This is a genomic window from Rhodococcus sp. NPDC055112 (genome assembly GCF_053607505.1).
On sequence record NZ_JBSGTR010000032.1, the window covers coordinates 1,273 to 56,950 of the forward strand.

Annotated in this window: 53 protein-coding genes, 1 tRNA gene and 2 riboswitches; of the genes, 42 read left to right on the forward strand and 12 right to left on the reverse strand. The window is 69.4% G+C overall.

What is annotated here, in order from left to right; genetic code table 11:
- Positions 1-1,197: Ig-like domain repeat protein (locus ACWFRB_RS15275; RefSeq protein ID WP_452641986.1), on the forward strand; the 1,197-nt coding region annotated here is incomplete at its 5' end.
- 165 nt (positions 1,198-1,362) lie between these two features.
- Here the strand turns inward: ACWFRB_RS15275 and ACWFRB_RS15280 are convergent.
- Positions 1,363-1,635, reverse strand: coding sequence for a sigma factor-like helix-turn-helix DNA-binding protein (locus ACWFRB_RS15280; protein WP_452641987.1), 273 nt, complete (start codon positions 1,633-1,635; stop codon positions 1,363-1,365).
- A 497-nt stretch (positions 1,636-2,132) separates the two neighbouring features.
- Between ACWFRB_RS15280 and ACWFRB_RS15285 the strand changes: the two genes are divergently transcribed.
- Positions 2,133-3,812, forward strand: coding sequence for a trypsin-like serine protease (locus ACWFRB_RS15285; RefSeq protein ID WP_452641988.1), 1,680 nt, complete (start codon positions 2,133-2,135; stop codon positions 3,810-3,812).
- Positions 3,813-3,986: 174 nt separating this feature from the next.
- Here ACWFRB_RS15285 and acs read toward each other — a convergent pair whose 3' ends face one another.
- Positions 3,987-5,930, reverse strand: a complete 1,944-nt coding sequence (gene acs / locus ACWFRB_RS15290) for an acetate--CoA ligase (protein WP_452641989.1) — start codon at positions 5,928-5,930, stop codon at positions 3,987-3,989.
- A gap of 345 nt (positions 5,931-6,275) precedes the next feature.
- Here acs and ACWFRB_RS15295 point away from each other — a divergent pair, with 345 nt between their 5' ends.
- The 6 genes from ACWFRB_RS15295 to ACWFRB_RS15320 all read left to right on the forward strand — a co-directional run bounded on the left by ACWFRB_RS15295 (position 6,276) and on the right by ACWFRB_RS15320 (position 12,845).
- A complete protein-coding gene (locus ACWFRB_RS15295; RefSeq protein ID WP_452641990.1) occupies positions 6,276-7,883 on the forward strand; it encodes a peptide ABC transporter substrate-binding protein in 1,608 nt (535 codons plus the stop codon).
- A gap of 33 nt (positions 7,884-7,916) precedes the next feature.
- Complete coding sequence (locus ACWFRB_RS15300) at positions 7,917-8,843, forward strand: ABC transporter permease (protein ID WP_452641991.1); 927 nt, start codon at positions 7,917-7,919, stop codon at positions 8,841-8,843.
- Positions 8,836-9,816 carry an ABC transporter permease gene (locus tag ACWFRB_RS15305; RefSeq protein WP_452641992.1) on the forward strand — a complete coding sequence of 327 codons (981 nt, stop codon included), beginning with the start codon at positions 8,836-8,838 and terminating at the stop codon, positions 9,814-9,816. Before ACWFRB_RS15300 ends, ACWFRB_RS15305 begins: the two co-directional genes overlap by 8 nt.
- A complete protein-coding gene (locus tag ACWFRB_RS15310) occupies positions 9,813-11,516 on the forward strand; it encodes a dipeptide ABC transporter ATP-binding protein (RefSeq protein ID WP_452641993.1) in 1,704 nt (567 codons plus the stop codon). The genes ACWFRB_RS15305 and ACWFRB_RS15310 overlap by 4 nt, the downstream gene beginning before the upstream one ends.
- 47 nt (positions 11,517-11,563) lie before the next feature.
- A complete protein-coding gene (locus ACWFRB_RS15315; RefSeq protein ID WP_452641994.1) occupies positions 11,564-12,031 on the forward strand; it encodes a VOC family protein in 468 nt (155 codons plus the stop codon).
- 61 nt (positions 12,032-12,092) lie between these two features.
- Positions 12,093-12,845 (forward strand): oxidoreductase, encoded by a 753-nt coding sequence (locus ACWFRB_RS15320; RefSeq protein ID WP_452641995.1) that lies wholly within the window; start codon positions 12,093-12,095, stop codon positions 12,843-12,845.
- A 448-nt stretch (positions 12,846-13,293) separates the two neighbouring features.
- Here the strand turns inward: ACWFRB_RS15320 and ACWFRB_RS15325 are convergent, their stop codons facing one another.
- Positions 13,294-14,124 (reverse strand): HAD-IB family hydrolase, encoded by an 831-nt coding sequence (locus ACWFRB_RS15325; RefSeq protein WP_452642031.1) that lies wholly within the window; start codon positions 14,122-14,124, stop codon positions 13,294-13,296.
- A 378-nt stretch (positions 14,125-14,502) separates the two neighbouring features.
- Here ACWFRB_RS15325 and ssd point away from each other — a divergent pair, with 378 nt between their 5' ends.
- From ssd to ACWFRB_RS15375, 10 genes are all read left to right on the forward strand, one after another.
- Complete coding sequence (gene ssd / locus ACWFRB_RS15330) at positions 14,503-15,615, forward strand: septum site-determining protein Ssd (protein WP_452641996.1); 1,113 nt, start codon at positions 14,503-14,505, stop codon at positions 15,613-15,615.
- Entirely contained in the window at positions 15,612-16,802 is a 1,191-nt protein-coding gene (locus ACWFRB_RS15335; RefSeq protein ID WP_452641997.1) for a TadA family conjugal transfer-associated ATPase, read from the forward strand. Before ssd ends, ACWFRB_RS15335 begins: the two co-directional genes overlap by 4 nt.
- Positions 16,799-17,581 (forward strand): type II secretion system F family protein, encoded by a 783-nt coding sequence (locus tag ACWFRB_RS15340; protein WP_452642032.1) that lies wholly within the window; start codon positions 16,799-16,801, stop codon positions 17,579-17,581. Before ACWFRB_RS15335 ends, ACWFRB_RS15340 begins: the two co-directional genes overlap by 4 nt.
- Positions 17,578-18,162: a type II secretion system F family protein gene (locus ACWFRB_RS15345; RefSeq protein WP_452641998.1), complete on the forward strand. Its 585-nt coding sequence runs from the start codon at positions 17,578-17,580 to the stop codon at positions 18,160-18,162. The genes ACWFRB_RS15340 and ACWFRB_RS15345 overlap by 4 nt, the downstream gene beginning before the upstream one ends.
- Positions 18,163-18,234: 72 nt before the next feature.
- Entirely contained in the window at positions 18,235-18,438 is a 204-nt protein-coding gene (locus tag ACWFRB_RS15350) for a DUF4244 domain-containing protein (protein ID WP_027500374.1), read from the forward strand.
- Between the two features lie 14 nt (positions 18,439-18,452).
- Complete coding sequence (locus ACWFRB_RS15355) at positions 18,453-18,806, forward strand: TadE family type IV pilus minor pilin (RefSeq protein WP_452641999.1); 354 nt, start codon at positions 18,453-18,455, stop codon at positions 18,804-18,806.
- Positions 18,782-19,147, forward strand: coding sequence for an Rv3654c family TadE-like protein (locus ACWFRB_RS15360; RefSeq protein ID WP_452642000.1), 366 nt, complete (start codon positions 18,782-18,784; stop codon positions 19,145-19,147). Before ACWFRB_RS15355 ends, ACWFRB_RS15360 begins: the two co-directional genes overlap by 25 nt.
- Positions 19,148-19,273: 126 nt before the next feature.
- A riboswitch (SAM riboswitch) is annotated at positions 19,274-19,385 on the forward strand.
- Between the two features lie 22 nt (positions 19,386-19,407).
- Complete coding sequence (locus ACWFRB_RS15365; protein WP_452642001.1) at positions 19,408-20,223, forward strand: AfsA-related hotdog domain-containing protein; 816 nt, start codon at positions 19,408-19,410, stop codon at positions 20,221-20,223.
- The gene (locus ACWFRB_RS15370) at positions 20,220-20,966 is read left to right on the forward strand and encodes an HAD family hydrolase (protein ID WP_452642002.1); all 747 of its coding nucleotides are present in this window, start codon (positions 20,220-20,222) and stop codon (positions 20,964-20,966) included. Before ACWFRB_RS15365 ends, ACWFRB_RS15370 begins: the two co-directional genes overlap by 4 nt.
- Positions 20,963-21,823: a hypothetical protein gene (locus ACWFRB_RS15375; RefSeq protein ID WP_452642003.1), complete on the forward strand. Its 861-nt coding sequence runs from the start codon at positions 20,963-20,965 to the stop codon at positions 21,821-21,823. Before ACWFRB_RS15370 ends, ACWFRB_RS15375 begins: the two co-directional genes overlap by 4 nt.
- Before the next feature lie 67 nt (positions 21,824-21,890).
- On the opposite strand, the gene ACWFRB_RS15380 is transcribed toward ACWFRB_RS15375, so the two are convergent.
- Both ACWFRB_RS15380 and ACWFRB_RS15385 read right to left on the reverse strand, forming a co-directional pair.
- Positions 21,891-23,114, reverse strand: a complete 1,224-nt coding sequence (locus tag ACWFRB_RS15380) for an MFS transporter (RefSeq protein ID WP_452642004.1) — start codon at positions 23,112-23,114, stop codon at positions 21,891-21,893.
- Positions 23,092-23,718 (reverse strand): FMN-dependent NADH-azoreductase, encoded by a 627-nt coding sequence (locus ACWFRB_RS15385; protein WP_452642005.1) that lies wholly within the window; start codon positions 23,716-23,718, stop codon positions 23,092-23,094. The genes ACWFRB_RS15380 and ACWFRB_RS15385 overlap by 23 nt, the downstream gene beginning before the upstream one ends.
- A gap of 101 nt (positions 23,719-23,819) precedes the next feature.
- On the opposite strand from ACWFRB_RS15385, the gene ACWFRB_RS15390 reads away from it, so the two are divergent.
- Positions 23,820-24,401, forward strand: coding sequence for a TetR family transcriptional regulator (locus ACWFRB_RS15390; RefSeq protein ID WP_452642006.1), 582 nt, complete (start codon positions 23,820-23,822; stop codon positions 24,399-24,401).
- Here ACWFRB_RS15390 and ACWFRB_RS15395 read toward each other — a convergent pair.
- Positions 24,398-25,174 carry an SDR family oxidoreductase gene (locus tag ACWFRB_RS15395; RefSeq protein ID WP_452642007.1) on the reverse strand — a complete coding sequence of 259 codons (777 nt, stop codon included), beginning with the start codon at positions 25,172-25,174 and terminating at the stop codon, positions 24,398-24,400. The two genes, ACWFRB_RS15390 and ACWFRB_RS15395, sit on opposite strands and share 4 nt — an antisense overlap.
- Before the next feature lie 189 nt (positions 25,175-25,363).
- Positions 25,364-25,477: riboswitch (SAM riboswitch) on the forward strand.
- A gap of 318 nt (positions 25,478-25,795) precedes the next feature.
- On the opposite strand from ACWFRB_RS15395, the gene ACWFRB_RS15400 reads away from it, so the two are divergent.
- From ACWFRB_RS15400 to ACWFRB_RS15440, 9 genes are all read left to right on the forward strand, one after another.
- Positions 25,796-26,944, forward strand: a complete 1,149-nt coding sequence (locus ACWFRB_RS15400; protein ID WP_452642008.1) for an ABC transporter substrate-binding protein — start codon at positions 25,796-25,798, stop codon at positions 26,942-26,944.
- The gene (locus ACWFRB_RS15405; protein ID WP_452642009.1) at positions 26,941-28,776 is read left to right on the forward strand and encodes an ABC transporter permease; all 1,836 of its coding nucleotides are present in this window, start codon (positions 26,941-26,943) and stop codon (positions 28,774-28,776) included. Before ACWFRB_RS15400 ends, ACWFRB_RS15405 begins: the two co-directional genes overlap by 4 nt.
- Positions 28,757-29,656 carry an ABC transporter ATP-binding protein gene (locus ACWFRB_RS15410; protein ID WP_452642010.1) on the forward strand — a complete coding sequence of 300 codons (900 nt, stop codon included), beginning with the start codon at positions 28,757-28,759 and terminating at the stop codon, positions 29,654-29,656. The genes ACWFRB_RS15405 and ACWFRB_RS15410 overlap by 20 nt, the downstream gene beginning before the upstream one ends.
- Positions 29,643-30,386 carry an ABC transporter ATP-binding protein gene (locus ACWFRB_RS15415; protein ID WP_452642011.1) on the forward strand — a complete coding sequence of 248 codons (744 nt, stop codon included), beginning with the start codon at positions 29,643-29,645 and terminating at the stop codon, positions 30,384-30,386. The genes ACWFRB_RS15410 and ACWFRB_RS15415 overlap by 14 nt, the downstream gene beginning before the upstream one ends.
- A 1-nt stretch (position 30,387) precedes the next feature.
- On the forward strand, positions 30,388-31,410 hold the full coding sequence (locus tag ACWFRB_RS15420; protein ID WP_452642012.1) for an LLM class flavin-dependent oxidoreductase: 1,023 nt from the start codon (positions 30,388-30,390) through the stop codon (positions 31,408-31,410).
- Positions 31,407-31,913: a hypothetical protein gene (locus tag ACWFRB_RS15425; RefSeq protein ID WP_452642013.1), complete on the forward strand. Its 507-nt coding sequence runs from the start codon at positions 31,407-31,409 to the stop codon at positions 31,911-31,913. The genes ACWFRB_RS15420 and ACWFRB_RS15425 overlap by 4 nt, the downstream gene beginning before the upstream one ends.
- Positions 31,910-32,512: a peroxidase-related enzyme gene (locus tag ACWFRB_RS15430; RefSeq protein WP_452642014.1), complete on the forward strand. Its 603-nt coding sequence runs from the start codon at positions 31,910-31,912 to the stop codon at positions 32,510-32,512. The genes ACWFRB_RS15425 and ACWFRB_RS15430 overlap by 4 nt, the downstream gene beginning before the upstream one ends.
- 214 nt (positions 32,513-32,726) lie before the next feature.
- The gene (locus ACWFRB_RS15435; RefSeq protein ID WP_452642033.1) at positions 32,727-34,535 is read left to right on the forward strand and encodes an amino acid transporter; all 1,809 of its coding nucleotides are present in this window, start codon (positions 32,727-32,729) and stop codon (positions 34,533-34,535) included.
- Between the two features lie 13 nt (positions 34,536-34,548).
- The gene (locus ACWFRB_RS15440; RefSeq protein ID WP_452642015.1) at positions 34,549-36,966 is read left to right on the forward strand and encodes a lysylphosphatidylglycerol synthase domain-containing protein; all 2,418 of its coding nucleotides are present in this window, start codon (positions 34,549-34,551) and stop codon (positions 36,964-36,966) included.
- Here ACWFRB_RS15440 and ACWFRB_RS15445 read toward each other — a convergent pair.
- Positions 36,963-39,296, reverse strand: coding sequence for a DEAD/DEAH box helicase (locus ACWFRB_RS15445; RefSeq protein WP_452642016.1), 2,334 nt, complete (start codon positions 39,294-39,296; stop codon positions 36,963-36,965). The two genes, ACWFRB_RS15440 and ACWFRB_RS15445, sit on opposite strands and share 4 nt — an antisense overlap.
- A 387-nt stretch (positions 39,297-39,683) precedes the next feature.
- Here ACWFRB_RS15445 and ACWFRB_RS15450 point away from each other — a divergent pair, with 387 nt between their 5' ends.
- From ACWFRB_RS15450 to ACWFRB_RS15465, 4 genes are all read left to right on the forward strand, one after another.
- The gene (locus ACWFRB_RS15450; RefSeq protein ID WP_005248460.1) at positions 39,684-39,887 is read left to right on the forward strand and encodes a cold-shock protein; all 204 of its coding nucleotides are present in this window, start codon (positions 39,684-39,686) and stop codon (positions 39,885-39,887) included.
- A 141-nt stretch (positions 39,888-40,028) separates the two neighbouring features.
- On the forward strand, positions 40,029-40,613 hold the full coding sequence (locus ACWFRB_RS15455; RefSeq protein ID WP_097212865.1) for a hypothetical protein: 585 nt from the start codon (positions 40,029-40,031) through the stop codon (positions 40,611-40,613).
- Positions 40,614-40,715: 102 nt separating this feature from the next.
- The gene (gene topA / locus ACWFRB_RS15460; RefSeq protein ID WP_452642017.1) at positions 40,716-43,631 is read left to right on the forward strand and encodes a type I DNA topoisomerase; all 2,916 of its coding nucleotides are present in this window, start codon (positions 40,716-40,718) and stop codon (positions 43,629-43,631) included.
- Positions 43,632-43,660: 29 nt separating this feature from the next.
- The gene (locus tag ACWFRB_RS15465; protein ID WP_452642018.1) at positions 43,661-44,386 is read left to right on the forward strand and encodes a helix-turn-helix domain-containing protein; all 726 of its coding nucleotides are present in this window, start codon (positions 43,661-43,663) and stop codon (positions 44,384-44,386) included.
- Here ACWFRB_RS15465 and ACWFRB_RS15470 read toward each other — a convergent pair.
- Positions 44,350-44,739 carry a VOC family protein gene (locus ACWFRB_RS15470; RefSeq protein ID WP_452642019.1) on the reverse strand — a complete coding sequence of 130 codons (390 nt, stop codon included), beginning with the start codon at positions 44,737-44,739 and terminating at the stop codon, positions 44,350-44,352. The genes ACWFRB_RS15465 and ACWFRB_RS15470 overlap by 37 nt on opposite strands.
- A 90-nt stretch (positions 44,740-44,829) precedes the next feature.
- Here ACWFRB_RS15470 and ACWFRB_RS15475 point away from each other — a divergent pair, with 90 nt between their 5' ends.
- Positions 44,830-46,023: a DNA polymerase III subunit delta' gene (locus ACWFRB_RS15475; RefSeq protein WP_452642020.1), complete on the forward strand. Its 1,194-nt coding sequence runs from the start codon at positions 44,830-44,832 to the stop codon at positions 46,021-46,023.
- A 69-nt stretch (positions 46,024-46,092) separates the two neighbouring features.
- Positions 46,093-46,168: transfer RNA gene (locus tag ACWFRB_RS15480), tRNA-Thr, on the forward strand.
- A 627-nt stretch (positions 46,169-46,795) separates the two neighbouring features.
- On the opposite strand, the gene ACWFRB_RS15485 is transcribed toward ACWFRB_RS15480, so the two are convergent.
- On the reverse strand, positions 46,796-47,242 hold the full coding sequence (locus ACWFRB_RS15485) for a hypothetical protein (RefSeq protein ID WP_452642021.1): 447 nt from the start codon (positions 47,240-47,242) through the stop codon (positions 46,796-46,798).
- Between the two features lie 558 nt (positions 47,243-47,800).
- Between ACWFRB_RS15485 and ACWFRB_RS15490 the strand changes: the two genes are divergently transcribed.
- The gene (locus tag ACWFRB_RS15490; RefSeq protein WP_452642022.1) at positions 47,801-48,400 is read left to right on the forward strand and encodes a hypothetical protein; all 600 of its coding nucleotides are present in this window, start codon (positions 47,801-47,803) and stop codon (positions 48,398-48,400) included.
- 475 nt (positions 48,401-48,875) lie between these two features.
- Here the strand turns inward: ACWFRB_RS15490 and ACWFRB_RS15495 are convergent, their stop codons facing one another.
- Positions 48,876-49,298 (reverse strand): transposase, encoded by a 423-nt coding sequence (locus ACWFRB_RS15495; RefSeq protein WP_452642023.1) that lies wholly within the window; start codon positions 49,296-49,298, stop codon positions 48,876-48,878.
- A gap of 222 nt (positions 49,299-49,520) precedes the next feature.
- Here ACWFRB_RS15495 and ACWFRB_RS15500 point away from each other — a divergent pair, with 222 nt between their 5' ends.
- Positions 49,521-49,706, forward strand: coding sequence for a hypothetical protein (locus tag ACWFRB_RS15500; RefSeq protein ID WP_452642024.1), 186 nt, complete (start codon positions 49,521-49,523; stop codon positions 49,704-49,706).
- Positions 49,707-49,718: 12 nt separating this feature from the next.
- Here the strand turns inward: ACWFRB_RS15500 and ACWFRB_RS15505 are convergent, their stop codons facing one another.
- Complete coding sequence (locus tag ACWFRB_RS15505; RefSeq protein WP_452642025.1) at positions 49,719-50,534, reverse strand: MBL fold metallo-hydrolase; 816 nt, start codon at positions 50,532-50,534, stop codon at positions 49,719-49,721.
- A 193-nt stretch (positions 50,535-50,727) separates the two neighbouring features.
- On the opposite strand from ACWFRB_RS15505, the gene ACWFRB_RS15510 reads away from it, so the two are divergent.
- The gene (locus ACWFRB_RS15510; RefSeq protein ID WP_452642026.1) at positions 50,728-51,414 is read left to right on the forward strand and encodes a hypothetical protein; all 687 of its coding nucleotides are present in this window, start codon (positions 50,728-50,730) and stop codon (positions 51,412-51,414) included.
- Here ACWFRB_RS15510 and ACWFRB_RS15515 read toward each other — a convergent pair.
- Positions 51,404-51,769 carry a PH domain-containing protein gene (locus ACWFRB_RS15515; RefSeq protein ID WP_452642027.1) on the reverse strand — a complete coding sequence of 122 codons (366 nt, stop codon included), beginning with the start codon at positions 51,767-51,769 and terminating at the stop codon, positions 51,404-51,406. The two genes, ACWFRB_RS15510 and ACWFRB_RS15515, sit on opposite strands and share 11 nt — an antisense overlap.
- 211 nt (positions 51,770-51,980) lie before the next feature.
- On the opposite strand from ACWFRB_RS15515, the gene ACWFRB_RS15520 reads away from it, so the two are divergent.
- The 5 genes from ACWFRB_RS15520 to ACWFRB_RS15540 all read left to right on the forward strand — a co-directional run bounded on the left by ACWFRB_RS15520 (position 51,981) and on the right by ACWFRB_RS15540 (position 55,553).
- Positions 51,981-52,718, forward strand: coding sequence for an RDD family protein (locus ACWFRB_RS15520; protein WP_452642028.1), 738 nt, complete (start codon positions 51,981-51,983; stop codon positions 52,716-52,718).
- Positions 52,719-52,734: 16 nt separating this feature from the next.
- Entirely contained in the window at positions 52,735-53,157 is a 423-nt protein-coding gene (locus ACWFRB_RS15525; RefSeq protein ID WP_452642029.1) for a DUF2752 domain-containing protein, read from the forward strand.
- Between the two features lie 203 nt (positions 53,158-53,360).
- The gene (locus ACWFRB_RS15530; protein ID WP_136910916.1) at positions 53,361-53,558 is read left to right on the forward strand and encodes a hypothetical protein; all 198 of its coding nucleotides are present in this window, start codon (positions 53,361-53,363) and stop codon (positions 53,556-53,558) included.
- Between the two features lie 64 nt (positions 53,559-53,622).
- Positions 53,623-54,279 carry a GntR family transcriptional regulator gene (locus ACWFRB_RS15535; RefSeq protein ID WP_452642030.1) on the forward strand — a complete coding sequence of 219 codons (657 nt, stop codon included), beginning with the start codon at positions 53,623-53,625 and terminating at the stop codon, positions 54,277-54,279.
- A 98-nt stretch (positions 54,280-54,377) separates the two neighbouring features.
- The gene (locus ACWFRB_RS15540; protein WP_452642034.1) at positions 54,378-55,553 is read left to right on the forward strand and encodes an MFS transporter; all 1,176 of its coding nucleotides are present in this window, start codon (positions 54,378-54,380) and stop codon (positions 55,551-55,553) included.
- Positions 55,554-55,678: the final 125 nt, after the last annotated feature.

The following is a 55,678-nucleotide window of genomic DNA, read 5'->3' on the forward strand; positions in this document are numbered from 1 at the left end:
CCGCTGTCCGGCCAGATCAACGGCGCCAAGATCGATGCCGTCCGCAACGACATCGCGCTGGAGGTCAAGGACACCGCGGAGGGGCAGGGCCTGCAGCTGCCCGACTTCCTGGGCTTCGTGCGCGTGACGCAGGGGCCGGCGCAGGCACCCATCTCGCCCGAACTGCCGGGGCTCGGCTCGCTCGGCTCGCTCGGCTCATCCGGCTCGTCCGGCCCGACCAAGCCCACCGATCCCACCGCCGAGTCGAGCAAAGTCACCCTCGAACCCATCACAGCAGCAGCACCCGACGTCAATGAGTACGAGCTGACGGCGAAGGTCACTCCCGCGGCAGCGGGCGGCACCGTCGAGTTCAAGGACGGCAACGACGTCCTCGGTAGCACAAAGGTCGAGGCCGACGGCACCGCCGTATGGATCTGGAGCCCCGGAACCAACGGCAAGCACACCATCACCGCCACGTTCTCCGGCCGCGACGGCGTCGCCGGATCCACCACCACCCAGCAGGTCACGGTCACCACGGCCGAGGGCACCACGCCCCAGCCGGACCCCGACGCCTTCATGGGTGGCGACGTCTACGATTTCGTGGACACCTCCGGCGGTTCCCACATGTGCACGCTCGCCTTCAACGCCACCGACGCCTCGGGCCACGCGGCGGTCCTCACCGCCGGACACTGCGACCCGGCCGACCCTTCGACCGCGGGCACCTCTGAGGCCTCGAGCGCACACGAGGTGGTCGACGGCGTTCGCGCCGACCGCTTCGGTACCGCCATCAAGACATCCAAGAGTCCACTCGACTACGCGGTGATCAAGATCGACGACGGCTTCGCCAAGCGCTTCGAGAACAACTACGTTCGCGCCCCCGGCCAGGACCCGGTAGCGATCACCGGCACCGCCGACCCGGTGGAAGGGATGCCGGTGTGCATGTCCGGCAGGGTCACCGGCTACCACTGCGGCACGGTCGGATTCGTCGACATCGACACTATTCCCGTCTGGCCGAGTCGTTTCACCGTGAACATCTGTGGACTGGGCGGCGACAGCGGCGGCGCCGTGCTGTCCGGCACCACGGCGCTGGGCATCGCGGTCCAATCCAACAAGGCTATCGAGGGGACGTGCGATTCCGCCACAGTGCCCGAGGTGACCGCGACACCGATCACCAACGTCCTCGCGGGCACCCCTGGCCTGAAGATCCGTACCAACTAGGCGCACAGCCTTCTCGAAAAGGGGCCTCGGGCGCGGGCTTTCGTGTCCGAGGCCCCTTTTCCATTCCCGGTGACGCCCTGAGCGGCAGCTCCTGGCCGCCGACGGACGCCGAACCGACATTCATCCCGGCCGCGAAGGGCACGACCGGGGCGTCCTGGTGTCAGGTCAGCTGGCAGGCTGGGCGGCTTCGGCCTTGTAGGCGCGGTGCAGGATCGTGCCCACACCGCCGACCGTCATGCCGACCTCGTCCGCGATCTCGCGTAGTTTGAGGCCCTCAGCGCGCAGTTCCAGTACCCGGCGGCGGCGCTCGGCGGCACGTGCCTCGTACTCGGCCCGGGGCTCGGGCATTCTGTTGCGTACCGTGCGCGGTGAGATGCCGAGCCGCTCGGCGACTTCGCGGGCCGACATGGTCCGTCGTGCGGGGGTTGTCGCGCCCACGGGTGGACTCCATTCTCATCAGGTCGCGGTCGATCGCACGCCGCTCGTTGGTGGCAGCGATTGTCTCGCGGCGCTTCTCGGTCAACCGGCCGATGTGCCGGCGATCAGGCTCGCTTCGTCGACGGCGATGCCGTCGGCCCAGAACGCCGCGCTCAGGCCTGCCTCCGCAGGCCACTGCGTTCGGTCACCCTCACTCATTTGCGCTGACCTCGCGACGGCCACGCCGGTCTACCCACGAGCGGGACGGTAGTACAAGTCGGAGCAGAGGTGAACAACAATTTCACGAATTGACAAGGCGCTGTTGGTAGTAGGGATCGCGCGTGGATACCGGCGATGCCCGCACCGAAGTCGTCGTTGTGGCGCGCCCCGCAAGCCCGGGCAAGGTACGCCGATATTCATCCCATCAATTTTCGGTAGTCAACGGCGGGCAGCACCCATACAGTCCTGGCGACTGACCCGGCCCCAGTGCTTTGGTCATACATACCGAAAGGTCCCCCATGCGTAGTACACGCGTCCGCCGTGCCGCGATGATCGGCACCGCGGCAGTCCTTCTGGTCGCGCCCTGCGTGGCCCTCGCCCAGGCGGAACCCACTGCCCCGGCACCCGCGTTGCCCGCGGACATGGTGGCCGCGATCCAGCGCGACCTCGGACTCAGCCCGGCCCAGTACCTCGAGCAGGCCGAAACGGGGCAGGAGCTGCTGAGGTTCGCGGACACGTTGCGCGGCAAGTTCCCGACCGCGTTTGCCGGAGTATGGCTCGATGCGGCAGGCACCCCGTTGGTCGGCCTGGCCGAGGGGCCGGACAAGGCCGCCGCCCGCACGGCGGTGGAGGCCGCCGGTTATCAGGTCAAGGACCAGTCGCGCAGCGAGCGGACCCTGCACGATCTGCTCGGCCAGGTCAACGGCTGGGTCCTGCAGCTCCCGGCACCGTTGGCCGCTCTCATCAATGGCACCGCGATCGACCCCGCCGCCAACGACATCGCGCTGGAGGTCAAGGACACCGCAGAGGGACAGGGCCTGCAGCTGCCCGACTTCCTGGGCTTCGTGCGTGTGGCGAAGGGCCCGGGCGGCTCGTCGGACCTGCCGGGGTTCGGCTCGCTCGGCTCGTCCGACCCCACCAAGCCGACCACCACCAAGCCGACCGAACCCACCACCACTAAGCCGACCGAGCCGACCACAACCGAACCGACCAAGCCCGCCGAACCGAGCACCACCACCCTCAACCCGGTCACCGGCGCGAAGGTCGGCAAGGCCAGCACCCTCACCGTGAAGGTCAACCCCGCAGCGGAGGGCGGTGACGTCCTGTTCGAGGAGGTTGTCAACGGCGCCAACCCCGAACCGATCGCCTCCGGCGTATCGGTCGGCGCTGACGGCACCGCCACCACGGAGTGGATGCCCGAGATCGCCGGCAAGGTGACCGTCAAGGCCACCTTCTCCGGCCGTGATGGCGTCACTGGATCCACCACCACCGCGCAGGTCAGCGTAGCCAAGGCCGACGCCACCACCACGACCAAGCCCACCACGACCAAGCCCACCACGACTACGCCCAAGCCGCCGGCCGACGCCGTTATGGGTGGCCAGCATTACTTCACTGGCGAGACCCGCAACGTCAACTGCTCGTTCGGTTTCAACGGCACCGACGGTGACGGCAACACCGTGAACATCTCCGCCGGACACTGTGACTTCCACCGCGAGAACGTGGGCGGGTGGAACGCCACTAAGGCGGCGATGGGGCAGGACTTCATTGGTGAATTCGATAAGGCAGTGGTCGATGGTGGTGACTACGCGGTGATCAAGATCTACGACGGCGTCGCCAAGCGTTTCCAGAACAACCTCGTTGACACCTACGGCGGGGACCCGTTGCCGATCACCGGTACCGCAGATCCCGTGGTCGGGGCGCCGGCGTGCAAGTCCGGCAACACCACCGGCTTTACTTGCGGCAAGATCACCGGCGTCAACGAGTGGATAATCAACTCGATGGTCCGCGTGCCCAACGGCTTCGTCACGACCGCGTGCACGATACCGGGCGACAGCGGTGGAGCCATCGTGACCGGCACCAAAGCGCTGGGCATCACGAGCGCCAGCAGTGGGGAATGCGGCGACAAATCCAAGGGGTTTGGGACGCCGATCAACTCGATCCTCAAAGCCAACCCCGGCCTGAAGGTCCGAACCAACTAGCGGGTCAGCAGATCACGCAGACGCTCGGCTGGGGTATCCCAGCCGAGCGTTGTGCGTTGAGATCCGCCGAACCCTCCGATAACGACACGGTCGTCGCAACCTCCCGATCGAGAGCGTTGCGACGACCGCGTGAACCCAAGGAGCCGCACGGGGCGGTGCTGAGGCGGCGAGGGGCTACTGGCCCCGGATCGCGTCGAACACCTTGGGATCGACCAGCGTCGAGGTGTCGCCCAGGTCGCGGCCCTCGGCGACGTCGCGGAGCAGACGGCGCATGATCTTGCCGCTCCTGGTCTTCGGCAGCTCGGGGACGATCGTGATCTGGCGCGGCCGGGCGATCGGGCTGATCTCCGTCGACACCTGGACCTTGAGCTCGGCGATCAGCGTCTCGCCCGTGTTCTCGGCGCCCTCACGAAGGATCACGAAGGCGACGATGCCCTGGCCGGTGGTCTCGTCGGCGGCGCCGACCACCGCGGCCTCGGCCACGCTGTGGTGGCCGACCAGCGCCGACTCGACCTCGGAGGTGGAGATCCGGTGGCCGGAGACGTTCATGACGTCGTCCACCCGGCCGAGCACCCAGAGGTCGCCGTCGTCGTCGTAGCGGGCGCCGTCCCCGGCGAAGTACCAGCCCTCCACGGCGTACCGGGACCAGTAGGTGTCCTTGAAGCGCTCCATGTCGCCCCAGATGCCGCGCAGCATCGACGGCCACGGCTGGTCGAGCACCAGATAGCCGTTGCCGCCCGCGCCGAGCGGCTTGGCGTCGTCGTCGACGATCTTCGCCGAGATTCCGGGCAGCGGCGCCATCGCGGAGCCCGGCTTGGTGGCCGTGATGCCGGGCAGCGGGGAGATCATGATCGCGCCGGTCTCGGTCTGCCACCAGGTGTCGACGATCGGGCAGCGCTCGCCCCCGATGACGTCGCGGAACCAGCGCCACGCCTCGGGGTTGATCGGTTCGCCGACGCTGCCCAGCAGCCGCAGCGAGGACAGGTCGTGCGCGTCGGGGATCTCGCGGCCCCACTTCATGAAGGTGCGGACCAGGGTCGGTGCCGTGTAATAGATACTGACGCCGTACTTTTCGATGATGTTGAAGTGACGGTGCTCGTCCGGTGAGTTCGGGGTGCCCTCGTAGACCACCTGGGTGGTCCGGTTCGACAGCGGCCCGTAGACGATGTAGCTGTGCCCGGTCACCCAGCCGATGTCGGCGGTGCACCAGTAGACGTCCTTGCCCGCCTTGTGGTCGAAGACGTTGTGGTGGGTGTACGACGCCTGGGTGAGGTAGCCGCCGGAGGTGTGGATGATGCCCTTGGGCTTACCCGTGGTGCCCGAGGTGTAGAGGATGAAGAGCGGGTGCTCGGCGTCGAAGGCCTGTGCCTCGTGCTCGGGGGAGGCCGTGGCCACCGTCTCGTGCCACCAGAGGTCGCGGCCCTCGGTCCACTCGACATCGATGTCGGTGCGCTTGACCACCAGCACGTTCTGGACGGATTCCGCTCCGTCGACCGCGGTGTCCACGGCGGTCTTGAGGGGGGCCGCCTGCCCGCGGCGCCACTGGCCGTCGGTGGTGATGACGAGCTTGGCCTCGGCGTCGTCGATCCGCGACCGCAGCGCGGAGGCGGAGAAACCGGCGAAGACCACCGAATGGGTCAGACCGAGCCGGGCGCAGGCCAGCATCGAGACGATCGCCTCGGGGACCATCGGCATGTAGATGGCGACACGGTCGCCGGCCACCAGGCCTAGCTCGGTGAAAGCGTTTGCGGCCCTGCTCACCTCGGCGAGCAGGTCGTTGTAGGTGACGTCGCGGCTGTCGCCCGGCTCGCCCTCCCAGTGGATGGCGACCTGGTCGCCGTGGCCTTCGAGGACGTGCCGGTCGACGCAGTTGTACGCGACGTTGAGTTTGCCGCCGACGAACCACTTGGCGACCGGGGCGTCGGACCAGTCCAGGACCTCGCTCCACGGCTCGTGCCAGTGCAGACGCGAAGCCTGGTCGGCCCAGAACCCCAGCCGGTCGGCATCCGCCGCTGCCTGGAGCTCCGGCCCGGCATTCGCGGTCGCGACGAAATCCGCGCTCGGCGGATAGCTCGTCGCGTGCTCGGCTGCGTTGGTATCGGCGGTGCTACTGGTCATGTCGCCCGTGCCCTCTTTCGGTGATCCTTGGGCGCTTTTCGCGCCTTTGTGAGGGTAGTCACATGTCACGGTGAGCGCATCGTTGCAATCGGTTGCAACCCCCGGATCTGCGGCGATCGGTCGCATGTGTGCGCCCGATGGTCGAAGTCGGCGACGAACGGATCGATCCACCAGGTATCCGGGGTGTTGCGATTGCCCGACGACTTGGTCCCGACCGAGACAAACGCCGGACACCAGGACACTCGGTGATTACTCTTCGCGGCATCACGGTCGGCCGCGTGCGCGCCGCGCCCACCCGGCGCGGGCGACGGCGGCGTCTTCGTGTGAACGAACAGGAGGCGACTCTTGAAGTTCCACAGGTTGACCGCGCTGACAGCGCTCGCGTTGTCCGGGGCGCTGGTGCTGTCCGCCTGCTCGTCGACCTCCGACGGTGGCAGCGACATGGTCACGGCCAACGGCAGCGAACCCCAGAACCCGCTGATCCCGACGAACACGAACGAGAACGGCGGCGGACGCATCGTCGACCGTCTCTTCGCCGGACTGGAGTCCTACGACGCGCGGGGCAACATCCAGCACGAGGTGGCCCAGTCGATCGAGACCTCGGATTCGAAGTCGTTCGTGATCAAGATCGAACCCGACTGGACGTTCACCGACGGGACACCGGTCACCGCGAAGTCGTTCGTGGACGCCTGGAACTACGGCGCCCTCTCGACGAACGCCCAGCTGCTGTCCAGTTTCTTCGAGCCGATCATCGGCTACGACGAGGTCGCGGCGGGCCCGCCCACCGCGCAGACGATGTCGGGGCTCAAGATCGTCGACGACACCACCTTCACCGTCGACCTCAAGCAGCCGACGGTGGACTTCCGGCTGCGGCTCGGCTTCACTCCGTTCTACCCGTTGCCGGAGGCGGCGTTCCGAGACATGGCGGCGTTCGGTGAGCGGCCGGTCGGGAACGGCCCGTACCGGTTCGCGGACGGCGACGCGTGGCAGCACAACGTCAAGCTGGACCTGGTGCCGAACCCCGATTACCGCGGCAACCGGACCCCGAACAACGGCGGCATGAGCTTCGTCTTCTACAGCTCGCTCGACACCGCCTACTCGGACCTGCAGGCCGGCAACCTGGACGTCCTCGACACCGTGCCCGAGAGCGCGCTCAGCACCTTCAGGTCGGATCTCGGTGACCGTGCCCTCGAGGCGCCGACCGCACAGAACGCGCAGATCGGCATCCCGGGAGACCTGCCGCACTTCGCCGGGCCGGAGGGCGGTCTGCGCAGGCAGGCGCTGTCGCGGGCGATCGACCGCGGGCAGATCACCCGGCAGATATTCCAGGGCCTGCGCACGCCTGCGCGAGACTTCACCGCGAGCTCGCTGCCCGGGTACAACCCGAACCTGCCCGGCGTCTCGGCGCTCGAGTACGACGCGGAGGCCGCGAAGGCGCTGTGGGCGCAGGCCGACGCCATCTCCCCGTGGAGTGGCCGGTTCGAGATCGCCTACAACTCCGACGGCGGCCACCAGGCGTGGGTGGACGCGGCGGCCAACAGCATCAGGAACACGCTCGGCATCGACGCGGTCGGGGCGCCGTATCCGACGTTCAAGCAGATCAGGACCGAGATCACGAACCGGACGATCGGGTCCGCCTTCCGGTCCGGCTGGCAGGGCGACTACCCGTCGATCCTCGAGTTCCTCGAGCCGCAGTTCGTCACCGGTGCCGGCTCGAACGACGAGGACTACTCGAACCCGGCGTTCGACGACCTGGTCCGCAGGGCCGAGGCCGCGACCGATCAGCAGGAGTCGTTCGCGCTCGCCGGGCAGGCACAGGAGATCCTGCTCCGTGACCTGCCCGTCCTCCCACTGTGGGACTACATCGCGGCGGCCGGGCACTCCGAGGCGGTGAGCGACGTGCAGATCAGCTGGAACGGCCTGCCGATGTACGAGGCGATCAAGAAGTCCTGACGCCGTGCCGCACGGCCGGAAGGAAGTGACCTGGTGGGGTGGTACATCGGTCGGAGACTGCTGCAGATGATCCCCGTGTTCATCGGGGCGACGCTGCTCATCTACGCGATGGTGTTCCTGATCCCGGGCGACCCCATCCAGGCGCTCGCGGGCGACAAGCCGCTCAGCCCCGCGGTGGCGGACCAGCTACGCGAGCGATACCACCTCGACCGGCCCTTCATCGTGCAGTACCTGCTCTATCTCAAGGGCATCTTCACCCTCGACTTCGGCACCTCGTTCTCCGGCCAGCCGGTGCGGGACGTGCTGGCCAGGGCGTTCCCCGTCACCATCAGGCTCGCGTTCATGGCGATCGTCATCGAGGCCGCGTTCGGCATCTTCTTCGGCGTCATCGCCGGACTGCGCAAGGGCAAGGCGTTCGACGCGACCCTGCTGGTGCTCAGCCTCTTCATCATCGCGGTGCCGGTGTTCGTGATCGGCTTCCTGGCCCAGTTCTTCCTCGGCGTGAAGTGGGGGATCGCCCCGGTCACCGTCGGTGCCGATGCCGGCTTCTCGAGACTTCTGGTGCCCGCCATCGTGCTGGGCCTCGTCTCCTTCGCCTACGTGCTGCGGCTGACCAGGACGTCCGTGGCGGAGAACAAGGACGCCGATCACGTCCGTACCGCCACGGCGAAGGGCTTGAGTCGTCGCCGCGTCGTGGTGGTACACATCCTGCGCAACTCGCTGATCCCGGTGGTCACCTTCCTCGGCGCCGACCTCGGAGCGCTGATGGCGGGCGCGATCGTCACGGAGGGCATCTTCAACATCAACGGCGTCGGCGGCACGATCTACCAGGCCGTGATCCGCGGCGAGGCCCCCACCGTGGTGTCCTTCGTGACGGTGCTGGTTGTCGTGTTCCTGGTGGCAAACCTGCTGGTGGACCTGCTGTACGCCGCGCTGGACCCGAGGATTCGTTATGCCTGATCCCGACCTCCCTGCGGCACCCGATCGCGCATCCCCCGAAGCGCGCGCCGGGCAGAACTACTTCGTCGCCGGACCGGACGAGGTGGAGGTGCTCGGCGCCGATCAGCTCGACGAGGCCTCGCAGCCGACCAGCATGTGGCGCGATGCCTGGCGCGGCCTGCGGCGCAACCCGATGTTCCTCGTCTCGGCCCTGCTGATCCTCTTCGTCCTCGTGGTGGTGGCGGTGCCCGGACTGTTCACAGATCAGGACCCGCGAACGTGTCTGGGGGAGAACAGCATGCGGGGGCCGGGGGCCGGGCATCCGTTCGGATTCGACCTGCAGGGCTGCGATATCTTCACCCGCACCGTGTACGGCGCGCGGGCCTCGGTGCTCACCGGCGTCGGAGCGACCGCGATCTTCCTGCTCATCGGCGGCACCGTCGGTGCCCTCGCGGGCTTCTACGGCGGCCGGCTCGATGCGATCGTCTCCCGGATCACCGATGTGTTCTTCGGCATCCCGCTCATCCTCGCGGCGATCGTGATGATGCAGCTGTTCCGGAACCGGAGCATCTGGACGGTGATGTTGATCCTGGCCCTGTTTGCCTGGCCGCACGTGGCCAGAATCGCGAGGGGCTCGGTCATCTCGGTGCGCGGCAACGACTTTGTGCTCGCGGCGACGGCGCTGGGCGTCTCCCGATTCCGCACCCTTGTGCGGCACGTGCTCCCCAACGCGATCGGTCCGGTGATCGTGGTGACCACGATCTGGCTCGGCGTCTTCATCGTCACCGAGGCGACGCTGTCCTACCTGGGCATCGGGCTGCCGCCGAGCGTGGTGTCGTGGGGAGGGGACATCAGCACCGGTCAGAGCAGACTGAGGTCCGGTTCGGGGATCATCTTCTACCCCGCGGCGGCCCTTGGGGTCACGGTTCTCGGCTTCATCATGCTCGGCGACGCCCTGCGTGATGCGCTCGATCCCAAAGCGAGGAAGCAATGAGAGACCACGAGCCGGCTCCGCTGCTCGAGCTCCGGGACCTCAGCGTCGATTTCCGCTCCGGTGGTCGCGCGGTACCCGCGGTGCGCGGGGTGAGCCTGACCGCCTACCCGGGGCAGACGGTGGCGATCGTGGGGGAGTCGGGCTCGGGCAAGTCGACCGTGGCCCACGCCATCATCGATCTGCTGCCGGGCACAGGAACGGTCACCTCGGGGCAGATCCGCTTCGACGGCCGGGACCTGGTCGGGGCGCCGAAGGCGGACATGGTGGCGGTCCGTGGTCGCGGCATCGGGCTGGTTCCCCAGGATCCGATGTCGAACCTGAATCCCGTGTGGACGATAGGCTTTCAGATCGCGGAAACCTTGGCGGCCAACGGGATCGCGAAGGGGAAGGCGGCAAGGGCGCGGGCCGCCGAGCTGCTCGAGGAGGCCGGCCTGCCGGACGCGGGGCATCGGGTCGATCAGTATCCGCACGAGTTCTCGGGGGGAATGTGCCAGCGGGCGCTCATCGCCATCGGACTGTCCTGCAGGCCGAAGCTGCTCATCGCGGACGAGCCGACCTCCGCCCTGGACGTGACGGTGCAGCGGCAGATCCTCGACCATCTCGCCGGACTCACCGGCGAACTCGGCACGGCCGTGCTGCTGATCACGCACGACCTGGGCCTTGCGGCGGAACGGGCCGAGCATCTGGTGGTGATGTACCGCGGGCGGGTCGTCGAATCCGGACCGGCCCGGCAGATCCTCGGCGATCCGCGGCACCCGTACACCAGGAAACTGGTGTCCGCCGCGCCGTCCCTGGCCTCACAGCAGCTCGAGTCCGTCCGGGCCCGCGCGCGGATTCGGGCGCGCGCGGTGGAGGTGGCCGAACACGCCGCGGCGGCGGACGGTGGGCCCCGGGCGGCAGGCGACGACGTCGTGGTGGCCTCGAATCTTGTCAAAGAGTTCAGGGTCAGGGGCGGTGCGCCGTGGCGGCGCACCGGATTCACGGCGGTCGACTCCGTGTCCTTCCGCCTCGAGCGCGGCACCACGACGGCGATCGTCGGTGAGTCCGGGTCGGGTAAATCGACTGTGGCGCAAATGGTTCTGGGTCTGATGAAGCCGACCTCGGGGACCGTCGCGTTCGAGGGACGCGACCTGGCGGAGTTCGATGCGAAGGCCACCTTCGCCTTCCGGCGCCAGGTACAGCCGATCTTCCAGAATCCGTACGGTTCGCTGGACCCGATGTACTCGATCTACCGCACCGTCGAGGAGCCGCTGCGTACCCACCGGGTGGGGGACAGGGGCGAGCGCGAGCTGATCGTGCGCGACCTGCTGGACCGGGTGTCGCTGCCGAGCTCGGTGCTGCGCCGGTACCCCAATGAACTCTCCGGCGGCCAGCGGCAACGGGTGGCGATCGCGCGGGCGCTGGCACTGAGGCCCGAGGTGCTCGTCTGCGACGAGGCGGTCTCGGCGCTGGACGTGCTCGTGCAGGCGCAGATCCTGAACCTGCTGGGTGATCTGCAGGCCCAGCTCGGCCTGTCGTACCTGTTCATCTCACACGATCTGGCGGTGGTGCGGCAGATCGCCGACGACGTGGTGGTGATGAGCCGGGGTCAGGTGGTCGAGGCCGCCACGACGGTGGAGGTGTTCGACAACCCGCAGCACGAATACACCCGGAGGTTGCTCGAGGCGATCCCCGGCCGCGATCTCGTGCGGGGTTCCTGAAACCGAACGGTCTGGCCCATCCGCGTGCACGGTGGTTCAGTGGAGGGGTGGACCAGCATCTGAGCGTGCTCACCCTCGGCGTCGACGACCCGGCTCGATCGCACGCGTTCTACGTCGGCGGACTGGGGTGGACGCCGACGCTGTACGTCCAGGGCGAGGTGCTGTTCCTGCAGATCGGGTCCGGCATGGTGCTCTCGCTGTGGTCGGTCGACGAGATGGTGCGGGAGGCGGGGCCGACGGCGCCCGTTGCGGGCGAGCAGGGCCGGGCCCCCATCACCCTCGGTCACAACGTCGGCAGCGAGGGGGAGGTGGACGAGGTCCTCGCGACCGCGGCGCGAGCAGGGGGAACGGTCCTGGTTGCGGGTGCCCGGCGGGCCTGGGGCGGGTACAGCGGGTACTTCGCCGATCCGGACGGCTACCGCTGGGAGATCGCGCACAACCCGGGTCTCGTGGTGCACGAGGACGGTCGCGTCACCATCGGGGAGGCAGGCCCCGCAGGCGCGGAGGACCGATAGCCGCGCCGCCCGGGCTCCTCGCCCGCGGGACCGATGTCACCGCCGGGTAGCGTTGAGCAGCGTGAACGACCCCCTGCAGCCCCTGGTGGACCTGCCCGGCGTGCGTGAGGCCGCCGACCGGGCGCGCGATGCGCTCGGCGAGGTGCACCGGCACAAGACCAATCGCCGTGGTTGGCCGACGACCGCGGCCGAGGCGGCGATCCGCGCCGCGCGGGCATCCGCGTCCATCGACGGTGGCAGCACCGAACTGCCCGCCGAGGGCGAGGAGGGTGACCCGATCCTGGCGGGCGCGCTGCGGGTGGCCCAGGCCATCGACGGCGACGCGCTCACCATCATGGTGCCGACCTGGCAGCGGGCGCCGCTCCAGGCGTTGGCCAGGCTGCACCTGCTCGCGGCGGCGGACCTGGTCGCCGACGAGTCCACGCTCGGCCGACCGCGGACGGACCAAGGGGTCGCCGAGCGGCTCGACGGTCTCGCGCAGTTGGTGACGGGCGGAACGAAGGCGCCCGCTCCTGTCCTGGCGGCCGTGGTGCACGGGGAGTTGTTGTCACTGTCCCCGTTCGGCGCCGCCGACGGGGTCGTCGCGCGGGCCGCGTCCCGACTGGTGGCGGCGTCGACCGGGCTGGATCCCCACAATCTGGGTGTGCCCGAGGTGAGTTGGCTGCGGCGTCAGCAGGCGTACCGCGACGGTGTCACGGGCTTCGCGTCGGGCACCCCCGAGGGTGTCGGCAGCTGGGTGATCCTGTGTTGCGGCGCGATGGAGGCCGGCGCGAGGGAGGCCATGTCGATCGCGGACGCGGCGGCCGCGGGCTGATCCGATCGGGGGCGGACTTCGTCTGGGAGGCAACGGCACTGGGCTCGGTTGCTTCAACGGCCCCGGACACAATGCGAGCGGCGCTGCCGACTCATGTCGACTTCGCCGCCCGCTAGCACGGATCGCCGGGTTACCAAGCGTGCTTGGTGGGTTGTGTGTCCGGCCTCGGCGTAGGCTCGAGCATCGTCAGTTCGCCTCTGCAACTCGTGCAAGGTCCTCGCTGCCGAATGTCCGAGTCACGCAGGCCCACAACGCTGCTGCCCTTATAGTGGCTTGCGGCTCCGCGTGGGTGCCTGGTGTCCGTGCTGGGACTTCGCGGCCGGGAGACCGATCCTTCTCTTCCGGGTCGACCTTGGCCTGCCGTTCATCCGTAACTCCTTTGTACCCTGTGACCGCACTCGCTTCAAGGGGTTCGCACACCTGGATTGATCCCAGTCTTCGGGTCCCGTCAGCGCCGACGGCGCAGCATTCCGTACGTCAGCGCGCCCGCCGCCAACGCCCCGAAGCCAACCGCTGCGGTCGTCGCGACGGTGGACCTCGACGGCGGCTGCAGGCGGGCCCGCAGGGAGACCGGATTGGAGAAAGTCAGTATGGGCCAACCGTTTCCGGCGGCTTCCTTCCGAAGGGCGCGGTCCGGGTTGACGGCGGTGGGGTGACCGACCGCGGCGAGCATCGGTAGGTCGGTCACCGAATCCGAGTAGGCGAAACTCCGATCGAGATCATAGTTCTCCCGTCGCGCCAGTTCGCGGATCGCGTCGACCTTGCCCTCGCCGTAGCAGTAGAAGTCGACCTCGCCGGTGAAGCGCCCGTCCTTGACCTCCATCCGGGTCGCGGCGGCGTGGTCGGCCCCGAGGGCGTCCGCGATCGGGGTCACCACCTCCTCGCCCGATGCCGACACCACGATGACGTCGTGGCCGCGCAGCTTGTGGTCGGCGATCAGGTCGGCCGCCTCGGCGAACACGAGCGGGTCGACGATGTCGTGCAGCGTCTCGGCGACCACCGCGCGCACCTGCTCCACGTCCCAGCCCGCGCACATATTGGTCAGGTGGGTGCGCATTCGCTCCATCTGGTCGTGGTCGGCACCCGCGAGCAGGAAGAGGAACTGGGCGTAACTGCTCTTGAGCACGGAGCGCCGATTGATCAGGCCCTGGTCGAAAAAGGGCTTGCTGAACGCGAGCGTGCTCGACTTCGCGATGATCGTCTTGTCCAGGTCGAAGAACGCCGCGACCCGGCCGTTCCCGGGCTGTCTGTTCGCCTCTGCGGTCACGGAATCCAGGATAGAGCCCCCGGGTGAATCGTGGATCCGAGCGCGATTCTCAGTGTTCACCTTCGGATCTCCGACAGGAAATTCGAATTTGCAAACTCGGATCGCGGCGGGTGTAGTATCAAAAACACCTGGACTTGATCTGGGTGTGTTCAGCCCGACCCCCCGGGGCTGAACTCTGAAGACCCCCGCCTCCTCCCCCCCTGGCGGGGGTCTTCCTCCATTTTCTGGCCGTTATGGCCTCGTCCTCTCCCGCGTTGACGCGGTCGTTCCGCGCGGTCGTCGACGCCGGAGTGGTTCGCGGGTACCGGAATCCATCCCCAGGCCCGATTTCGTCCACATTCGGCGAGATCTCCGGCCCGCGGTCCCATCCGGTCGCGCAGGCTCGTCGGCATGGAACCCCCACATGCAACGGGTGCCCCGCATCCGCCGAATGTCCGGCCGGTCCTCGCGGTGCTCGCCGAGGACGGTCTGTCCCTGAGCGTGCGCCGTGCCGCGGCCGCGGCCGACCGCGCCCTGGACGAACGGGCACTCCCCGTTCCCCGGCAGGTGTGGGACGGCGCGGCGTCGATCGTGCTGGATCCGGCCGCCGCCCGAGCCTGCGCCGCCGACGGGCTGCCGCGCAGGTCGGCCGTCCATGTGGTCTGCTCGGGCCCGCCGGGCCTCGCCGAGTGGCAGGCCGCCGCCGCGGTGGGAGCGGAGTCCGTCCTCGCCCTGCCCGCCGATGAACCCGCCCTGGTCGGATCGCTGTCGCAGCGGCGCGACCGCACGGTGGCGGGTGGCTCGGTGATCGCCGTGGTCGGCGGCTGTGGCGGTGCCGGCGCGTCCACGCTGGCCGCGGCGATCGCGCTGACCGGCCCCACCCGGCGGGCCGGGAGTCGCGCGTTGCTGGTGGATGCCGATCCGCAGGGCGGCGGCCTCGACCTGCTGCTCGGGCTCGAGGACCGCCCGGGGCTGCGCTGGCCGGCGGTGGTCGTCGAGGGCGGGCGGGTCTCGGCGGCCGCACTGCACGACGCCCTGCCCGGCGCGGGCGCCGGGGTGGCCGTGCTGTCCTGCGGGCGCGGCGATGCCGGACGGCCGTCCGCGGCGGCGATGCGGGCGATGGTCGAATCGGGCTGCAGTGCTGGTGATCTCGTGGTGTGTGATGTCGGACGGGGCCTCGGCGACCTGGCCGCCGCGGTGTTCGATCTGGCCGATCTGGTGGCGGTCGTCGTGCCTGCCCAGGTGCGGTCGGCGGCGGCCGCCGAATCCGTGGTGGCCGCGGCTCGCACCAGGAATCCGAACGTGGGCGTGGTGGTGCGCGGTCCGGCACCCGGTGGGCTGCGCGGTGCGGACGTCGGCGATCTCCTCGGGCTCCCGGTGCTCGCCGTGATGCGGCCGCAGCCACGGCTGTCGGCCGCGCTCGAGCGCGGCGGCCTGCGGCTGCGCAGGCGATCGCCGTTGGCCGTGGGCGCGCGGGCGGTCCTCGAGGTGCTCGGGACGGGTGCCGGGGGGCGGGCCGCATGAGCTCCCTGGTCTCGCCCGAACTCCTTGACCGGGTCAGGGAGCGATTGTCGCGGACGTCGGCCCAGCCCAGCCCGGCGATGGTCGCCGCCGCGATCCGGGCGGAGGTCTCCGGGGTGCTCGGGGACACGGATCTGCTCGACGCGCTGCAGGTGTTGGAGACCGAACTCACCGGCGCCGGAGCGCTGGAACCGCTTCTCGCGCAGCCGGATGTCTCCGACGTCCTGGTCACCGCGCCGGACCAGGTCTGGGTGGACCGGGGCTCCGGTCTCGAGCTCGCTTCGGTCCGGTTCGCCGACGAGGCCGCGGTGCGGCGGCTGGCGCAGCGTCTCGCGCTGGCGGCGGGCAGGCGACTCGACGATGCCCAGCCCTGGGTGGACGGCCGCCTCCCGGCGGCGGCGGGGGCCGGGTTCGGGGTTCGGTTGCACGCGGTGCTCGCCCCGCTCGCATACGGCGGGACCTGCGTCTCGCTGCGGGTGCTGCGCCCGGCGACGCAGGGTCTCGACGCGCTCTGCTCGGGCGGCACGGTCCCAGCCGATGCCCGTGAACTGCTGATGCGGATCGTCGCCGCCCGGTTGGCGTTCCTGGTCGTCGGCGGCACGGGCGCGGGGAAGACCACCCTGCTCGCGGCGTTGTTGGCGCAGGTCGACCGACGTGAGCGGATCGTCTGTGTGGAGGACGCGGCCGAGCTGGCACCGACCCACCCCCACGTGGTGCGGCTGGTCGCCCGCGCCCCGAACGTCGAGGGCGTCGGCGAGGTGACGGTCCGCCAACTGGTGCGGCAGGCGCTCCGGATGCGGCCGGATCGCATCGTGGTCGGAGAGGTACGCGGCGGCGAGGTGGTGGACCTGCTCACCGCGTTGAACACCGGTCACGACGGCGGGGCGGGGACCGTGCACGCGAACTCGCCGGAGGAGGTGCCCGCCCGGCTCGAGGCATTGGCGGCGCTCGGCGGCCTGGACCGCGCCGCCCTGCACAGCCAGCTCGCGGCGGCGGTGCAGGTGGTGCTGCACGTACACCGTGCGGCGGACGGCAGGCGCAGGCTCGCTCAGATCGGCGTGCTGGATCGGGACGAGAGCGGGCAGGTCAGCGTGCTGCCGGCATGGACCCCGGCCGCCGGGCGGTGTCCAGGAGCGGACCGCCTCGCGGATCTGCTCGAGCGCCGCGGCGTCGGGGTGGGCTCGTGGTGATCGCGGGGCTGACGGTCGCCGCGCTCGCGCTGGGGGTCGCGCCCACCACCAGGACCATGACGAGACTGAGCCCACCGCGCCGCAGCGCCGGGCCGCGGGGACATGCCCGGTTGTGGGCGGCCGCGGTGCTCGGATCGATTGCCGCCGTAATGATCTGCGCGCCGACGGTGGGGTGTGCGGGCGCCGCGCTCACGCTGACGACCGCGTATCGGCGCGCACGCCGTCGCCGTGAGGGCACGCGGAACTCGGAACTGCGCGGGCTGCTCGGCTGCCTGGAGGCGGCGACGGGGGAGCTGCGGGTGGGGGCCCATCCGGCGAACGCCTGCACCACCGCGGCGCGGGAATCGAGTGGTGCGGCTGCTGATGCGTTCCTGGCCGCCGCGGCTCGCGCTCGGCTCGGGGGCAGCGTCGCCGACGGGTTGGAGGGCACCGGGAGCGCGATCGACGGCGATTTGGCGCGGGTGTCGGCGGCATGGCGGGTGGCCGACCGGTACGGCGTCGCCCTGGCGGACCTGCTCGATGCTGTCCGCGCGGACCTGGTGGGGCGCATCAGGTTCCGGGGCCGAGTGGAGGCGGGACTGTCGGGGGCAAGGGCCACGGCAGCGGTGCTCGCCTGCCTGCCGTTGCTGGGGATCGCGCTGGGCCAGTTGATGGGTGCGAGCCCGCTGCGGGTGCTGCTGTCCGGCGGTCTCGGTGGGATGCTGCTGATGCTCGGCACGTTGTTCGTCTGCGCCGGCCTGCTCTGGACGGACCGCATCACCGGGCGGGTGACCCGATGAGCGCCGCGGTGGCGGTGCTGTTCGCGGCCGCCGCGCTCGCCGCTCCCGGTGCGGGCTCGGCGGCGACGCGGCTGCGGGGGCCGGTGGCGTCGCCCTCGGGGCGGGCGGAGCGCGCAGTGCGACGCGAGGCCGGCGATCCCATGGCGATCGCCGCCGGATTCGACCTCTTGGCGGCGTGCCTGCAGTCGGGGATGCCCGTCGCCGTTGCGGCGGAGGCGGTTGCGATGTCCGCTCCGGAGCCGTTGGGCAGCGCGCTCGACTCGGCCGCAAACCTGCTGGCCCTCGGTGCGGAGCCCGAGATCGCCTGGGAGCGTGCGGCGGCGCACTCGGAAACCGAGGGGCTCGCGCGGATGGCTCGTCGCTCCTCGCGGTCCGGCGCGGCCTTCGCGGGTGCGGTGTCCGAGTTGGCGGCGCAGCGCAGGCTCGCGCTCGAGGACAGGGCGGTGGCCGCGGCCGAGCGGGCGGGTGTGCTGATCAGCGGCCCGCTCGGGCTGTGCTTCCTGCCCGCCTTCCTCTGCCTCGGAATCGTCCCGGTTGTGGTCGGTCTGGCCACCCGGGTGCTGAGCGGGGGTGTGCTGTGAGTCCGCGCAGCCGAAGGACCGAGAGAACCCGTCGCGGAGATACCGCGACGGTGATCGAGAGGGGGGAACATCATGGTAACCAAGGGGATTGGTGTGCTGCGTACCCGATTGCTGCTCGCCGCGGCCGCCGAGGAGGGCATGTCGACCGCGGAGTATGCGATCGGCACCATTGCCGCGGCGGCATTCGGGGCGGTGCTGTATTCGGTGGTGACGGGCGACTCCATCGTGACGGCGCTTACCGGGATCATCGACAAGGCGCTGAACACCGCGGTCTGAACGATGTCGGTGCGGTGACGGTGGAGGCCGCGATCGCGATCGCCTCGATCACGGTGGTCGTGGTGCTGTGCCTGGGTTCCTTTCTCGCGGTGTCCGCGCACGTTCGCTGCGTGGACGCCGCGCGGGAGGCGGCCCGGCTCGTCGCGCGGGGCGATCGGGCGGAGGCGATCCCCGCGGCGCAGCGGGTTGCCCCGCCGGGCGCGCGGATCACGGTGCGGGAGGTCGACGGATTCGCCACGGCGGTCGTCGGGGTCGCGGTGCCACTGCTGCCTGCGCTCGACGTCTCCGCGGAAGCGGTTGCCGCAATGGAGGACTCGGGTTCCGCCGGATCACCGTCGGATTCGTGGCCGAGGGGGGCAGGCGGGTGAGGGACGAGCGGGGAGCGGCCACCGTCCTGGCCTGCTGGGCGATGCTGGCGCTGATCGCGGTGGCGGCCCTGGTGATCCACCTCGGCTCGGCGGTGTCGGCGCGGCACCGGGCCCAGTCGGCCGCGGACCTGGCTGCGCTCGCGGCCGCTGCCGCCCTGGAGCGCGGCAGCGAAGCGGCCTGTGCCGCGGCGACCACGATCGCCGGGCGGATGCGTGGGACGGTGCGTGACTGCCGGATCGAGGACTGGGACGTGGTGGTGACCGTCGGGGCCCGGTTGCCGCTACCGGCCGTCGGAGGCGGTGACGCCGTCGCGGCGGCCAGGGCGGGCCCGGTCGAGTAGCGGAGTGTCCGGGTGTGTCCGGTGTGTGACGCCCTTACCCGATCGCAATCTTGAGCCCCACCTCACAGCAACCAATCGGTTGGTTGGGTTGACGCGCGATTCGGGTGGACCTAATTTTCTGTCCACGGTCATGAGTATCAGCGTCAAGCCCCGGCTCGCTGATCGGCAACCCTCCAGTGCGGCGGGGTGCTCCGGGTGACGACCGGATGGCGGTCATCCGACGCCATAAGCGCTCAATTCAGTCCTCGAAGGGGATACCCATGTCCGCAGTTCAGCTCGCCCCGGCAGCCCTTCCGTCGCAGCTCCCGGCCGCCGATGTCGTAGCCGAGATCCCGCTCACGGATCTGGTCGTCGTCGCCGACCGATTCCGTGGCTTCGCCGATGGCACACGCGTCCACACCGTCTCGGGTCTCGTCGCCGCACTGCGCGGCGGCGCGTTCCGGAACGTGCGCACCGACCTGACCATCAGGCTCGGGCAGGGGATCAAGCGGCACGACAAGGAATACGTCGAACACGTCGCATCGATCCATGCCCCGGACGCGGAGGTTCGCCTGCTCGGCGACATCGCCGCCCCGGCGCCGCGCCATCACGTGCACAAGTATCAGGAGACCAACGTCCTCATCGCCAACCTGGCGCGCGCCGAGGACGGGAGCTTCACCTCCGACCTCCGGATCGACGGGGACAACGAGCTGCTCATCGATCACCAGACCGGCGAGCACGTCCAGGGGCTGGTGATCGTCGAGGCGGCGCGGCAGCTGTTCCTCGGGGCCTTCGAGCTCGAGTACGGCAACCGCTCGCCCGAACGGCACTACTACGTCGTCTGGAACTCGATCAACCTGTCGTTCAAGACCTTCCTGTTCCCGTTGCCCGCATCGCTGCGCGCCCGGTTCGGAGCCGTCTCGATCCAGGATCCGGCCAAGCTGCAGTTCACGATCGACATCGAGGTGACCCAGTTCGGCCGCAGCGTCGCGACCGCGACGATCTCGTTTGCCGCGCTGGAGAACTCGACGATCAGTCAGATCGAGCGACGCAAGGCGGCGAAGGCGATCGAGGCCTTCCTCGGGGCCACCGCATGACGGGCATCGAGCGGGGCCCCGCTCAGGTCGCCTTCTTCGATGTCGACGAGACACTGATCACCGTCAAGAGCATGTTCGCCTTCCTCGAGCACTGGTTGTGGGAGCGGGGCGATGACGGTAGCGAGTACTCGCGACTGCGCGACGCATTGCGGCGGCAGGCGGCAGGGGGCGCGCCGCGGGAGGAGGTGAACCGGAGCTATTACCGCACGTTTCGGGGGGTGCCACTCGTCGAGCTGGAGGAATCGGGTCGCCGGTGGTATCGGGAGTTCGAGTCCACCGCCGCCCCGTACTACGCGGAGACCCTCGGCGCGCTGCGGGACCATCGCGATGCCGGTGCCGCGATCGTGCTGCTGTCCGGCTCGTTCGCACCTGTACTGGGGCCGATCGGGGAGGCCGTCGGTGCCGACCGGATCGTGGCGAGCCGCCCGGTCATCGACGGCCAGGGGGTGCTGACCGGCGAGGTCGAGCGGCCGATGATCGGGCAGGCCAAGGCGGAGGTGGTCACCTCGGTCTTGGTGGAGCTAGGGGTCGATACCGGGAACAGCTACGGGTACGGCGACCACGACAGCGACCTCGCCTTCCTCGAGGCGGTCGGGCACCCGGGGCTGCGCGGCGACGATCCGGTGCTCCTGGCGCGTGCGGCGCGGGATCGGTGGCGGATCCTCGGCGGCGGGACCACCGGCCTCGCCGGAGCCGGCCCGCTGCCCACCACCACCAGCACCGGACAGCGAGGTCTTCGATGACAGAACAGGTTTCGGCAGAATCAAGGATCTACGAACTCACCCCCACCACGCAGGGCCCGCTCTATCCGCCGAGCGAGGCGGTCGACCGGGATGGGAATTTCGTCGTGGTCGGGTGGATCGCCAGGAATGCGGGCGATGGGGCCGTCACGCGGGAGTGGGGGAGCGCGATCGTCGATGCGGGCACCCCGGTTCCCGCATTCGGGGGTGTGGAGCCGTACACGATCGTGCGCGAACTCGGGACGGAGCTGTCGGCGGATGACGGGGCGACGGTGCTGCACACCCTGCCGCTCCCGTTGCCCGCCAACAACTATCCGATCGTGTTCGCCCCCGACCAGGTTCCTGGGGCCGCGCAGGTCCAACGGCCCAGCTATGCCTTCCACGAGACCCCGATCCCGGATCTGCGGCACGAGGACGGTAGGCGCCTGACCGAACCGGTGACCCTCGGGGACTGGCTACGGGCGCGGGGCACCGTGCGGGTCGGCGTCAGCGCGGACGGCAGGCACGGCGAGTTCGCCTTCGAGTTCTCGGGCCTGATCCCGGAGTCGCTGTACACCGTGATGTCCCTGCGCCAGCGGGACCTGGACCCGGCCGCCCCGACACGACCCGGGCCGCTGGGGGTGCCGAACGTGTTCGTCACAGATCCAGTTGGTCGCGCGACGTACCGGGCGTCGCTGCCGAACGCGTTCCCGGCCCCGGACAGCCCTGGGGCCAATCGCATCGTCAGTGTCGTGGTGCTCTGGCAGAGCTACCAGCAGAACTACGGCGGTGCGATCGGTCAGTTCGGGCTCGGCGGCGACATCCATGCGCAGCTGAAGATCCCGGTTCCCGGCTTCGAGGAGTTCACCACCAGGGAATGACCTCGGCGCTCACACCAGAGCCCCTGTCCCGCAAGGGGACAGGGGCTCTGGGCGTTGCGGCTCGTTCTCAGCCGACCCTCGTCGACACATAGGCCAGGCCTGCGCCCGCGAGGGCCACCGCGGCCATCGCGCCCGCCACAGCCCCGTAGCCGACCCCGGCCAGCAGATTGGCCAACTGAGGTCCGGCGCTCGCGCCGAGGAACAGGGTGAAGGTGTACAGCGAGGTGGCCGCGCCGCGTGCGGTGCCTGCCCGCTCCGCGATGGCCTGCACCAGCGCGGGTGCGGCGACCGCGATCGCCGCCACGAAGAACAACAGGCACAGCGCGACCCACACGCCCCCGAGCGGCACGATCGTGGCCGCGGCGGTGATCGCCGCGGCGAGCAGAGCCGATACGACCCGGGTCGTCGGAGCCACCCCCGCCAGCCGGCCTGCCAGCAGCGGGACCGCGATCATCGCGGGCAGGGCGCTGGCCCGAAGAGCCAGCATCGCGCCCTCGCCGATACCGTCCGGGGGGCTGAGCTGGATCCCGGTGTAGAGGCCGACGAACACGCCGAGCACGCTGACGCAGCTGGCGAACAGCAAGGCCAACAAGGGGTTTCGCAGCAGGGCGACGAACGGGCCGAACGAGCCGCGCAGGCCGCGCGGCTCGTTCGCCCGTGGGGCCGCGGCGGGCGCCCGCGGCTGGAGAACGAACCACGCCGCCGCGCCGACCAGCACGAATCCCACGCTGCTCAGCAGGAATATCGCGCTCGGGCCCCATGCGGCCGCGACCGCCTGCGAGGCCACCTGCGCGATCACGCCTGCCGCGAGGAAGGAGCTGGTCAGGCAGGTGAGCGCGAGCACCCGGCGTCGCGGCTCGATGTGCTCGGCGAGGTAGGCGAACGCGGCGGGGGCGAACAGCGACGCGGTCGCGCCCTGTGCGATCCGGGCCGCGAGCCCGAGCTCGAGACTCGGGGCGAGGGCCACGAACAGGGTCGTCACCGAGGTCGCCAGCAGCCCGCCGACGATGACCGGGCGCCTGCCCCAACGGTCCGAGAGCGGACCCGTGACGAGAAATCCCAGCGCGTACGCGAGCCCGAAGCACGTCGTCGTCCACGTCACGGCCGAGCGCGTCGCGCCCCACTCCCGCGCCAGGTCGTCGAGGAGTGGGAGGACGACGTACAGCTGCCCGACGACGAGGACGCCGGCAAGACAGATCAGGCCGATCGTTCGTCCCGTCGGTGCCCAGCGCGGCTCCGCCGCCGCGACAGCGGTCGCCGCCGCGAGATCAGAAGGTGGCTGCGAGCTCACGTGCCCGCTCCTTGGCGACGGCCAGGCCGGCCGAGGGATCGGGCGTCAGGACCGTCGGGGCGTACCGGATCTCGGAGACCGAGTCGATGCCGACGAAACGCAGCCAGTCCTCGACGAACGGGGTCGCGAAATCGGCTCCGAACTCCAGGGGGACGCCGGGGCTGTGGACGCCGCTGGTGTAGACGGTGACGGCGCGCTTGCCCGCGAGCAGCCCGGAGTACCCCTGCGCGGGATCGAACTCGAATGCCCACCCCGGCTGGGTGACGAGGTCGATCCACTGCTTGAGGATGTACGGGATCCCGGAGTTCCAGATCGGGATGCTCAGGACGTAGAGGTCCGCCGCCGCGAAGCGGTCGAAGACCTCCCTGGCCTGCTCCCAGGCCCGACGCTGTTCGAGCGTCTGTTCCTGGCCGGTGAACACGGCGAGCTTCGCGCCCGCGGCGGCGGTGCCGAAATCGGGCAGCCGCTCCTCGAACAGGTCGAGCGTGTCGACGGTGAGTGTCGGGTCCTGGACGGCCAGGGCGTCCAGGAACGTCGTGGCGATGCTGCGCGAGTCGCTCGATTTGCCGCGCGCGGAGGCGTTGATATGCAGGGCGTTGGTCATCGAAAGGTCCTTCCGTTGTGGGTAGGACATACTTCTACCAACCAGTTGGTTGGAGCACAAGGGTTCCGGGATCCCGGAAATGTTGCGGATAGGATTCGCGCATGAATGAGCATGCCGAGGGATCATCGACGCGACGAAAACTCCTGGACGCTGCGCGTTCTGAGTTCGCGGAGAACGGCATCGCGGGCGGTCGGGTCAACCGGATCGCCGAGCGCGCCGGCGTCAACAAGGAGCGCATCTACGGGTACTTTGGGAGCAAGGAAAAGCTGTTCGACGCGGTGATCATGGAGGCGCTCACCGAGCTCGGGCAGGCGCATCCGCTCACCCAGCAGACCGACCTCGACGAGTACATCGGCGCGGTGTTCGACTTCCATCGCGCGCGTCCGGACCTGCTGCGGCTGCTGATGTGGGAGTCGCTGCACTACCGGAAGGAGGACCTGCCGAGCGCCGAGGCGCGCAGCCAGGTGTACCTGGACAAGGTGCAGAGCCTCGCGCAGCTGCTCGGCCGCGAGGCCGACGCGCGCACCGCGATCTCCCTCTTCACGCTGATCGGGATCGCGGCCTGGCCGTCCACGGTGCCGCAGCTGCTGACGATGGTGACGGGCGGGACCGAGCCCGCGGTGGACGAGGCCACGCTCCGGGCGTCGATCATCGAGCTCGGCAAGCGAGCCATCGGCGCCTAGCGCAGGCCCTGGCCGCCGTCGACGCCGAGCGTGACGCCGGTGATGTACGCGTTCGCCATCAGGAAGAGTGCAGCGTGCGCGGCCTCGTCGGCCGTGCCGACCCGCCCGAGCGGGATGGAACGTCCCGCGGCCGACACCGAATCGTCGTCGACCGGGCCGCCCGCGCTGCGGGCGAGCGCGCCGCGCAGCATCGGGGTGTCGATCCGCCCCGGCCGGATGGCGTTGACGCGATTTCTCGGCGCCAACTCGAGCGCGAGCCCCCTGACGAACGTCTCGAGCGCGGCCAGTCCGGCGGCGACGACGCTCGTGTCGGCCGCGGGCCGGACCGCGAACCCGCCGGAGGTGACGACGAGCGAGCCCCCTGGCGTCAGGGCGGGCGCCGCGCGTTGCGCGACGGCGTAGGCGGTCGCGAGGCGGTCGGTGTACGCCGGTTCCAGTGCCGACCACGGGGTGGTCCTGGTGGGACCGGTCGCGGCGAATCCCGCTGTCAGCAGCACGTGATCGACCGTGCCTGCGCGGGCGAAGATCGATTCGAGTCCGGCCGGATCGCGGACGTCCGCGGCGATCGGTAGCAACCGGGGGGCGCTCGATCCTCCGATCGCGGCGAAGGACCGTTTCAGGTTCGCCTCGCCCCTGGCGACGCCGACGACGGAGGCCCCGGCCCGGTATGCCATCGCGGCGGCCGCGAGACCTATCCCGCTGCTCGCGCCGATGACGAGTACTCGGCCGTCGGGCGCGAAGGGGTTGAGCGGCGGCCGTGTGGATTCGTTCACGTCGCGAACACTACGGAATTCGTTTCGGGCTCATTGTTTTCACGGTGATCCGAATTATCGAGAACTGTTTCGAAAAGGTAAATGTGCAGCGCCTGGAGGGTGCGGGAAGGCCGGTGCGGGACGAGGCGGGTGGCGGCCCCAACCGGATGGTTGACACGCGGCGAGGCCCCGGATACGTTCTCTCCCAACGGTCATGAGTATCAGCTGATAGCCCCGGCTTGCTGATCGGCAACCCTCGCGGAGCGGTGGGGTGCCCCGGGTGAGGACCGGGCTGTATCCATGCGGATACGGCAAGCGCCCTACTGTCGCGAAAGCTGAACACGTTGATTGTCATGATGGAGTGTAGAAACCGGTCAGTGTAATAACTGATCGGTAATCGAGTCGAGCGCTCCCGCTGTGTTGCGCAGACCAGTCGAGAATCCCAGGAGACGGATATCGACGTCGATGCTCGCCTTTTCGAATTAAGGGCCGGCATCGGCGATCGGAGCATTTCGCAATGCCGCCGTTCCCTTTGTTCACCGTCCTTTTCCATTCGCCGCCGTGACAACGAGGTCACGCGTGGCGGCTTTTCTGTCTGTCGCGGCGCGTCCGCACGGACGAACATCCGGAGGAATTCGCAGAATGAGTACCCATCCAGCCGTCCCCGGACGCACCCGCAGGTTAGTGGCGGGAATGGTCGCCTCGGTGTCACTGCTCGGCTTGACCGCCGCGTGCAGCGACTCGGAGGCGGCCACGGCAGGCACCGTCTACTTCGGTGTGTCGGGGCCGAAGACCGGGCCGTCGGCCGAGTACGGGCGACTGTGGCAGCAGGGCTTCGACCTGGCGCTGGAGGAGATCAATCAGAACGGCGGCATCGACGGGCGCAAGGTCGAGCTCAAATGGGAGGACTCACAGTCCGATCCGAAGCAGACCGTGCCGATCGCGACGAAGTTCGTCGACGATCAGTCCGTGATCGCCGAGCTCGGGGACTTCTCTTCGCCCGCTTCGATCGCCGCCTCTCCGGTGTACAACCGGGGCAAGCTGGTGCAGTACGGATTCACCAACTCCGCGGTCGAGTTCACCAACGGGGGTGAGTACTCGTGGAGCCCGTCGATCACCCTCGACGTGTTCCAGGAGCGCAATGCCGAGTGGGTTTCCCGCAAGGCGAAGAAGGTCTCCGTGGTCTACCTCGAAACCGACTGGGGCAAGCAGGCATTCAAGTACTTCTCGCAGTTCGCGGCGGAGAAGGGCGTCGAGATCGTCTACTCGTCGCCGATCCTCCCGGACTCCACCGACGTCAAACCGATCCTGATCAAGGGTCGTGACGCGGCGCCGGAGGCCTTCGTGCACCTCGGCTACGGCCCCGATGGCGCCCTGGTGGTCAAGCAACTCCGGGATGTCGGGTTCGACAAGCAGTTCTTCGGGGGCCAGAACACGCCACAGTTCATCGAGCTGGCGGGCTCCGCGGCGGAGGGCGACATCGTGAACGGGATCTTCAGCGCGGCGGATGCCGATCCCCGTATCCAGGACTTCGTCGGCAAGTTCCGGGCGAAGTTCGGGGTCGACCCGGGCGACTTCAATGTCTACGCCTATGACGCACTCAAGGTGCTCACCGATGCCGCGAACCACGGCGGTGCGACGAGGGAGGGTGTCCTGAAGGGCCTGAAGGAATCCGAGTTCAACGGAATCGGGCTGGGCCAGTTCGCCTTCGATCAGCAGTCCCGCCGTCCCGATGGCGCGGCGCCCCGCGAGCTCGTGCTCCAGAACGGGAAGTTCGTACCAACCGCATGATCGACACCCTCCTCGCCGGACTGATCCACGGCAACGCCTATGCGCTGATCGCAGTCGGGATCACCCTGATCTTCGGGGTCACCAATGTGATCAACTTCGCCCACGGCGCGGTGTTCGCGTTCGGGTCGATCTTCGCGTGGTGGCTGATCGCCGAACTCGGGCTGTCCCTGTGGACCACCATCGTGGTGGTGGTCGGTGTCTCGGGGCTGCTCGGGTTCGTCGTCAACGTCGTCGCGGTGCGCCCGCTGAGCCGGGGTCCGGCGGTGGCGGCGTTGCTGGCCACCGTCGCCGCGGGCATGATCATCGAGAACCTCGTCCAGATGGTCTTCGGCCCCGAGACACGACCGTTCCCTGCGGTGCTGCCGACCAACAACTGGCAGATCGGCGGGGTGCGGTTCGGGACCTCGGACCTCGTGATGTTCGCCATCACGGTGGTGGTCATGGCCGGCCTCGCCTGCTTCCTCAAGTACGGCAGGTACGGGCTGGCGATCCGGGCGACGGCACAGGATCCCGATGCGGCGCTGCAGATGGGGATCCCGGTACCCCGCGTGCAGAACCTGGCGTTCATCATCGCGTCGGGCCTCGGCGGGCTGGCGGGAATCTTTGTCGGACTGTACAACTCGAACATCTCGCCGACCAGCGGCACGATCGCGGGGATGAGCGGATTCGTCGCGGCGACGATCGGCGGGCTGGGGTCGATCCCCGGTGCGGTGCTCGGCGGCTTCGTGCTCGGCATCGTCGAGGCCGTGGGGATCTACCAGTTCGGGGACGGATACCGAGACCTGATCACTTTCGGGGTGCTGATCGCGGTGCTCGTCTTGAGGCCGGGGGGACTGTTGGCGAGGGCGCCGTCGATCTCGAGCGAACCGTTGACCGGCACCTTCCTCGGTTCGGGCCGCCAGATCCGGGTGCAGTGGTGGCAGGCGGCGGCCGCCTTCGCAGTGGTCGGGCTCGTGGTGCCGCTGGTCTCCAACAGCTACGGACTGGTGGTCGGGACCCAGATCATCGCCTACGCCATCATCGCGGTCTCGATGACGCTGGTGGCGGGCTCGGCGGGCCAGCTCACCATCGGCCAGGCCGGGCCGATCGCGATCGGGGCGTACACCTCGGCCATCCTCACCATCAGCTACGACTGGCCGTTCCTCGCGGCGGTGGCCGCGGCCGCGCTGACCGCGGCGATCGTGTCTTCCGTGCTGGCGGCTCCGGTCTGGCGGCTCACCGGACACTACGTTGCGATCGCGACGCTCGGGATCGGTGTCGTCACGGTCGGGATCATCCGCAACTGGGAATCGGTGACCCGGGGCAGCTACGGACTGTTCGGGATCCCTGCGCCGCGGATCTTCGGATACGAGTTCTCCACCGCCGCAGACCTGTTCCGCCTCGATCTGGTGTTCCTGGCCCTGACCGTGGTGGTGGTGGCCGCGATCCAGCGGTCACACCTCGGCACGGTGCTCAGGTCGGTCGGGTCGGACGAGGTGGCGGCGAGATCGTCGGGCGTACGAGTGCGCGACTACAAGGCGCTCGCCTTCGCCATCAGCGCGATCTTCTCCGGCATCGGGGGAGCCCTTCTCGGGCACCAGTATTCGTACATCGATCCGACGGTGTTCAACCTGGGGCTCTCGCTCCTTGTGGTGACCATCATCGTGCTCGGCGGGACCGGGTCCCCGTACGGCGCGATCCTCGGCTCGGTGGTCCTGATCGGGGTCCCGGAGCTGTTCCGGCTGGCGCCCGAGGTCCGCATTCTGCTCTACGGGGTGATCCTGCTGTTGATCATCCGATTCAGGCCACAGGGAATCTGGACGAGGAGGGACCGTGTCAGCGCAGCAGTCTGAGCAGATCCTGTCGGTGGCGGGGCTGCGCCGCGCCTTCGGCGGCGTGCGCGCCGTCGACGGGATCGACTTCGAGGTCAACAGGGGCGAGTTCGTCTCCATCATCGGGCCCAACGGGTCGGGAAAGAGCACCACCATCAACCTGGTGTCCGGCGTTCTCCGGCCCGATTCCGGTCGGATCCTGCTGCGCGGCACAGCGGTACGGCCCGGCTCCCCGGAAGAGGCCGCTGAGGCGGGCATCGCGAGGACCTTCCAGAACGGCCGGGTCTTCGGGAACCTCACGGTGGCCGAGAACGTGGAGGTGGGGCTGCACAGCACCCTCCGCGCCGCGCGACCACTGCGCTCCCTGGTCCGGTACCCCGTGATCCGTTGGGTGCCGATCCTCGCGGAGGCGGCGCTGGCGCTGGTGCCAACCCGGAAGGTGCGGGCCGAGCGGGAACTCCTGCGCGCCGAGGTGGACTCCGGGCTGGCGAGATTCGGGGAACGGCTGGCTCCTCGCGCGGGCGACCCTGCCTACACGCTGTCCTACGCGAACCGGCGGCGCACCGAAATCGCAAGGGCCCTCGCCCTCGACCCCGTCCTGCTGCTACTCGACGAACCCGCGGCAGGAATGAACCAGAGCGAAACCGCCGAGGTCGGACGTCAACTGGCCGAACTCAAGGCGCACGGGCAGACCATCGTCCTCGTCGAGCACAAGCTCGAACTCGTCAACCAGCTCTCCGATCGGGTGATCGTGATGGACGAGGGCTCGATCATCGCGGTCGGGACCCCGGAAGAGGTGCAGGCCGATGAACGGGTGATCGAGGCCTATCTCGGCCGTCGCCGGCTGCGGCCTGCCACGGTCGGTGCGGAAGGACAGGTGGAGTCCGTTGGCGGTCGATGAGTACGCGGCCCCGATTCTCGAGCTCGACGGGGTGAGCGTGTATTACGGACGCTCGCGAGCGCTGAACGAGGTGTCCATCCGGGTTCGGCCGGGCGAGATCGTCTCCCTGCTCGGGGGGAACGCCTCCGGCAAGTCGACGACCATGAAGACCGCCCTCGGTCTGTTGACCCCCACGGCCGGGCGGGTGCTGATCGACGGGGAGGACGCCACCGGGGTGACCCCGGCGGGCCGGATCAAGGCCGGACTGGCCTCGGTTCCCGAGGCGCGGCGGGTGTTTCCGGAGATGACGGTGGAGGAGAACCTGTACGTCGGCGGCTACGTGCACCGCGAGCGGCGTTCGGTGCTGGCCGAGCGGGCAGCCGAGTTGTTTGACCACTTCCCGCGGCTGGCGGAGCGGCGCAGGCAGCACGCGGGGACGCTGTCCGGTGGCGAGCAGCAGATGCTGGCATTCGCCCGTGCACTGATGAGCCGGCCCCGGCTGATCTGCATGGACGAACCGACGATGGGGCTGTCCCCGCTGTTCGTCGACCGGGTGCTGGACGAAATCGTCCGGCTCAACGAGCTGTTCGGGCTCGCGATCCTGATCGTCGAGCAACAGGCCGAGCTCGCGCTGTCCATCGCGCACACCGGCAATGTCCTGGTGGGCGGCGAGATCGTGCTGCACGGCGAGGCCACCGATCTGTTGGGCAATCCCGCGGTACGAGAAGCATATTTGGGAAAGGTGGCATGACGTGACCGGGAGCAAGCGGCTCGGATGGTTCACCCGGCTGGTCGGTGACGAGAGTCGGGACGCGGGAGTTCTCTACCGCGACGCGCTGGCGCAGTTCGCCCTCGCCGAGGAGCTGGGTTTCGACGTCGGCTGGGTGGCCCAGCATCACGTCGATCCGGCGGAGGGCGGCCTGCCGTCGCCGTTCGTCTTCCTGGCCCACGCGGCCGCCCGGCTGAGCGCGATCCGCCTCGGTACGGCCATCGTGACGCTCGGGCTGGAGGACCCGATCCGGGTGGCGGAGGACGCCGCGGTCCTCGACGCCCTGTCCGGCGGCCGGCTCGAGCTGGGTCTCGGCACCGGCGGGTCGGCGAGCGCCTTCGCGTTGTTCGGTCACGCAGATGCCGATCGACGGGCCCTCTACGACAACAAGATCGAGCGCTTGACAGCCGCGCTGTCCGGGGCGGAGATCGTCGAGGACAAGCGGCTGTACCCGCGGGCGACGAGCCTGATCGAGCGGCGATGGCAGGCGACCTTCTCGGGGTCGGGCGCCGTGCGGGCGGGCGAATCCGGAGACGGGCTCCTGCTCTCGCGGACCCAGCCGAGGGAGCCCGGTCTCGCGGATGCCGCCCTCGGGCAGGTCCAACAACCGCTGATCGCGGCGTACCTGGAGGCGCTCCCGGAGGGCACGCGACCGCGGATCGGCGCCTCGCGCAGCGTGTTCGTCGCCGACGACCACGAGGCTGCCTGGGAGCTCGCGCGCCGTGGCGCGCTGCGCTTCCGGGCATACCTGCAGGGGATCGGCCTCGCCGACGGCAGCGAGAGCGTCGAGGAGATCCTGCGCGATTCCGTGGTCGGCACCCCGGACGAGGTGACCGACCTACTCGCCGCCGACCCCGCGGTGCAGCAGTCGACAGACCTGATCTTCCAGGTTCATCCGATCGACCCCGACCAGGCGGCCACGCTGCACTCGATCGAACTCATCGCCACGAAGGTGGCCCCGCGCCTCGGCTGGAATGGCACCTACCGGAAGGAATCACGACCATGACGACGTCTTCGACCCATTCCCCACCGAACTCCACGGCGGACGTGCTGGACGGGGTGCTCGGCGCCCGGCTCGCGGGCGCCGTCTCCTCTCTCAGGTCGGCGCGGCCCGCGGTCGCGGAGCACACCCAGCGGCTGCACGACGCGCTCTTCGTCTCGCCGTCCGCCGACCTGCCGACCCGCGAGCAGCTCGTCGCCGTCGCGTTGCGTGTCGCGGTGCTCGCTCGGCAACCCGCACTCGCCGAGCATTATTCGGCGCTGCTGCCCGATGACCTCGCCGACGCTGTGACGACGGGCGCCGTTCACGACCCGGTGCTCGCGGCCTTGCTGAGCCACGCCGCGCTGGTCACCGTGGATCCCTCGGCCGCCACTCGGTCCGCGATCGAGACCCTGAGTTCGGCGGGGCTGACGGAGGCCGCGATCGTGACCGTGTCCCAGGCGATCGGCTTCGTCAACTACCAGATCCGGCTGGTCGCCGGGTACACCCTGATCGGAGAATCGGCATGAGCGAGGTTCGCGAGGTCGAGCGGCATCGCTGCCCAGGCGATTTCACCCAGGATCACCTGGACTGGGTCCCGTGGCTGGAACCGATCCGGCTCGAGGACGCGACCGAGGAACAGCGTCCCCACCTGGCGGGCTTCCGCGGCGAGAGCCCGTATTTCCGTCTGCTGGCCCGCGATCCGGAGGTACTCGGCGAGCGCAGCGCGAACGACAAGGAGATCTTCTACGGGCGCGGTGGGCTCTCCCGCACCGAGCGGGAGCTCGCGGCGACGGCCACCTCGCGGCTCAACGGGTGCGTGTACTGCACCTCGGTGCACGCACGCTTCACGGCGGAGCTGTCCAAGCGGCCCGCCGACGTGCAGAAGATCCTGGACGAGGGCGTCACCGCCCGCGTCGACGAGCGGTGGGACGCCGTCGTCGACTTCGCCGCCGCGCTCGCCGCGCAGCCACCGCGCGCCGACCCGGGTCACCTGGCGCGGCTTCGTGCGGTCGGTCTCACCGACGAGGAGATCGGCGACCTGGTCCTGGCCACCGCGTCGTTCTCGTGGGCGAACCGGCTGATGCTCACCCTCGGCGAACCGGAGGTCCCCGCGCAGGCGCCGTGAGGTCCGCGGCAGGCGCGGCGACGGCGCCACCGGACGCGTTTTCCCGGGTGCGACCCGCGGCCGGTGGCAGTATCGGCATGTGACCACCAGGGATCGAGCACCATCGCGGGTGCGCTCCTGGCTGTTCGAGAACATCACCGAGGAGCCGTCCGGGCACCAGGGGCCGTTCCGGGTGGTGTCGAAGCCGGAGCACAAGCACCCGTGGTGGAAGGTCATGTGCCTGACGGGCGTCGACTACTTCTCCTCGCTGGGGTACCAGCCGGGCATCGCCGCCCTGGCCGCCGGTGTGCTCTCGCCGATGGCGACCCTGGTCCTCGTCGCGCTGACGCTGTTCGGCGCGCTGCCGGTGTATCGCCGTGTCGCGCAGGAGAGCCCGCGGGGTGAGGGATCGATCGCCATGCTGGCCCGACTGCTCCCGAAGTGGGGCGGCAAGATCTTCGTCCTGGTTCTGCTCGGGTTCGCGGCGACCGACTTCATCATCACCATGACGCTGTCTGCCGCCGACGGTGCGGCGCACGTCGTGCAGAACCCGTTCGCGCCCGCGGCCCTCCGCGGGGAGAACCTGCTGGTCACGCTGGTCCTGTTGGGTCTGCTCGCGGCCGTCTTCCTCAAGGGCTTTGCCGAGGCGATCGGGATCGCGGTCGCACTCGTCGTGGCGTACCTGGCACTGAACCTCGTGGTGGTGGCCGCCGGACTGTGGCACGTGGCGACCGCGCCCTCCGTGGTGACGGACTGGACCGCGGCCCTGACGACCGAGCACGGCAACCCCTGGATGATGGTCGCGATCTCGCTGCTGGTGTTCCCGAAGCTCGCGCTCGGCCTGTCCGGCTTCGAGACGGGGGTCGCGGTGATGCCCCAGATCGAGGGCGACCCGAGCGACACCAGATCCGCACCGCGCGGCCGGATCCGCGGGGCGCGGCATCTGCTGACCACTGCCGCACTGATCATGAGCGCCTTCCTCATCGTGACCAGCTTCCTGACCACCGTGCTTATCCCGGCCGACGAGTTCAAGGCCGGGGGACAGGCCAACGGGCGCGCGCTGGCCTACCTGGCCCACGAGTACCTCGGCAACGTCTTCGGAACCGTGTACGACGTGAGCACCATCGCGATCCTCTGGTTCGCAGGTGCCTCGGCCATGGCGGGCCTGCTCAATCTGGTCCCGCGGTACCTGCCCCGGTTCGGCATGGCCCCGGACTGGGCGCGGGCGGTGCGCCCGCTGGTGCTGGTGTTCGCGGCGATCGCATTCGGCATCACCTGGTATTTCGACGCCAGCGTCGACGCCCAGGGCTCGGCCTACGCCACCGGCGTCCTGGTACTGATCACCTCCGCGTCCGTCGCGGTCGCGCTGTCCGCGCACCGGCGGGGCCAGCGACGCAAGGCGATCGGCTTCGCGGTGGTCGCGGTCATCTTCGTCTACACGACCGTCGTCAACATCGTCGAACGCCCCGAGGGCCTGCATCTGGCGATCCTGTTCATCCTCGCCATCCTGAGCGTCTCGTTCGCCTCCCGCTTCACGCGGGCCTACGAACTGCGTGCCTACTCGGTGAGCTACGACGTCACGGCGCGGGAGCTGATCGACGAGGCCGCGCGGGGGGTCATCCGGGTCATCGCGCACGACGCCGACCGCCCGGACCCGGCGGCGTACCGGGCGAAGGAGTCCGCCCGGCGGCGGGTCAGCCGGATCCCCGCCGCCGAGCCCATCCTCTTCCTGGAGGTGAGCGTGACCGATGCGTCGGAGTTCGCCACCGACCTGCGGGTGCACGGGCACCGCCGCGAGGGGTTCCGGGTGCTGACGGTCCGCAGCGCGGCCATCCCCAATTCCATCGCCGCGATCCTGCTCGACATCCGGGACCGAACCGGGACCGTCCCGCACGTGTACTTCGAGTGGACGGAGGGAAACCCGGTCCGCAACCTGCTGCAGTTCCTGTTCTTCGGGCACGGCGAGGTGGCCTCCGTGACCAGGGAGGTGCTGCGGCGCGCCGAGCCCGACGTGGCCCGCAGACCGCACGTGCACGTCGGATAGGCTCGATCACCCCATGCGAGTCGACGGACGAGAGATCCCGGTCCAGGGCAGCCTCCTGCAGCCTTTGCGTCGGCGTACCAATGATCAGCTCCGTGTCGTGCTGGCGGCGCTGTGCATGGGCGCGGTGATCGCCACGTCGCTGATCACCCGCGGCCGCTGGGAGGCCGTGGAGAACTCGGTGTCGGACCTGATCGGCGTCGCGTCACCGGAGGTCTCGACCCGGATCTACCTGCTGTACGGCGCCGCGATCGTGATCCTCCCGTTCGCGATCCTGGTCGGCCTCGTCCTGGGCCGACGCTGGAAGCTGCTCGCGGGGTACGCGACCGCGGGGCTGCTCGCCGTCATCGCGCTGTCCATCACCGGCACGGGTGTTTCCGCGCCGAAGTGGCACCTCGATCTGGACGGGCACCTCGACACCTTCCTGTCGCAGTTCCTCGACGACCCGCGCTGGATCGCGATGCTGGCCGCGATGCTGACCGTGTCCGGTCCGTGGCTGCCCGCCCGCTGGCGCCGGATCTGGTGGCTGCTGCTGTTCGCCTTCGTGCCGATCCACCTGTTCGTCAGCGCCGTCGTCCCCGCGCGGTCAGTGTTGGGGCTGACCGCAGGCTGGCTGATCGGTGCGCTGGTGGTGCTGTTCGTCGGCACGCCGGCGCTGGAGGTCCCCGTCGATCTCGCGGTCCGGATCCTCGGCAGGCGCGGTCTGCGGGTGGACGCGTTGTCGGTGCTCAGCCCAACGGGACCCGGCCCGCTCGTGCTCGCCGCCGACTGCAGTCCCGGTTGGAAGAAGGTCGATCTCGGGGTCGATCTACGGAAGGCGGGCGCGGACGACGAGGTGATCCTCGAGCTCTTCGGGCCGCACCAGCGCAGCGAGGGCGCCCTCCGTCAGGTCTGGCACTGGCTCACCTTCCGGAGCTCGGAGACGCCCGCGCCGTACGCATCGCTGCGCAGGGCGGTCGAGCACCGGGCGCTGATGTCGACAGCGGTCGCGCGGATGGGGCTGTCGTCCAGCCTGGCCGTCGCGGTGTCCCCGCTCGAGCGGGGCTGGATGCTCTACGCGCATTCGGTGCCCGCCGGGACTCCTCTCGAGCAGGCGCAGCCCGAGCACCTCGAGGCGGCATGGACCGGTCTGCGGATACTGCATGCGAATCAGGTCGCGCACGGCGACCTGCGCCCGGACAACCTCCGGATCAGTGGGGACCGAGTGCATTTCGAGGGCTTCGCGCACGCGGAGGTCGGTGCCTCGGACGCGCAGCTCGAGTCGGACATCGCCCAGCTGCTGTTGACCACCGGGGCGCGGTTCGGGGCGGAACCGGCGGTGCGGGCGGCGCTCGCGACGCTGGGCGAGGACACGGTCCTCGCGGCATCGGGCCGGCTGACCAAGGCCGCGATGCCCAAGCGGTTGCGCCGGGCGTTGCCGGACGCGGACGAACTGATGTCGGCCACCCGGCACCAGGTCCGGACCCAGACCGACTCCGAGGTGATCAAGACCGAGCAGGTCACCCGCTTCAGCCGGAACCAGATCATCCAGCTCGTGCTGTTGATCGGACTGGTCTACGTCGCCTACCCGTTCGTCAGTCAGGTGCCGACCTTCCTCACCGAGCTACGGAACGCGAACTGGTGGTGGGCGCTGCTCGGACTGGTGGTCTCGGTGTTGAAGTACATCGGGACGGCGGTGGCGCTGTGGGCCTGCGCGTCGGAGTCGGTTCGGCTCAAGAACCTGGTGATCATGCAGTTCGCCAACACCTTCGCGGCCACCACAACCCCCGCGGGTGTCGGGGGCCTGGCGCTCAGCGTGCGGTTCCTGCAACACAACGGGCTCGGCGGGGTGCGGGCGACCGCGGCCGTCGCGCTGCAGCAGACGGTCCAGGTGGTCACCCACGTCGGGCTGCTGATCCTCTTCAGCATCGCGGCGGGCAGGAGCGCGGACCTGTCCGGCTTCATCCCGAACGCCACGGTGATCTACCTGGTGGTCGGTGTCCTGCTCGGCGTGGTCGGGGCCTTCATGATCGTGCCGAGGCTGCGGCGCTGGCTGATCGACGAGCTGCGCCCCCAGATCGCCGATGTGAGCACCGAGTTGCTTGACCTCGCCCGCGACCCTGGCCGGTTCCTGCTCATCGTCGGCGGCTGTGCGGGCACCACTCTCGGTGCCGCGCTTGCCCTCTGGGCGAGCGTCGCGGCATTCGGCGGCGAGGCGAGCTTCGTCACCGTCACCATCGTGACGATGATCGGCGGCACGCTGGCGTCCGCCGCGCCGACCCCAGGCGGTGTCGGCGCGGTCGAGGCGGCGCTGATCGGTGGCCTCGCGGCGTTCGGGGTGCCCGCCGCGGTCGCGGTGCCGTCGGTGCTGCTGTACCGGGTGCTCACCTGCTGGCTGCCGGTTTTCGCCGGCTGGCCGATCCTGCGCTGGATGCAGAGGACCGACCTGATCTAGTGCGCTCCCAGGAGCGAGTCGACCACCGCGGTCAACAGCCGGACCGCGCCGTCCTTGTCGAGGGGGTCGTTCCCGTTGCCGCACTTGGGGGACTGTACGCAGGAGGGGCACCCGGCCGTGCACTCGCAGGACCTGATCGCGTCCCTGGTGGCGCGCAGCCAGCGCAGCAGCTCGGCGTGCCCGCGGTCCGCGAACCCGGCGCCGCCCTGATGTCCGTCGTAGACGAACACCGTCGGCAGCCCGGTGTCCTGGTGCAGCGCCGTCGACACCCCGCCGATGTCGCCGCGGTCGCAGGTGGCCACCAGCGGCAGCAGGCCGATCGCGGCGTGCTCGGCGGCGTGCAGCGACCCGGGGAACCGGTCCGCCGTGATGCCCGCCCGTTCCATCAGCTCCGGTGTCACCGTGTACATCACGGCCCGCGTGTTCAGGCGCTGCGGCGGCATGTCGAGCTCGATGGAGTCGAGGACCTCGCCGGACGGCAGCCGCCGGAGGTAGCCCACCACCTGGTGGGTGACCTCGACCTCGGTCAGCGCCACCGTGACAGGGCCGTGCTCGCTGTGCTCGAGGAGGGAGGTGATGACGATCTCGGTGGTCTCGCGCGCCGAAGTGTTCCACTCCGGGGTTTCGGCGTGCACCAGCGCCAGGCCTTCCTCCAGGTCCAGCATGTCCACCACGAAGGACTCACCCTGGTGCAGGTGCACCGCACCGGGGTGGGCGGTCGCGGGGGCACGGCCGCCGTCGACGGTGCCCAGCATCCGGCCGGACTCGGCATCGACGATGGCGACCTGCTTGCCGATGCCGCCGCGGATGTCAACGGACGCATGGGGGTTGGATTCCGCGGTGACGAACCAGCCGTGCGCGCGACGGCGGATCAGCCCCTGCTCGGCGAGCCGGTTGAGCAGCTCGACGGCGCCGAACTGCTCGACCTCGGCGTCGCTGAGCGGCAGCTCCATCGCCGCGCACAGCAGTTGCGGGCCGAGCACGTACGGGTTGGACGGATCCGTGACGGTGGCCTCGACGGGTTTGTCCAGCAGCGCGGCCGGATGGTGGACCAGGTAGGTGTCGAGCGGATCGTCGCGCGCGACCAGCACCACCAGCGAGCCCTCGCCGCGGCGGCCGGACCGCCCGGCCTGCTGCCAGAACGAGGCGACGGTGCCGGGGAAGCCGGCCACCACGACCGCGTCCAGACCGGCGATGTCGACCCCGAGTTCGAGGGCGTTGGTGGTCGCGGCGCCGAGCAGGGTCCCGTCCGCGAGCGCAGCCTCCAGCTCGCGTCGGTCCTCGGCCAGGTAACCGGCCCGGTAGGCGGCGACCCGTTCGGTCAGGTCCGGGGCTGACTCCGCGAGCAGCCTTTTCGTGCCCATCGCGGTCAGCTCGGCGCCGCGGCGCGATCGGACGAAGGTCAGGGTCCTTGCGCCCTCGATCATCAGGTCGGCCATGATCCGGGCCGCCTCCGACCCGGCGGCGCGGCGGACCGGGGCGCCGTTCTCGCCGGTCACCTCGGCCATCAGCGGGGGCTCCCAGAGCGCGACCGTTCGCGGGCCGTGCGGGGAGCCGTCGGCGGTGACCTCCGCGCAGGAAGCGCCGATCAGCCGGGACGCCGCGGCCCCCGGTGCCGCGGTGGTGGCGCTGGCGAGGATGAACACCGGGTCGGCGGCGTAGCGGCGGGCGATCCGCTTCAGCCTGCGCAGGACCAGCGCCACGTTCGAGCCGAAAACGCCTCGGTAGGAGTGGCATTCGTCGATCACCACGTAACGCAGGTTGCGGAAGAAGTGGGCCCAGCGCTGGTGCGAGCGCAGCATGCCGATGTGCAGCATGTCCGGGTTGGTGAAGATCCAGCGCGAGTTGGCGCGGACCCACTGGCGTACCTCGGTCGGGGTGTCGCCGTCAAAGGCGTTGGGGTAGACGGTCGCGAGCGATTCGGCCTGCTCGGTCAGCGCGATGGTCGACCGGATCTGGTCGGCCCCGAGGGCCTTCGTCGGGGCCAGGTAGAGGGCGGTCGCGCGCGGGTCCTCGGCGAGGGCGGTGAGGATGGGCAGCTGGTAGGCCAGCGACTTCCCGGATGCGGTACCGGTGGCGACCACGACGTGCTTGCCTGCCGCGGCGATCGTGGCGGCGGCCTCCTGATGTGTCCACGGCAGCGGGATTCCGTTGCCGCGCATGGCATCGACGACATCGGGATGAATCCACGGCGGCCATTGGGTGAACCGGGACTCGCGTGCGGGCAGTTCCGCCACGTGGGTGAGCGGATCCTCGCCGCGGGGGGTGCCGGCCAGCACCCGATCGAGCAGTGACTGCCCGTAGCTTGCTGCGGCGGCCGGTTGGCTCACTGAAAACTCCGAGTTCGTTGGTTGGCCGCGTACACGTGCCCGTTCACCTGCGTTTTTGATGGTACTTGCCGGGATGTGTTTAACACTGTGTAGCCCTTGTCAATACTTGACGAGTGTCCAATAGCGCGGTTGCCGACGCGTCGTCGGATACAAGATCAATTCTTTACGACCATTGTTGGATTTCGACTGTTGCCATCGCGCGAACCGTGATTGACTTATAAGTGGTCGCAGCTTCTGTGTTCGTGTACGCGCTCGCAGGATCGATGTTGCGAGCGCGGTGGCGATGCTTTTCCTGAGGGGGAAATCAACGGTACAGCGGTCGGAACCGGCCCGGTGGACTGTTGACTGCTGTTCACCGAATCCGGTGTTAGAAAGTGAAGGAAAAGCATGGCACAGGGCACTGTGAAGTGGTTCAACGCGGAGAAGGGCTTTGGATTCATCGCCCCCGAGGACGGCTCCGCTGACGTCTTCGTCCACTACTCCGAGATTCAGGGCAGCGGATTCCGCACGCTCGAGGAGAACCAGCGCGTCGAGTTCGAGGTCGGTCAGGGCACCAAGGGTCCCCAGGCCACCGGCGTTCGCGCGGTCTGATTCATTCGTTCCTCGAGACGGATCAACTCGTCCCCCAGCACCGTGAGGTGGTGGGGGACGAGTCGTTTCCCACCGGGCGTCGCACGCGGTCCCGCCGTGTCAGCACGGCCAGGGCGGCCGGATCTGGCCTACTGTCCTCTTGTGAACCAGCTGTCCTTCTTCTCCGCGGAGGCGGTGCCGCCCGCGGTATCGGACCTGAGCGGGTTGCTGGCCGCGCAGGGGCAGGTCTCCGTCGCCGCGGGCCGGGCCAGGGTGTCGGTGGTCGTCGATGCGTCGTGGCGGGCGGACGCCGTCGCCGAGCTGATCGAGGAGGCCGGCCTGGCCGCCGAGATCACCCGGTCCGACGAGGGCAGCCCGCTGGTCCGCACCGCATCGGTGCCGGAGCTGGCCGCGCTCGCGGCCCAGTGGACCAAGGGTGCGGTCAAGGCCGTGCCGGTGGGCTGGATCCCGGACTCGCGTGCCCTGCGGGCCTGGGTGCTGGCCGCGGGCAGGTCCGAGGGTGAGGGTGATCGGTTCGTGCTCGGGCTGGACCCGCACGCCCCAGACACCCACCCGATCCTCGCCCAATCGCTGATGCGGGCCGGGATCGCGCCCACCCTCATCGGCACCCGCGGAGCGGGCCCCGGGCTCCGGATCGTGGGGCACAAGCGGCTGATGCGGCTGGTCGAGAACATCGGTCAGGCCCCTGACCGGCAAGAGGCGCGAGAGGCCTGGCCGCAGGTGTAGAACAGTCGACACGGGATTGATCTGCAAGGATGGTCTCGCGGATGTGTCACTCTGTTACTGAAGTGATCGCCGTTTCGAGTCGAGGAAGGTGCAGGCAGCAAGGTGGCAGCTCGGGAGAAGGACACGGCGGGCGACAGCCCCGCCACAGCCGACCAGACGCGCCGTCTCGTGATCGTCGAGTCGCCGACCAAGGCCAGGAAAATTGCCCCCTACCTGGGCAAGAACTACGTCGTCGAGGCCTCGGTCGGCCACATTCGCGACCTCCCGCGGGGTGCGGCGGACGTGCCCGCCAAGTACAAGGGCGAGCCGTGGGCCCGGCTCGGCGTCAACGTCGACCACGACTTCGAGCCGCTCTACGTGGTGAGCCCGGACAAGAAGACCAAGGTCGCCGAGCTCAAGAGCCTGCTCAAGGACGCCGACGAGCTCTACCTCGCCACTGACCCCGACCGCGAGGGCGAGGCCATCGCCTGGCACCTGCTCGAGACCCTCAAGCCGAAGATCCCGGTCCGCCGGATGGTCTTCCACGAGATCACCAAGCCCGCCATCCTGGCGGCCGCGCAGGACACCCGCGACCTCGACCAGGACCTGGTGGACGCGCAGGAGACCAGGCGCATCCTCGACCGCCTCTACGGCTACGAGGTCAGCCCGGTGCTGTGGAAGAAGGTCATGCCGAAGCTGTCGGCCGGCCGCGTGCAGTCGGTGGCGACGCGCGTCATCGTGCAGCGTGAACGCGAGCGGATGGCCTTCCGGTCCGCCGAGTACTGGGACATCTCCGCCACCCTCGACGCGGGCGCCGAGGCGAACCCGCGCAGCTTCGGGGCGCGCCTGGTCAGCGTCGACGGCAGCCGCGTCGCCGCGGGCCGCGATTTCGGGGCCGACGGCCAGCTGAAGTCGACCGGCGTCACGGTGCTGGACGAGGGCCATGCCCGTCGCCTCGCCGAGGCGCTGCACGGTACCGATCTCACCGTCTCGTCCGCCGAGGACAAGCCGTACACCCGCAAGCCGTACGCGCCGTTCATGACCTCGACGCTGCAGCAGGAGGCGGCACGCAAACTGCGCTTCACTTCCGAGCGCACCATGCGTACCGCGCAGCGGCTGTACGAGAACGGCCACATCACCTACATGCGTACCGACTCGACGACGCTGTCGGCGTCGGCGATCGCCGCGGCCAGGGCGCAGGCCACCGAGCTGTACGGCGCCGAGTACGTCAGCCCGTCGCCGCGCCAGTACACCCGCAAGGTGAAGAACGCGCAGGAGGCGCACGAGGCGATCCGCCCCGCAGGCGACGTCTTCGCCACCCCCGGGCAGCTGCACTCGCAGCTGGCCGCCGACGAGTTCAAGCTCTACGAGCTGATCTGGCAGCGCACCGTCGCCTCGCAGATGGCCGACGCGCGGGGCACCACCCTGACGCTGCGGATCACCGGCACCGCAGGCACCGGCGAGGAGTGCACCTTCTCCGCGTCCGGCCGCACCATCACGTTCGCGGGCTTCCTCAAGGCCTACGTCGAGAGCGTCGACGAGGAGGCGGGCGGCCAGTCCGACGACGCCGAGTCGCGGCTGCCGGTGCTCGTCGCAGGGCAGGCCGTCACCGCCACCAAGCTGGATCCGGACGGCCACACCACTAACCCGCCCGCCCGCTACACCGAGGCCAGCCTGATCAAGACCCTCGAGGAACTGGGAATCGGTCGCCCGTCGACGTATTCGTCGATCATCAAGACGATCCTGGACCGCGGCTACGTCTACAAGCGCGGCAGTGCCCTTGTTCCGTCGTGGGTGGCGTTCGCCGTGATCGGGCTGCTGGAGGCGCATTTCGGCCGGCTGGTCGACTTCGACTTCACCGCAGGCATGGAGGACGACCTCGACGAGATCGCCGGTGGCCGCGAGCAGCGCGGAAACTGGTTGTCCAGCTTCTACTTCGGTGGTGAGCGCGGCGCCGAGGGCTCGGTCGCTCGCTCCGGCGGTCTGAAGAAGATGGTCGGCACCAATCTCGAGGACATCGACGCCCGCGAGGTGAACTCGATCCGGCTGTTCGCCGATTCCGAGGGCCGCGACGTCGTGGTGCGGGTCGGCCGGTTCGGGCCGTACCTCGAGCGCATGGTCGTCAATCCCGATGACCCCGACGGAGATCCGGTCTCGCAGCGCGCAAACCTGCCCGACGACCTGCCCCCGGACGAGTTGTCGCCCGAGTACGCGGAGAAGCTGTTCGCCACCCCGCAGGACGGTCGCAAGCTCGGCGTCGACCCGCTCACCGGGCACGAGATCGTCGCGAAGGAGGGGCGTTTCGGTCCGTACGTGACCGAGATCCTGCCCGAGCCGGAACCCGAACCCGAGCCGGACATCGTGCCTGTCACGGCCGAGGGCGAGGGCGCCGTGACGACCAAGGCGCCCGCGAAGAAGGCCGCCGCGAAGAAGACCGCGAAGAAGGCCGCGGGCCCGAAGCCGCGGACCGGCTCGCTGCTCAAGTCCATGGACGTCGCGACGGTGACGCTCGAGGACGCGCTGCGGCTGCTCTCGCTGCCGCGCGTGGTCGGCGTCGACCCGGAGTCGAAGGAAGAGATCACCGCACAGAACGGGCGTTACGGCCCGTACCTGAAGAAGGGCACCGATTCTCGTTCGCTGGAGAACGAGGAGCAGATGTTCACGGTGACCCTCGAGGACGCCCTGAAGATTTACGCGGAGCCCAAGCGCAGGGGCCGCACGGGTGCGGCGACCCCGCCGCTGCGTGAGCTCGGCAACGACTCGGCGACGGACAAGCCGATGGTGATCAAGGACGGCCGCTTCGGCCCCTACGTCACCGACGGCGAGACGAACGCGAGCCTGCGCAAGGACGACGATGTCGCGACCATCACCGACGAGCGCGCCTCGGAGCTGCTGGCCGACCGGCGTGCACGTGGCCCGGTGAAGAAGAAGGCGGCCGCGAAGAAGGCGCCGGCCAAGAAGGCGGCGGCGAAGAAGACCGCGGCCAAGAAGGCGCCCGCCAAGGCGGCCGCGAAGAAGGCCGCCGCCAAGAAGTCCTGACCGGTCCGCGCTGAGGTGGGGTAGCCGAGGTGGCGTATCGGGAACTGCGAGCGGACGTTCCGGGAGCGGTCGCCTGGTCGGTGAGCTCGGGGCCGCCGGGGTTTCGGTCGCAGCAGGACGAGGGCGTCCTGGTCCTGCCAGACGGGTGCATGGATCTGATCTGGCACGAGGGCGGGCTGCTGGTGACCGGCCCGGACACCCGGGCGCACCGCACCACGGCCGCGGGTACCAGGGCGATCGGTCTGCGATTCACGCCCGGGGTCGGACCACACGTGTTCGGTGTCCGCGCCGACGAGCTGCGGGACGTGCGGGTGCCGTTGGAACAGCTGTGGCCGGATGCGATGGTGCGCAGGCTCTTCCATGCCGCCGAGGCGGATCCGCTGCGCGCGATCAGTGCGGCGGCACGCGACCGTCTCGACGGGGTGGGGCGTCCCGTCGAGACCGCGATCGCGGGGCAGCTGGCGTGCGGCGTCGCGGTGGCACGGGTCGCCGCGAGCCTGGGCTGGAGCGAACGCCGCCTACATCGAAAGTCCTTGTCCGCATTCGGGTACGGACCGAAGACGCTGACCCGGGTGCTCCGCTTCGACCGCGCGCTCGGGCTCGCCCGAGCCGGCGTTCCGCTCGCCAGGGTCGCGGCGGAGGCCGGCTTCAGTGATCAGGCGCACCTGGCCAGGGAGGCCCGGGCGTTGGCAGGGACCTCCATGACCGGCCTGCTCGGTCAGCCGGGCAGGGCCGAGAACAGTTCGATGCTGTGACCGTCCGGGTCCCTGACGACCGCGTAGCGCTGTCCCCAGAACGCATCCCACGGCTTCGATTCCCCGGTGCAGCCTGCCTCGGTGAGCTCGGCGTACTTGGCGTCGACGGCCGCGGGTGTGCCGCAGTCGAAGGCCAGCGACGGGCCACCCGTCCCCTGGGTGAAGTCGGGGGAGAAGCCGCGGATGACCTCGAGGGTGTCCCAGCCCACCCGTACCCCACCCGGCAGGGTGATCTCGTGGTGTTGCTCCTGGCCGGGATCGGCGGGCAGGTCGAAGCCGAGACGCCGGTAGACGTCGAAGGAGCGGGGCAGGTCCGCGACGGCGAGACCGATCATGGAGAGCTGTGGTGTCATGCCGCGACGGTAGTCACCCGCGGTCCGGACGGTCTTGAACGTTTCGGACGCCCGCCCGGCGGCGTCGGACCCGCCCGATAGGCTCGGCCCGTGGCGGGAGTATTCGATCGACTGGTCGGCCAGGAGCACGTCGAGGTGGAGCTGACCGGTGCCGCGAGGGCGGCAAGGGGCGGCGCCGACGCGGCAGGTTCGCTGATGACGCACTCCTGGCTGTTCACCGGGCCCCCCGGTTCCGGGCGCTCCGTCGCGGCGCTGTGCTTCGCGGCCGCGCTGCAGTGCACCGACGAGGGCGAGCCCGGGTGCGGGCGGTGCCACGCCTGCACCACCACGATGGCAGGCACCCACGGCGACGTGCGCCGGGTGATCCCCGAGGGCCTGAGCATCAGCGTGGCGGAGATGCGAGGCATCGTGCAGACCGCGTCGCGTCGCCCCAGCACCGGGCGCTGGCAGGTGGTGGTCATCGAGGACGCCGACCGGCTGACCGAGGGTGCGGCCAACGCGCTGCTCAAGGTCGTCGAGGAGCCGCCCGCGCGGACCGTGTTCCTGCTGTGCGCACCCTCGGTGGACCCGCAGGACATCTCGGTGACGCTGCGGTCCCGGTGCAGGCACGTGGCGCTGGTGACCCCGTCGGTGGAGGCGATCGCCGGGGTGCTGCGCGAACGCGATCAGCTCGACGCCGAGACCGCGCTGCTGGCCGCCTCGATCAGTGGCGGCCACGTCGGCAGGGCCCGACGGCTGGCGACGGACGAGGAGGCGCGGGCGCGGCGCGGCCAGGCGCTGGGCATCGCGTCCGCCGCGACGCGCCCGGCCACCGGATACGCCGCGGCCGACGAGCTGGTCCGGGCAGCGGAGGCCGAGGCCAAGGAGATGAGTGCGGCCCGCGACGAACGCGAGACCGAGGAGCTGCGCACCGCCCTCGGCGCGGGCGGCACCGGCAAGGGTGCGGCTGGCGCGCTGCGCGGGTCGGCGGGCGCCCTCAAGGACCTCGAACGCAGGCAGAAGTCACGGGCCACCAGGACCGGCCGCGACAGCCTCGACCGTGCCCTGATGGACCTGGCGGGGCTGTACCGGGACGCGCTGGCGGTCGCGCTGGGGTCGGGGGCGCAGCCGAACCACCCGGACAAGGCGGACCAGGTCAGGAAGATGGCCGCGGCGGGCAGCCCCGAGGCGCTGCTGCGGTGTGTGGAGGCGGTGCTCGAGTGCCGCGAGGCGCTCTCGATCAACGTCAAGCCCCGGTTCGCGGTGGCGTCCATGGTCGCCAAGCTGGGTGCCGAGCTGAAGTAGTGGGGGCCGTTTTCGCATCCGCGGGGTGAGCCGCTAGACTCCATCTCGCTCGACCGCGAGGTCGGGCACGCCGCCTTAGCTCAGTCGGTAGAGCATTTCACTCGTAATGAAAAGGTCAAGAGTTCGATTCTCTTAGGCGGCTCCACGAGGAAGCCCCTCTCACCTGGTCACACAGGGAGAGGGGCTTCTTTGTGTTCGGAGGTTGCGCCTCAGATGGCATGAAGTGGTCTTGATGTGGTCTTACTTCGCGCTGAACGCTCTGCTGACGACTCGGCAGCAGCGAGGTCCAGGGTGGCCCCGAGGGCATCGGCAACAGCATGGGCAGCCTCGGGTGTCAGGTGCCCGTACAGGTCCGCCGTGATGGACACCTGGGAGTGACGCAGGGTCTTGGAGGCGAGTTGCGAGCGGCACGCCATTGGTCAGCATGAGTGTGGCTGCCCGGTGCCGAAGGTAGTGGAGACGACAGGCCGGCAGCCCAGCATCGGCTGTGAGCGCACGGAATCGCTTCAACACCCACTCAGGGCGAAGCATCGCCCCATCCTCGCGGCAGAACACCAGATCCGTGTCCCCGTGCCGAGAACCTTCGCAACGTCGCAGTCGAGGTGCAAGCGGAAGGGGGCCTGACGTGTTGAACGTAGGCGAGCTCGTTGCGTACCTGACCCTCGATGACACTCGCTTCACCCGCAGCATCGACCAGGATAAGAAGGCGTTCACGGACCTCGAGGACACTGTCAAGAAGGCTGGCCGCGGCGACAGTTCCCTATGCCTCTCGTCAGGCAGGCGTAGACGGCCCGCGATCGTCGAACTCATCGCTCTTGGAGGCGTGCTTGGCGCGAAGGGCATCGAGTTGGGCAGACTTGGCCGCGGCCATGCGTTCGCGGGTGGCGGCGGTACGACGCGGAGCCGGGGCCGGGGCCGGTGCCGGTGCCGGGGCCGGGGCTGGGCGGCGGCGGCGAATGTCCGGGCGCTGAGGCGCGGGGGCTTCGGCGGTGCGCACCGCGTCGACCAGCAAGCTGAACGGGAGGATGAAGACCCAGAGGAAGATTTGGTACTCACCACTGTGTAAGAACACGGCCAGGTAGATGCCGTAGCCCAGGAACGCGGTGCCGATGAGACCGCTGAAAATGCGGCGGCCGGGGTCCAGTCCGGAGGCCCCCAGCGCCACACAGATCACGACGATTCCGCTGACGAACAGCATCGCCACATAGAAGCCGAACACGTATTTCCCCCATCACGAGCAGATAGAACGATGATCAACCTAGATCACCGGCGCCGGGACCTCCACCCGAACCCGAACCCGTTCCCGGGCAACGAGGCTGCGGCATCTCGTCGTGCGCGGTGGGCCAATCCTGATCGCATCCGCAATAGCGGGCATCTGCCGTTTCGTCCACTTCGGTGGGAGGCCCGCCTTCTTGCCCCGCGGCAGCAGCGGAGCCAGCCGAGCCCATTGCGCAGCGGTCAGATCCGTCCGCCCCGACGTCGCTACGCTGGGCACGAGGTCTCCGATACTCAGGGTCTTGCTTGGTCGCTGAACCCAAATGTCGGGGGACCTCGCTCATTCAGCGACAACGACACGCTCACGCAGTCGACGGCTGATGGCCGATGGCCGAACTGCTTTTGAAACACGCCCTAGTACCCCAACCCCCGAACAACGCGAGCCTGAGTCCGATTCGCTTGCACCCCTGGGTGACTCGCGGTGCGACAACCGGGCGGCACGGGTAGGGTCCATGGTCGGCGGGGATGGGAGTTCCCCGCGGTACGCACGATGGGAGTTTCGGTGGGGTTCGGGAAATTCTGGGGCAGGGACAAGAGCGCGACGGCGGAAGTCGGTCTGGCCGATGTGTATCCGCTGTTGAAGCCGGAGGATTGGGAGTTCGCGGACCTGGTACCGCAGGCGCGGATCGGGGCTCCGGGGGAGCAGTTGATCATCGCCTACACCCGCGACGCCGGTGATCGATACGAGCTGATCACCGTGGACGATCCGGAGGCCGGCGACGGGGAAGCGCTGCGCCACTGGGCAATGCACAATCTCGCCGAGCTGAAGTACGAGTGGGAGGTCGGCGAGATGCAGCCCGGCCTGATCGTGGCGAACGCCTCGGGCGAGGACTTCTCCGCGGAGAAACTTCTGGACCCGGCCATGCTCCGCAAGGCCCACGAGCTGCTGGACTCCGAGAAGATCATCGTCGCCGCCCCGCGCCGCCGCTGCCTGTACGCCTTCCCGAGCTCGGTCATGGACGATAAGGAGACCGTGCGGGCCATGATGAAACTCGTCTACCTGACCTTCGTGGACGACTCCTACGGCAACGCCGAAATCTCACCCCTGCTCTGGGTCATGCGCGACGGCGAACCGGTCGGCTTCGTCCGCAGGGGAGCCTGACCGGCCCACCCGCGCTACGGCGCCTCGAGCAGCGGCCACACTTCGACGACCCGTGCGCAACCGCGCACGGGGTCCTCGAAGCGATCCGAACGGCCTCCTCCAGATCCGCCGCCTCGATCACCGCGAACCCCGCGACGGGCAGCCCCACCGACAGGAACGCACCCTTGTCCGCGGTCACTCCCCTGCCATCGTGATTGCGTACCTGCACGGGCGAATCCGCGATCCCCATAACGGCTCCCGCCGCCGGCAACCGCTCGTCATGCGCGTGCGCAGCATCCCGCACCCCCGCTGCGGTCCTGTCGTACCCCGCCTGGTCGCCGTATCCGATCGTGACGAACTTCGGCATGGCAGTTCCTCCTCGTGTCGTCGAACCATCTACCGATACGGACGAGAACCATCACGCCGAATCATCGGGCAGCCCGAAGTTCGGCGTACCCCGGGCGAAGGGCTGGTGCCCGATTCGGGCTCCGACTACTTACTGGCGCAGGGCCTCGAACACGCGTCGCAGTTGATCGCCGCACGGCATCCGCATCGAGTCAGCGCTCGGTGGGACCGTCGCCGAGAGAACGATTTTGACCTGCGCGGAGAGATTGCGGTCGAACCGAGCATCCACCGCGATCGTGAACGGCCGGTCGCCGTACTCGGGGAGCCCTCGGTACTCGATTTCGCAGAACAACGTGCCACCCCGGCCGTACACCGTCTGCCATAGCCCGTACCGGGCCGGCACATCCCGCCACGGCGTTCCCGTTCGGATTCGCCAGCGGATGCCGTCGATGATCTGCCGTTTCGTCCACTTCGGCGGACGGACCGCCTTCTTGCCCCGCGGCAGCAGCGGAGCCAGCCGAGCCCATTGCGCGTCGGCCAGATCCGCCCGCCCCGACGTCGCTACGCTGGGCACGAGGTCTCCGATATTCAGGGTTGTGCTTGGTCGCTAAACCCAAATACCGGAGACCTCGCTCATTCAGCGACACCGACATGCTCACGCAGTCGAAGGCTGGTGGCCGATGGCCGAACTACTTTTGAAACACGCCCTGGGCGGCTCCACCCGAAAGGCCCCTCACCCGCATCCGCGGGAGAGGGGCCTTTCGAGTTTTGCGCGAGAGTGCGGGACACTCCTCGCATGACCTCCACCGAACTCGAGCCGACGAAGTCCACCCGCGCATGTCGCCGCGTCGTGACGGGCGCCGTGGTGGGCGCACTCATCGCGGTGGGGTTCGTCGTCGTCAACCGGTTCCGGACCCGGCCGCCGGTCACCCAGGCGCTCTGGGACGCCGACCCGATCGGCCCGGACGACCTCGCCGGATAGCCGAACCAGTGTTCAGTCGGTGATGGCGGCGAGCGCCTCGAACTCGCTCGCGTCGTGCGCACAGATGATGGTGACCTCGTCGCCGTGAGCGGCGTGCAGCTCGCGGAGCTTGCCCTGGTTGGCGATTCGCGACCGGCGATCCATCTCCATCAGGATCTGTGTCGCCCGCAGGCCCGGCGGGCACGAGGGCGGGGTCAGCTTTTCGTCGGCGAAGTAGTACCCGTCGCCCGCGTGCAGGTACCAGCCGCCGCCGGGACGACGCACGGCCACCGCGCTGTGCCCGAAGGTGTGTCCACGCAGCGGAATCAGCAGCACGTCCGCGCTGACCGCCTGCACCGATTCGAACCCGAACCACCGGTCGCCGCCCGGGCGGTGCTCGACCCAGTTCGGATCGTGCGCCCACTGCTTCGCGCTGTACCGCGTCTTGTCGAGCAGCGTGGGTCGGGTGCGCGCGGTCGCGAGCTCGTCGGCGTGCACGTGCACGCGCGCCCACGGAAAGTCGCCGAGGCCGCCCGCGTGGTCGCCGTCCAGGTGGGTGACCACGATGTCGCGAACATCCGACGGGTCGTAGCCGAGCGCGCGCACCTGGGCGACGGCGGTGAGCGCGAGGTCCATCCTGGCGCCGACCGACATCACGAACGGCCGGCCGAGCCTGCCGATCGGATCGGCGACGTCGGCCGTGCCGAAGCCGGTGTCCACCAGTGTCAGGCCGTCGGGTCCCTCGACCAGCAGACAGTGCGCGACCAGGCGAGACGGGGCGAGGCCAGGGACGAGGCCTGCGCTCGGGCACATCGTCGCGCAGCTGAGGTGGTGGATGCGATGGCTCACGGGGGACCACTCTCCGGCCTGGGTGTGTCCGGCGCAACCGCGGGCCGATGAAGGAGCCGCCGGGTCGAGTGGTCGGACTCAGTACCCGAGCACTGGGTATTGACCGGGGTGATGCGTGACCCTACGTTGGGTCGCGGCTCGATCGCCTGGGTTGGACACCGCCGGAATGCCAGGCCGCAGAGAGGATTCGACGATGAAGTTGATGTACGCCCTCTGGGGGTCGCGATTGCGGGAGACGTTGTTCGCGGAGCGGCTCCGTGAGCAACTGGCTGCGCTCGGCGCCACCAGGCTCCAGGTCAACATCGACGACGCCGACGTCGCCCCCGCCCAGCTCCGTCTGACGACCTATGACCAGCCGGTGGGTGCGATCGTCAGCGTCTGGATTCCACACGAAGTCGCGGCCGTCACCGGCCTCCTCTCGGCGGCGGCCGACCGGATCGCGGGATGGGTGGTCGACGAACGGACGCCGATCCCGCCCCCGGAGTCGGACAACGGAGTTCGCGCCGATGCCCTCGCCGGTCTCGCGTTGTTGCGGATACCCGCGGGGATGGATCGGTCGGAATGGCTGCGCCGCTGGCAGGACCACCACACCAGCGTGGCGATCGAGACCCAGGCCACGTTCGGCTACGTGCAGAACACCGTGATCGAGACGCTCACCCCGGACGCTCGCGCCGACGCCCTTGTCGAAGAACTGTTCCCGATGGCCGCGATGACCGATCCGCACGCGTTCTACGGGAGCGGCGGGGACGACGCCGAGCTGGGCCGCCGGGTCTCACGCATGATCGAGAGCACCGCCACGTTCGGCGCGAGCACCGACGTGGACGTGATCCCCACGAGCCGATATGTGTACGACCTGAGCGGAGTTCGGACTACCGGGTGATCTTCTCCAGGATCAACCGGTGCACGTGTTGCGCCTTCTCGATGCCGCGGAAGTCGGCCTCGTAGGTCTGCTGGCCGATGTCAACGGCAATGCTGCTCGACGAGAAGAAATGCCCGGCCCACGATTTGTTGCTGAGAAAGGACACCGACCGGACATTCTTGTACGGAATGGACGTGATCGCGGTTCGGCTGCCGACGAAGCTCTTGTCCTGAATGACGAGGCGAAGATCGGTCAGTCCCATGAATCCGGTGCCCGCACCGATGCAGTCGTAGACGGCAATGATCGTCTCGCCGTCGAGAATCGCCTGTTGTACTTGCTTGAGTTGTTCGGACTTGTCGAATATCGGTTCGGTCATGTCTGTCTCCTTGTCGCTGCCGCGGTCCCGCAGTCCCAGGAGCCGACGTCGAAGACCCTCGACAGTAGCGATCCCGGCGTCGTTGCCCGTGCTTTGGGATCAGGCGAAATGTAGCCCCCGCGAACCGGACGGACAAGGAACGTGGCCGAATGTCGTTCGGGGCTATGGTTTGGGAAGTGAACCACCACCGCTGCGGACAGGAAGTGGCGCCATGTCGGATCCGAATCAGCCCCAGCAGCCCGATCCCGCGCAGCCAGGAACGCCGCCGTCGGGTCCTCCTCCGCCCCAGCCCCAGTACGGCCAGCAGCCGCCGCAGTACGGTCAGCCGCAGTACGGCGCCCCGCAGTACCCGCCACCGGGCCAGCCGCCCTACGGCGCCCCGCAATACCCGCAGCAGCCCGGCTATCCGCCGCCGGGCCAGCCCTACGGAAGCCCTCCACCGCCCGCCTATCCGTATGCCTCCTGGTGGTCTCGGGTCGGCGCGTATCTGCTCGACCGGATCGTGGTGCCGCTGCCGGGCTACCTGCTCGCGGGGCTGGGGGCATTCATCGCATTCAAGGATGCGAGATCGGTCACGGCCACCTATTCGGGCGACTACTACTACGAATCCGACAGCGAGCTGACGAATGTCAACGGCGTCGGCGTGGCCATCATGGTGGCGGGCATCCTGCTGGCGCTCGCGTTGCTGGTCTGGAACGTGGTGTTCCGGCAGGGCAACACCGGGCAGACGCTCGCCAAGAAATGGCTGAGCATCTCGGTGGTCCGCGAGGCGGACGGACGGCCGCTCGGTCCCGGCATGGCCTTTGTGCGGTGGTTGCTGCTGTGGATTCTCGGCGACCTCTGCTTCCTGAACTTCCTGTGGCCGCTGTGGGACCCGCGACACCGGTGTTGGCACGACATGCTGGTCACCTCCGTCGTGATCAAGGGCGCGGTGACCGCACCGCAATGAGGACGACGGTGACGCGATGACGATGACGCAGTCGGGTACCAGGGCCCGCTCGCTGCGCGCGCCGCTGGCGGTCGCGGCGGCCGGCCTCGGTGCGGCGACCCTGCTGTATCTGCGCGACCCGCACCGCGCGGGCGCCTACGGGTTCTGCCCCTTCCACGTGATCACCGGCTGGTGGTGCCCGGGCTGCGGTGGGTTGCGCGCGGTGAACGACCTCACCCACGGGGATCTGGTCGGGTCGCTGTCGAGCAACGTGCTGATCCTGCCGCTGGTGCTTGTGCTGGTGGTGGCGTGGATGCGCTGGTTGCGGCGGCGGTGGGGCGGAGTCGACGACCGGATGATCGTGCTCGGCAGGTCCGCCACGGCAGCGATACTGGTGCTGTTGGCGGTGTTCACCGTGGTGCGAAACACCCCATGGGGGGCGGTGCTCGCCCCGACCTGACGGCGGGGCGGTCCTCGCGCCCACCCGACGAACGACGAAACTCGACCCGGAGGTATCCGATGGCAATGCAGATCTTCTCGCTGATCGTGCTCGTCGGCGCGCTGGTCGTGTTGATCCCGATCGCGCGTCGGGTGTTCCGCAAGCACGACGACTGATTCGGCGCGTCCGGTCGACAGGGCCGCCGCTCTGGTCAATGCTCAGCTATGGCCGAATCGCTGAAGGACCGCGTCAGGGAGAAGCTGTTGCGTCAGATCGCCGAGGACGGCGGCTATCCCTCCGAACGCGGCGAAGGCAACGATCCGCGACTGGTCGCGCTCGACGACGACCTGGCCGCATTGGATGAGGCGCTCGACGACGATCCCGTGATCGAGCACCTCGCGGCCAAGTACTGGGTCCCGTAGGCCCGCACCCGAAATGCCACCCCACCTGCGGTGGTGCCGCGATCGGTCGGTATAAATACATCTTGTGTCTAAGTTGCATTCGGCGGCGGAGGTCGTCTACCGCGAGGTGAAGGAGCGGATCCTGTCCGCCGCGCTGCCCGGTGGTGAGCTGATCAGCGAAGGCGAGATCGCCACCGAGATGGGAACCAGCCGCACCCCCGTCCGCGAGGCGTTCCTCCGGCTCGAGGCAGAGGGCTGGATGCGGCTCTACCCCAAGCGCGGGGCGCTGATCGTGCCCGTCGCCGACGGCGAGGCCGAACACGTCGTCGCCGCGCGCAGGCTCGTCGTGACGGACGCCGTCCGGACCGTGGCCTGCAACCAGACCGCCAGGACCGAGTTGGTCGCGGCGCTGCGCGCCAACCTCGTCGCCCAGCGCGAGGCGGCGGCGAGCCGGGACGTGGACGGCTTCAGCGGTCTCGACGCCGACTTCCACGGACTGATCGTGCGCGCGGGCGGCAACCCGCTGCTCGTCACCTTCTACGCAGGCCTGCGCGAGCGGCAGCGTCGGATGACCGCTCGCTCGCTGGCCAGGGACCCGCTGCAGCTCGCGTCGATCATCGACGACCACACCGCGCTGGCAAACCTGGTCGAGGCGGCGGACGCCGACGGCTACGACGCCGCCGTGACGGTGCACATGCGTCGCGTGCACGGCCTGCCGCTGCTGCCTGCCGGTGCCCGATGAGCGTGCAGACCGACGTCGCGGCCGAGACGGCTCCGGCCGCGCTCTCCGGCCGGTCGCGGAAACGGACCCTGGCGCCGTGGGTGCTCGTGTCCGCGGCGATGTTCGCCGTCGCGTGGGGCGGCAACGAGTTCACTCCGCTCTTGGTGATGTACCGCCTCGACCACGGCTATTCCCCGGTCGTGGTGGACAGCTTCCTGTTCGCGTACGTGTTCGGCATCGTGCCCGCCCTGCTCATCGGCGGCCCGCTCTCCGACCGGCTCGGGCGCCGGCCCGTGATGCTGCCCGCGCCGTTCATCGCGGCGGCCGGTTCCCTCGTGCTCGCCACCGGCGCCGACAGTTCAGCGCTGCTGGTCGGGGGCCGCATCCTCAGCGGCCTCGGCATCGGCATCGGCATGGCGGTCGGCGGCAGCTGGCTCAAGGAACTGTCGACGACGCCGTGGGATCTGCGCGCGGGCGCCGGTTCCGGGGCCAGGCGCGCGGCCATGAGCCTCACCGCGGGGTTCGCCCTCGGCGCCGGGGTCGCGGGCGTGCTCGCGCAGTGGGCGCCGTGGCCGAGCGCGCTGGCCTACCTGGTGCACATCTCGATCGCGGTGGCGGCGGGCGTGGCGCTGTTCGCGGCGCCGGAGACCCGGCAGGCGGTACCGGCCGATCATCGGGTCCCGCTCCGCGAGGACCTGCGGATCCCGGCGGCAGGGCACCTGCGGTTCCGGTACGTGATCGCGCCGCTCGCGCCGTGGGTGTTCGGCTCGGCCAGCTGTGCCTACGCGGTGATGCCCGCGCTGATGGCCCCGCACAGCGGCGGTCGTCCGGTCGCGTTCTCGGCCCTGCTCTGCGTGGTCGCGCTGGCCGCGGGGTTCTCGATCCAGGCGGTGGGCAGGCGCATCGACACCCCGCGCAGCGCCCGTGCCGTCGCCGTCGCGCTCGCGATCCTGGTCGTCGGCATGGTGGTCGGCGCGGTCGCGGCCGACCGGCTGACGGTCCCGCTGGCGCTGGCCGCGGCCGCCGTGCTCGGCGGCGGGTACGGCATGGCGCTGGTGTCCGGGCTGCAGGAGATCCAGCGGATCGCGCGCCCCGACGACCTCGCGGGACTCACCGCGGTGTTCTATTCGCTGACCTACATCGGGTTCGCGGTGCCGGCGGCGATGGCGCTCTGTGTGCAGGCCTGGCCGACGGTGTTCGGTTACCCGATGCTGTTCGTGATCGGCGCGGTTGTCGCCGGGGCGTCCCTGGTGCTGGTGCTGGTCAAGAGTCGATCGCACCTGCCGACCCGCTGATCGCGGGCGGCGAGGTGCGGCGGGCCTAGCTGTACTGCCCAGGCAGGTTGGTTGAGGGATTGCGACGACACGCTGTGACTGGTCGTTGAACAGCGAAGGTCTCCTGTCGTGAAGTGGAGCTGCTT

What these genes read in the sequence shown, in the direction of transcription:
- ACWFRB_RS15285 (WP_452641988.1), top strand. Translation starts at nt 2,133, where the DNA reads ATGCGTAGTACACGCGTCCGCCGTGCCGCGATGATCGGCACCGCGGCA.
- acs (WP_452641989.1), bottom strand. Translation starts at nt 5,930, where the DNA reads ATGACCAGTAGCACCGCCGATACCAACGCAGCCGAGCACGCGACGAGC.
- ACWFRB_RS15305 (WP_452641992.1), top strand. Translation starts at nt 8,836, where the DNA reads ATGCCTGATCCCGACCTCCCTGCGGCACCCGATCGCGCATCCCCCGAA.
- ACWFRB_RS15310 (WP_452641993.1), top strand. Translation starts at nt 9,813, where the DNA reads ATGAGAGACCACGAGCCGGCTCCGCTGCTCGAGCTCCGGGACCTCAGC.
- ssd (WP_452641996.1), top strand. Translation starts at nt 14,503, where the DNA reads ATGGAACCCCCACATGCAACGGGTGCCCCGCATCCGCCGAATGTCCGG.
- ACWFRB_RS15335 (WP_452641997.1), top strand. Translation starts at nt 15,612, where the DNA reads ATGAGCTCCCTGGTCTCGCCCGAACTCCTTGACCGGGTCAGGGAGCGA.
- ACWFRB_RS15345 (WP_452641998.1), top strand. Translation starts at nt 17,578, where the DNA reads ATGAGCGCCGCGGTGGCGGTGCTGTTCGCGGCCGCCGCGCTCGCCGCT.
- ACWFRB_RS15350 (WP_027500374.1), top strand. Translation starts at nt 18,235, where the DNA reads ATGGTAACCAAGGGGATTGGTGTGCTGCGTACCCGATTGCTGCTCGCC.
- ACWFRB_RS15365 (WP_452642001.1), top strand. Translation starts at nt 19,408, where the DNA reads ATGTCCGCAGTTCAGCTCGCCCCGGCAGCCCTTCCGTCGCAGCTCCCG.
- ACWFRB_RS15370 (WP_452642002.1), top strand. Translation starts at nt 20,220, where the DNA reads ATGACGGGCATCGAGCGGGGCCCCGCTCAGGTCGCCTTCTTCGATGTC.
- ACWFRB_RS15375 (WP_452642003.1), top strand. Translation starts at nt 20,963, where the DNA reads ATGACAGAACAGGTTTCGGCAGAATCAAGGATCTACGAACTCACCCCC.
- ACWFRB_RS15385 (WP_452642005.1), bottom strand. Translation starts at nt 23,718, where the DNA reads ATGACCAACGCCCTGCATATCAACGCCTCCGCGCGCGGCAAATCGAGC.
- ACWFRB_RS15390 (WP_452642006.1), top strand. Translation starts at nt 23,820, where the DNA reads ATGAATGAGCATGCCGAGGGATCATCGACGCGACGAAAACTCCTGGAC.
- ACWFRB_RS15400 (WP_452642008.1), top strand. Translation starts at nt 25,796, where the DNA reads ATGAGTACCCATCCAGCCGTCCCCGGACGCACCCGCAGGTTAGTGGCG.
- ACWFRB_RS15405 (WP_452642009.1), top strand. Translation starts at nt 26,941, where the DNA reads ATGATCGACACCCTCCTCGCCGGACTGATCCACGGCAACGCCTATGCG.
- ACWFRB_RS15425 (WP_452642013.1), top strand. Translation starts at nt 31,407, where the DNA reads ATGACGACGTCTTCGACCCATTCCCCACCGAACTCCACGGCGGACGTG.
- ACWFRB_RS15430 (WP_452642014.1), top strand. Translation starts at nt 31,910, where the DNA reads ATGAGCGAGGTTCGCGAGGTCGAGCGGCATCGCTGCCCAGGCGATTTC.
- ACWFRB_RS15435 (WP_452642033.1), top strand. Translation starts at nt 32,727, where the DNA reads ATGTGCCTGACGGGCGTCGACTACTTCTCCTCGCTGGGGTACCAGCCG.
- ACWFRB_RS15440 (WP_452642015.1), top strand. Translation starts at nt 34,549, where the DNA reads ATGCGAGTCGACGGACGAGAGATCCCGGTCCAGGGCAGCCTCCTGCAG.
- ACWFRB_RS15450 (WP_005248460.1), top strand. Translation starts at nt 39,684, where the DNA reads ATGGCACAGGGCACTGTGAAGTGGTTCAACGCGGAGAAGGGCTTTGGA.
- ACWFRB_RS15470 (WP_452642019.1), bottom strand. Translation starts at nt 44,739, where the DNA reads ATGACACCACAGCTCTCCATGATCGGTCTCGCCGTCGCGGACCTGCCC.
- ACWFRB_RS15500 (WP_452642024.1), top strand. Translation starts at nt 49,521, where the DNA reads ATGACCTCCACCGAACTCGAGCCGACGAAGTCCACCCGCGCATGTCGC.
- ACWFRB_RS15510 (WP_452642026.1), top strand. Translation starts at nt 50,728, where the DNA reads ATGAAGTTGATGTACGCCCTCTGGGGGTCGCGATTGCGGGAGACGTTG.
- ACWFRB_RS15515 (WP_452642027.1), bottom strand. Translation starts at nt 51,769, where the DNA reads ATGACCGAACCGATATTCGACAAGTCCGAACAACTCAAGCAAGTACAA.
- ACWFRB_RS15520 (WP_452642028.1), top strand. Translation starts at nt 51,981, where the DNA reads ATGTCGGATCCGAATCAGCCCCAGCAGCCCGATCCCGCGCAGCCAGGA.
- ACWFRB_RS15525 (WP_452642029.1), top strand. Translation starts at nt 52,735, where the DNA reads ATGACGATGACGCAGTCGGGTACCAGGGCCCGCTCGCTGCGCGCGCCG.
- ACWFRB_RS15530 (WP_136910916.1), top strand. Translation starts at nt 53,361, where the DNA reads ATGGCCGAATCGCTGAAGGACCGCGTCAGGGAGAAGCTGTTGCGTCAG.
- ACWFRB_RS15540 (WP_452642034.1), top strand. Translation starts at nt 54,378, where the DNA reads ATGTTCGCCGTCGCGTGGGGCGGCAACGAGTTCACTCCGCTCTTGGTG.